Here is a 56,052-nt window from a genome sequence, read left to right as displayed (position 1 = left end):
ACGCCGCCCCCGCAATCGACGCCACCGACGCCACCGACGGACCCATGAACCGGTGGCCCATCGGTGTCCCATGAAACGGAAACCATGAACATCGCCTACTGGATCATCGCGGGGCTCCTCGCCCTCTTCTACTTCTACGCGGGCACGCTGAAGGTGATCCGCGGCCGCGATCAGCTCCGGCCGATGATGGCCTGGGTCGACCGCATGCCCCTGCCCGCCCTCCGGGCGCTGGGAACGGTCGAAATACTCGGCGCGACCGGCCTGATCGTGCCGCCGCTGACAGACATCGCGCCCTTCCTCGCTCCGGCCGCGGCCCTCGGCTTCGTACTCCTGCAGACCGGTGCGATCGCCGTCCATCTGACGGGCGAGGACCGCCGGATCGCACTCAATGTCGGGCTCATCGCCACCGCGGCCGTGACCGGCTGGCTGGCCACCGGGCTGTGATGCGCGAGCGGCGGCACGGCCGTTCCGTCGGCTCGGCATATCCCGTCGCGGTGGCGGGTAGTTGCCTGTTCCCCGCCGGTGTTCGCACGGCGGCACGCGGGTGCGGTGGCCGGCCCCGCCTTCCGATGGAGTGTCCATGCTGCGGATCCACCTCACCCCCGAGGACCTGACGCGGGTCAGGGTGGCCCCGGGGCCGGACTTCCTGTGGGAGATCACCAACAGTGTGCAGACCCTGCAACGGACGGACGGGCAGCGGGTTTTCGGGGCCTGGCGCCGCTGGGTGCGGCCCCGGCTCCCGGAGAGCCGCCGCCTGCTCTCCCCGCTGCTGCCGCCCCGCGGCTACTCCCCCGACTTCCTCACCCCCACCTCCGGCGACCGCACCACGCTCCGGGCCGCCGTCGACACCCTGCTCGGAACACCGCGGCCGAGGCTGCGTGCGGAACTGACCCGGCTGGCCGGGTCGACGCGGCTGCCCGGCTGGGCCGCCTCCCTGGCCGAGGGCGACACGGGCGCGCTCGCACGGCTGGGCGAGGCGCTCCACGCCTACCAGGCGGAAGCGCTCGCACCGCACTGGCGGCACGTCCGCGCCGAACTGGAGGCGGACCGGGCGCTGCGGACACGGCACCTGATGGACGGGGGCACCGAGGCGCTGCTGACCGGGCTCGGGCCCGACGTCCGCTGGCGTCCGCCCGTACTGGAGGTCACCTATCCGGTCGACCAGCACCTGCGACTGGGCGGACGGGGGCTGGTGCTCCAGCCGTCGTTCTTCTGCTGGCCCACCCCGACCACCCTGGCGGACGGCGATCTGCCGCCCGTCCTGGTCCATCCCATCCACCACACGGCCGACTGGGCCGGGCCCACGGGGGCGGCCGGACCGGCGACGGGCCCGGGTCCCCTCGGCCGCCTTCTCGGGCAGACCCGTGCGGACCTGTTGCGGGCCACCCGCGCCGGCTGCTCCACCGTGGAGGCGGCCCGGATGCTCCAGGTGACCCACCCGGCCGTCAGCCAGCACATGAACGTCCTGCGCGCGGCGGGCCTGACCACCACCGTCCGCACGGCCGGCCGCGCCTTTCACGTCGCGACCGCCGAGGGGCGTGCGCTGCTGGCCGCGGAGGACCGCCGCGCCAGGCTCGGGCCGGGCGGCGAACCGCACCCGTAAGCCTGGGCTTACACCGCTTGTGCCCGGCCCGGCCGGGACTCCACGCTGTCTCCTGCCACCGCACCGCACCCGGCCGGACGGCCCCACGCCGTCCCCGCGCCGATGTTCCCGTACGGCCCCGTCCCCCCACAGGAGCCCCCATGCGCGCGAGACTTGTCCTCAGCACGGTCGCAGCCCTCACTCTCGGAGCACTTCTCCTCCCCGGCACCGCTCAGGCGTCGCCCGCCCCCGCCGTCCCGGTCGTCGACGTGCGGGCCCACGACTCGACGGCCGGAACGGCCCTCGCCTCCGGGTACGACGAGCCGGGGACCAGGCTGCGGGTCGACTCCGGGCGCATGGGCGACGCTCGCTGGCTGGAGATCGACTACCAGGTCCAGGAGACCGGCTACTGGTGCGGTCCCGCCGCGACGCGCATCGCGCTCTCCGCCCGGACCGCCGCGCCGAGCCAGGGTGAGCTGGCCGCGCAGCTCGGCACGACCGAGGCGGGCACCGATCACATCGGCCAGGTCACCGGCGTGCTCAACGCCCGGCTCGGCGGCGGCTGGTACGAGACCAAGGAGATGCCGAACGACCCGCCCACCCAGGGGCAGCGGGACCTCCTGTGGCACGACATCGTGTACGACATCGACCGCAACTATCCGCTGGTCGCCAACATCGTCGCCCCGCCGGGCAACCAGCCGCCCGGCTACCCGCCGGACCAGACGATCTACCACTACTTCACCGTCTTCGGCTACGACGCGGTCGACCGGACCGTCCTCATCGCGGACCCCGCGTCCTTCGACGGCAACCAGATCTACTGGATCTCCTTCGACCAACTGGCCACCCTGATCCCGCCGAAGGGCTACTCCGCCTGACTCCGCGCGCCTCAGCCCGCCTCCGCGCGATGTCGCGGGGCGGGCACGGCCGCCCCGCGACCCGATTCCGTTCCCCCCGACCAGGAGGTCACCTTGAGCAGGCAACGGCCCACCCGCAGAGGCGTCATGAGAGCCGCCGCCGGACTGACCGCGACGACGGCACTCGGCGCGGTCGGCGTGCCGGCATCGGCATCCGCCGCCCACGCCGTGGGCGACGGCTTCGGTCTGCGCGTCGTGGACCGCGACGAACGCGATCCCCGCATGCGCTACTTCCGTTTCGCGACCGACGCGATCGGCTGGGACCCAGCCGTCAACGTCCTGCTGCCGGACGGCTACCACACCGGCGAGCGCAGGTACCCGGTCCTCTACCTGTTCCACGGGGGCGGCACCGGACAGGACTTCATCGCCTTCGACCGGATGGGCATCCGTGCCTGGACCGCCGGGAAGCCGCTCATCGTCGTGATGCCCGACGGCGGCGCGGCGGGCTGGTACTCCGACCCGGTCGGCTCCAACCTCGGCCCCCGCAACTGGGAGACCTTCCACATCGCGCAGCTGCTCCCCTGGATCGACGCCAACTTCCGTACGTACGCCGAATACGACGGCCGGGCGGTCTCCGGGTTCTCGATGGGGGGCTTCGGCGCGCTGAAGTACGCGGCCAAGTACTACGGGCACTTCGCCTCGGTCAGCTCCCACTCGGGGCCGGCCAGCCTGCGCCGGGACGCCGGACTCGTCACCCACTGGGCCAACCTCTCCTCGGCGGCGGTGGAGTTGGGCGGCGCCACGGTCTACGGTGCGCCGCTGTGGGACGAGTCCCGGGTCAGCGCCGACAACCCGGTGCAGCGCGTCGAGAGCTACCGGAACAAGCGCGTGTTCCTGGCCGCCGGCACCAGCCCCGACCCGGTCAACTGGTTCGACACGGTCAACGAGACGCAAGTCCTGGCCGGACAGCGGGAGTTCCGCGAGCGCCTCGGCTCGGCGGGCATCGGACACGAGTGGCACGAGGTGCCCGGGGGCCACTTCGTCCGCCCCGATCTGTTCCAGCGGGACCTGGACGGGATCGTCGCCCGCCTCCGTAAGGCCTGACGGGCCGCGCCGCCGACGTACGGCTGAGCCGCCGGGGTCCCGGGGATTCCCGGGCCCGCGGCGGCTCGCCGTGTTCCGTGTGTGCGGCTGTCAGCCGGCGAAGCAGAGCGGCTGGCCGCCGCCGAAGGCGAAGCAGGAGACCTGGCGGGAGGTCGTACCGCTGCGGCCGCCCTTGTCCGTGACGGTCAGCTGCACGGTGTAGGTGTTCTGGGCGGACGGGTAGCGGTGGGTGGTGGTGACGCCGGTGCCGGTGGTGCTGTCGCCGAACTTCCAGGCGTACGAGGCGATGTCGCCGTCCGGGTCACTGGAGGCGGAGGCGTCGAAGGTGCAGTCCCCGTACCAGCAGGAGAGCGTGAAGGAGGCGGTCGGCGCCTGGCCGGCCGGAGGTTCGGTGGTTCCGGCGGTGACCTGCTTGGTCAGGGTGCCCCTCTCGCCGCTGTCGTCGGTGACGGTGAGCTCGACGGCGTACGTGCCGGCCTTGGTGTAGGTGTGGGACGGCTTCGCGCCCTCGCTCTTGGTTCCGTCGCCGAAGTCCCAGGCGTACGAGGCGATGTCACCGTCCGGGTCACTGGAGGCGGAGGCGTCGAAGGTGCAGGACGGGGTGGTCGTGGAGCACTGGGCGGTGAACGCGGCCACCGGCTTGCCGGGTTCGGCCGGTCCGCCGCCGAGGTCGGTGACGTCCAGCAGCTTGTTCGGGGAGGAGGTCCCGGGGTTGGTGACGACGCCGGAGAGGGCGTTGTTCACCAGGGCGTCCCGTACCTGCTGCGGGGTGGCGTTCGGGTGGGCGGAGAGGTGGATGGCCGCCGCGCCCGCCGCGTGCGGGGTCGCCATGGACGTACCGCTCATGGTCTGGGTGCCGCCGCCCATGCGGGTGGAGACGATGGAGCCGCCGGGGGCGAACAGGTCGAGGCAGCGCCCGTAGTTGGAGAAGCTGGAGCGGGCGTCGTTGCTGTCGGTGGAGCCGAGGGTGATGGCGGCGGGCAGCCGGGCGGGGCTGGTGTTGCAGGCGTCCCGGTTGTCGTTGCCCGCGGCGACCGCGACCGGGATCCCGGCGTTGATCGCGCCCTGGACCGCGTCGTCCATGGCCTGGTCGCTGCCGCCGCCGAGCGACATGTTGGCGACGGCCGGCTTCTGGGCGTTCCTGGCCACCCAGTCCATGCCCGCGACGATCTGCGAAGTGGATCCGGATCCCTGGCAGTTGAGGACCCGGACGCCGACGAGTTTCGCCTTCTTGGCGACGCCGTGGCTCTTGCCGCCGACGGTGCCCGCGACATGGGTGCCGTGTCCGTGGCAGTCGGCGGAGTCGGCGTCGTTGTCGATGAAGTCGTAACCGGAGGAGGCGCGGTTCTCGAAGTCGGTGTGCTGGCGGTAGAGGCCCGTGTCCACGATGTACGCGGTCACGCCCTCGCCCTCGTTGGGGTAGGTGTAGGAGGAGTCCTTGACGCCGTCGACCCGGTCCAGGCCCCAGGAGGGCGGGTTGGGCTGGGTTCCGGTGGCCCGGACCTCGGCGTCGGCCTGGACGTAGCGGACGCCGGGCTCGGCCGCGAGCTTCCGTGCCTGGGCGGCGGTCGCCTGGAGCGCGAAGCCCTTGAAGGCGGTGGAGTACACGGTGCGCACGGTGCCGCCGTGCTCCGCGACCAGGCCGGCGGCGGCCGTGCCGGCGGCGATCGAGGGCGCGTCGTCGAGGGCGACGATGTACCGGCCGGGTATGGCCTCGGCCCGGTCCGCGCCGAGGATGCGGCCCTCGGCGGTCGGGGCGGGGGCGGTCGCCCCGTGGGCGGGGGCGGTGCCGGCGAGTCCGAGCGTCATGGCCGCGGCGGCCGCGGCGGCCGCGGTACACAGTGCGCCGACGAGGCGCGGTCTGCTGGTTGTGCGCATGGTCTGGTTGCTCCCTTGGCTCCATGTGATGGGGAACCGCGTCCGGGCCGCCGCGAGTCGGGGGCGGCGGACCGGCGCGGGTGGCACAGGAGCCGCCGCGCCGGGCTGAGGTGTGGGGCGGGGTGTGTGCCCGGTGCGACGACGGGGGCAACTCTCCGGTCCCGCCCCGGCCGGAACAATCCGTACGGCGCTGCGTAGCGCCACCTATTCAATGGCCCCCGTACGCCCGGAATCATGCGGGGCTCCCCCCGGGCGGCTCTCCCGCACCTCGCTGCGGGCGGACACGTTCAGCTTCCGGAGCACCTTCGCGACGTGCTGTTCCACGGTGCGGGGCGACAGGAACAGCAGCTCGGCGATCTCCTTGTTGGTGTGCCCGGTCGCGACCAGGCGGGCGACGTCCCGCTCGCGCGGGGAGAGCTCGTTGCCGTACCCCCTGCGCCCCCGCCGGGGTCCTTGCGGGGCTCCCGCGCCCCGCTCGCGCAGGGCGCTGCGGCAGCGCGCCGCGTCCCGTACGGCCCCCAGCTCCTCGAAGCGGGCGGCGACCGCGCGCAGCCGCTCCACATCGCCCTCGGCGGCCCGTTCCGCGCACAGCGCCGCCGGGTACGGGGCGGGGAGCGCCGCGTACCGTTCGGCGGCGCGGTCGTGGCCGCCCCGGCAGGCGGCGAGCGCGGCCCGCGCGGCGGGCGCGTCCTGCTCCCCGAGTCCGGCCGTGAACTCTGCGACGAGGGCGTCCGCTTCGTGGGTGCGGCCCGCTGCGCGGTGCGCCGTCAGCGCGGCCGGAACCAGCTCCGCGGCCCAGCCCCAGACACCCTTGCGGCGGACCCGGTCCAGCGCCCGCGCGGCCTCCGCGCACGCCCGGTCGCTCTCGCCCCGCTCCAGTCCGATCCGTACGGCGGCGGCCGAGGCGGCGGCGAGGGCGGGGGCCGGGGCGTTGACGGGGTCGCCGAGCGCCGCCGCGTCCAGGTGCTCCAGCGCCGCGTCCCACTCCCCGCGTGTCTCGGCGAGCAGCCCGAGGACGAGGTGGGCGTCGGACGCGATGCCCGAGACGCCGGGCGCGTCGGCCAGGACCGTGCGGGCCCGGTCGGCGAGCCCCCGCCAGGCGCCGCGCGTCCAGGCCATGCGCAGGGCGGTGCCCTCGATGATGCCGCTGAGGAACGGCGCCCCGGCCGCCTCCGCCAGCCGCACCCCTTCCGCCCGGAAGCGTTCGGCGTCGGCGGACCGGCCCATCCAGGCGCAGGCGTCGGCCGCGTTGGCGCACATCCGGGCCAGTTCGACGCGTTCGGCCGCGCTCCGCCCGTCGGCGAGCAGCTTCTCGGCGTCCTCGCGCACCGCGTCGCCGTCGCCGAGGCAGACCCGCAGCGCCAGGTGGTTGCCGCGCACCGCGAGCCGCAGCGCCCGGTCGCCGTGCCGGGCGGCGAGTTCCTCGGCCCGTTCGGCCCAGTGCACGTGGACGGCGACGGGGTGCTCGCCCCACACGGGCATGGCGAGGCCCGCCATCGCACGGGCGGCCAGCTCGGGGCGTTCGTGCAGTTCGTCCACGGCCAGCTCGGTGTCCAGGCGGCCCTGTTCGTGCCGGCCCGCCTGGTTGTTGAGCAGCAGCCCCAGGTTGAGCCGGATCTCGCCCCGTACGGCGTCCGGCAGTTCGGCGGACGCGGCGGAGGAGACGACGCGGCGCAGCAGCCGGCTGGAGCGCCGGTGGGCCAGCCCGAAGAGGGCCGCCCGGCTGAGGCGCACCGCGAGCCGCGCCCGGTCCGCCTCCGGGAGGCAGGGGTCGTCCAGGACCCCCTCGTAGAGCTCGACGGCGAGCGCCGCGTCACCGAGCTGCCGGGCGGATTCGGCGGCCTGTTCGGCGTAGGTGCGCCAGGCGGGCAGGTCGCCCGCCCGACGGGTGTGGTGGGCGAGCTGAACGAGCGGCGGGGGCTCCTGGGCGGCGAGCACGGCGGTGGCGCGCCGGTGGAGCCGTCGCCGGTCCGGCCTCAGGAGCCCTTCGTAGACGGCCTGTTGGGCCAGCCCGTGCCGGAAGCCGTAGCGGTCGTCCCCGCAGTCGTGCAGCACACCGGCGCGCAGTGCCTCCCGCAGGGCGTCCGCCGCCTCGTCGCCGCCCTGGCCCGCCACGGCGCCGATCAGCTCCTCGGCGGCGGGCACCTTCAGTACGGCGGCGGCGTGCACGGCGGCCGCCGCCGGCTCCGAGAGGCCCGCCACCCGCTCGGCCATGGCGTCGCGCAGGAGGAGGGGAACAGCCCCCTGGGAACCGTCGAGTTCGCCGGGTTCCTCCAGGACGAACTCGAGGACGAAGGGAATGCCCGCCGTCCGTTCGTGCAGCCGCTGCGCCACGGCGGCGGGGACGTCACGGCCGGTCAGCGCCGCCGTGAGGGTCCTGACCCCGGCGACGTCGAGCGGGCTCAGCGGGAGGACCACCGAGGTGACGCCCGGCGGGTGCCGGTAGGAGCGGCCCAGCGGCAGCGCCCCGCTCCTGAGGTCCTCACGGCGGTAGCTGAGGACGGTGGACAGGCCCGGCGGCGGGTCGTCGGCCAGGAAGCGCAGCAGGTCCCGGGTGCCGTCGTCGGCCCAGTGCAGATCCTCCACGACGAGGACCACCGGGGACACCGCCGCGAGGAGCGCCCGCACGGCCCGGAAGAGCCGGTGGGCCGCCGCCTGCGGGTCGAGCAACGGGTCCGGATCGGGAGGAAGTTGACCGGCGAGCTCGGGAAGGTAGGGCCGCAGGGCACCACAGACCGGGTTGAGCCGCTCGGGCACCGCGCCCTCCAGGGTGCGCAGGACGTCGAAGACGGGACCGTACGGGAAGGGCTCGCGCAGCGGTGGGCAGGCGCCGGCCAGGATCCGCACGCCGGGCGGGCGGCCGGGGCCCGGCACGGGGTGTCCGACGGCCTCCCGGATCAGCCGGGTCTTGCCGACGCCCGCCTCTCCCTCGATCAGGGCGACCGATGGCGGGTGGGCCATCGCGTCGAGCAGTGCGTGCAGTTCTCCGGTCCGTCCGACCAGCACCAATGTGGACTCCCCTGATGGCGGCGGCAGATGTCGGCGAAACTACCCCCGGCCGCCGGGGCCGTCCAGCAGCGCTCCGGCATCGCGTGCCTCATCCGGCGCTCCCGGCGCTCCCGGCGCTCCCGGCGTGAACATCGCGGCCCAGGGGCACGTACCTCTGACCGAAGGCATCAGCACCGGGACACCGACGAAGGGAATTGCCGCGATGAGCGCAACGCAGGAGCACCGGAGCCTCCTCGGACGCCGCACGGTCGTCGTAGCGGTGGGAGCGGCCGGAGCGGCTGCCGCCCTCACCGCATGCGGCGGATCGGACGATTCGGGAGGCTCGGAGGCGGTCGAGCAGCCCGGGAGCAGCGGCGAGGGCAAGGGCACGGGCACGGGCGGCGAGGTGCTCGCCGCGGCCTCCGACATTCCGGAGGGCGGCGGAGTGGTCTTCGCCGCGCAGAAGGTCGTGGTGACCCAGCCGCGGCCCGGCGAGTTCAAGGCGTTCTCGTCCACGTGCACCCATCAGGGCTGCGCGGTCAAAGACGTCTCGGCCGGCACGATCACCTGCCCCTGTCACAACTCCACCTTCGACGCCGCCACGGGCAGCCCGACCGGCGGACCCGCCACCCAGCCGCTGCCCGCCCGTGAGATCACCGTCGAGGGCGACTCGATCAAGCTGGTGTAGCGGCCCCTTGCCGACGCGGTCGCTTCCAACTGCCGAGGACGGCGTCCGTGGCGGTGACGGTGGCGACCAGGGCAAGGGTGTTGCGGACCATGGCGGGGGTGTACTCCACGGGCACCCCCGCGATGGCGTCGGCCGGGACGACGGCCGTGTAGCCGAGGTTGACCGCGTCGAAGACCGCGTTGGGGATGGCGATGTTGGCCGATACGCCGGTGACGACGAGCGTGCGGCAGCCGAGGTTGCGCAGCAGCGGGTCGACATCGGTGCCGGCCAGGGGCGAGAGGCCGTGCAGCCGGCGGACGACGAGGTCCTCGTCGGCCACCTCGATGGGGGGCGCGACCCGGACGGCGGTGCTGCCGGTGTGCTGCTGGACGGGCAGCCGGGCGGCGGCGCGGAAGAGCCGGGCGTTGCGGTTGCCGCCGCGCCCGTCGGGGCGGCTCTCGGCGACCGCGTGCATCACCTGGACGCCGTTCTCGTGGGCGGCGGCGACGAGCCGGGCGATGTTGGCCATGGCGCCCGACGAGCGGGCGGCGGCGGCGAGTTCCGGCAGGGCGCTGTCCGGCCCCACGACGCCCTGCTGGCACTCGACGGTCAGCAGGACGGTGGTGGCGGGGTCGAGCAGCGCGGTGAGCCGCTCCTGTGATTCCCTCGACGGCACGGGCACCCCTCTCTTCGGACGGGTTTCGCGGACGGACCGGGCGCGCGAGAGTAGCGGCCATTGCGTCACGAAGGAAGAGCGTCCATGATTTCTGACACCTAGTCAGATTTCAGGCGGAATTCCGGATGCGATTCCAGGAGAGGGCGACCATGACCGATACCCAACGACGAGGCCGCCGGATCATGATGACGCCGGAGGAGCGGGACGCCTACCTCGGTGAACAGCGCACCTGCCGGGTGGCCACGCTCGGCTCCGACGGCGCTCCGCACATCGGTGCGCTGTGGTTCGTCTGGGACGGCGGCTCCCTCTGGCTGTACTCCATCACGCGCAGCCTGCGCTGGTCCCAGCTGCGCGAGGACACCAGGATCGCCGTGGTCGTGGACGACGGCGAGGGGTACGAGGAGCTGCGCGGCGTGGAGCTCACCGGCCGGGCGGAGTTCGTCGGCGAGGCGCCCCGCACGGGCGAGCCCTGCCCCGAACTCGACGAGCCGGAACGGCTGTTCCCGGTGAAGTACTTCGGCATCACGGAGATGCCCCACGACGGACGGCACGCCTGGCTGCGGCTCACCCCGGAGACGATCACCTCCTGGGACTTCCGCAAGCTCGCCGGTCTCAGCTGATCCCGACGGGCGGGACCCCGGCGGGCGGGACAACGGTGGGCGGCACGAAGCTCATCCCCCGGCGGCCGCCACGCCCGCACCCGCCGCCCGCAGCGCCTCCACCGCGGCGCGGACCGACGGGCGGCGGTCCGCGTCGGTGCGCCAGACCACATGGACGTGCCGTCGCATGGTCTGCCGCACCGGCACCAGGCGCACCCCGTCGGGAACCGGGCCGCGCCCCAGCCGGGGAGCCACACAGACGCCGAACCCGGCGGCGATCAGGGCGAGTTGCGTATGGTGCTCACCGGCCAGATGGGCGATGCGCGGCTCGATGCCCCGGGAGCGCAGCGTGAACATCAGCCACTCGTAACAGAATTCACCCTCGGGCCAGGACACCCACGGGTCGTCCGCGAAGTCCTCCAGCTCCACCTCCTCGCGGTCCGCCAGCGGATGCCCGGCCGGCATGGCGATGTCCGGGGCGTCGTCGAGGAGTTCGGCCTTGGTCAGTCCGCCGGGCACGGGCAGCCGCTTGTTGCTCCAGTCGAGCACGACGGCCAGGTCGACGTCTCCGCGCAGCACCGCGCGCAGCCCCTGCTCGGGCTCCAACTCCCGCGTACGGACGGTGAGGTCGGGGTGGTCGGCGCGCAGGGTGGTGAGCGTCGCGGGGAACAGCCCGCGCGCCGCGGTCGGGAAGGCGCAGATCCGCACCTCGCCCACGACCTCGCCCCGCTGCGCCTCGATGTCGGACTGGGCGAGCTCCACCTGCGACAGGATCCGCGCGGCGTGGTCCGCGAGCAGCCGGCCCGCGTCGGTGAGGCGGACGCCCCGGCCGTTCTTGGCGAGCAGCCGTTGCCCCACCTCGCGCTCCAGCTTGGCCATCTGCTGCGAGACCGCCGATGTCGTGACGTGCAGGCCGTCGGCCGCCCCGCTCACCGAGCCGTGCCGGGCGAGGGCGTCCAGGGTGCGCAGCCGCTCCAGATTCAACATGTAAGCGATGCTACGCGATCGCATACAGAAACATTCGCTTGTCCTACGAGATCTTCTTCGTCAGGCTGGACCTCATGAGCGCTCCCTGCGAGCCGAGGGCCACGACCCCGGCCCCGGCATCAGCACCACCCCCGCCCGTTCCGCCGGCATCGTCCACGCCGACCACGCCGTCCGCACCGGCCGCCCGGCGCCCTGCCCTCGACTGGCGGATCCGGTTCGCGGCGCTCTCGCTCATCTGGGGATTCAGCTTTCTGCTGATCAAGGTCGGGACCGAGGGCTACGCCCCGTTCCAGGTCACCTTCGGCCGGCTGCTGGCCGGTACGGCGGTGCTGGTCGCCGCCATGGTGATGCGCCGGGAACGGCTGCCGCACTCCGCCCGGACCTGGGGGCACCTCATGGTCGCGGCGTTCCTCCTCAACGCGCTGCCGTTCTCGCTCTTCTCCTACGCCGAGCTGACGATCCCCTCGACGCTGGCCGGTATCTGCAACGCGACCTCGCCGCTGTGGGGCATGGCGCTCTCGGTGGTCGCCCTGTCCGAGGACCGTCCGACCCGCCGCCGGGTGGCCGGTCTCGGGGTCGGCTTCCTCGGCGTCCTCACGGTGCTGGGCGCCTGGCAGGGCTTCTCCGGCCTGGACCTGCCGGGTACGGGCATGGCGCTGCTCGCCTCGTTCTGCTATCCGGTCGGCTGGATCTACGTCCGCCGCACCCTGGCCGGGACCGGTTCGTCGACGCTGGCGCTGACGGGCAGCCAGCTCTTCCTCGGTACGGCGCAACTGGCCGTGGTGACACCACTGTTCACCTCGGCACCCACCTCCTTCCCGCTTCTGCCGACGCTCAGCATCCTCGCCCTGGGCGCGCTGGGCACGGGCCTCGCGGTGCTGCTCCAGTACGGCCTGGTCCAGGAGGTCGGTCCGACGACGGCCCAGATGGTCACGTACTTCATCCCGGTGATCGCGACGGCGGCGGGCGTCGCGCTGCTGGGCGAACGGCTGAGCTGGAACACCCCGGTCGGGGCTCTGATCATCCTCGTCGGCGCGGCCCTCACCCAGAGCCGGGCCCGCCCGGCCGCCACCGCCGCACCGGAGAAGCCGGCCACCCCGCCGGACGCGAACACCGCCCGCCTCACCCGTAACTGACCGGCCCCAGGCGTGACCGACCGACCGCCCCACCCGTAACCGACCGGCCCCGGCCGTGACCGACCGACCCACCCCACCCGTAACTGACCCGTCCCACCCGTAACCGACCTGCCCCAGCCGTGACCGACCGACCCGGCTCAGCCGTAACTGACCGGCCGCGCCGGCCCCGCGGCGACGGCCACCGCGTCCGCCAGGGGCCCGATGTCCGCCGCGGTCAGCCGGGAGACGGTGAGCCGCACCCCCTGCGGCGTGTCCAGCCGGAAGCGGGCGCCCGGGGCAGCCGCCCAGCCCGCGTGGAGCAGCCGGGCGACGGCCCCGGTCTCGTCGCTCACCGGCACCCACACGTTCATCCCGCTGCGGCCCCGGGCGCTCACGCCGCGCTCCGCCAGTGCGCGGATGAGCGCGTCCCGGCGATCACCGTAGGACCGCGCGACCGTACGGGTGTCGACGGCGCCCGAGGTCCACAGCTGGAGCACGGCGCGCTGGAGCAGTCGGCTGACCCAGCCGGGTCCGAGCCGCTGCCGCCCCGTCACCCGGTCGACCGTCACGGCGTCCCCGGTGAGGGTGGCGACCCGCAGATCCGGGCCGTACGCCTTGGCCGCCGAGCGGATGAACGCCCAGTGCGTCGTCGCTCCGGCCAGCGGATGCAGCGGCAGGTCGACGATGGCGTGTCCGTGGTCGTCCTCGATCAGCAGCACGTCCGGGTGCCGGGCGAGGACCGCACGCAGCTCCCGGGCGCGCGGCGCGTCCAGCGACGCACCGGTCGGGTTCTGCGCCCGGCAGGTGACGACGAGGGCCCGCACCCCGGCCCGCAGCGCCCGCTCCACATCGGCGGGCAGCGGACCGGAGTCGTCCACGCCGACCGGTACGACGCGCAGCCCGAGCGCCGGTACGAGGTCGAGCACGCTGCCCCAGCCGGGGTCCTCCACCGCCACCGCGTCGCCCGGTCTGAGGTGCGCCGCAAGGACCCGCTCGATGGCGTCCAGAGCACCGGAGGTCACGGCGACCGGCCCGGCGGGGACCCCGTCGGCGTCCAGCGCGGCCCGGGCGTACGCGGCGAACTCCGCGACCACCGGGGGCTGCCCGTACAGGCCGTGGCTCTCCGCATCGGCGGCGGCGGCCGCGGCGAGCGCCGGCCCGAGGTCGGGCAGCAGCTCCGGATCGGGATTGCCCTCGCCGAGGTCCCGGACGCCCGGGGGCGCCTCGATCCGCAGCGATCCGCGCGATGTGCTGGCCGGGGCGGGACGCACCCGGCTCCCCCGGCGGCCCGCCGTCTCGATTACCCCGCGCTCGCGAAGCGTTCGGTAGGCGGCCGCCACCGTATTGGGATTGACCTCCAGGCGCGCCGCCAACTCCCGCATCGGGGGCAGCACATGACCCGGCGGGAGGTCTCCGGAGCCGACCCCGCGCTCGACACTGGCGGCAATCTCCGATGCGCGCCGCCCACTGATCCGATACTCTCCTAGCACAAACAACAGTATGCACTAGTGCAATGGAGTACGCAATGCAGCACACCGCAACGCCCGACGGCACGGGCTCCGGCGTCGCCGCCCCCTACCTTCCCACCGATCGCACGGTCCCCACCCGGTCCAAGGAGCGCGCCTCCTACGACCGCGAGCTGGTCCACTCGATCCTCGACGAGGCCTTCCTCTGCCACCTGGGCTTCGTGCGCGACGACGCCCCGGTCGTCCTGCCGACCCTCTTCGGCCGGATAGGAGAGCGGCTGTACGTCCACGGTTCGACGGGCTCGCGACCGCTGCGGTCGGCGAAGAGCGCGGATCCGGGGCTGCCGGTCTGCCTGACGGTCACCCATGTCGACGCCCTCGTGCTGGCCAGGTCCGCCTTCCACCACTCGATGAACTACCGCTCGGTGGTGGTGCACGGCACGGCCGTGCCGGTGACCGACCCCGAGGAGCGCAGGCTCGCCCTGGACGCGATCGTGGACCAGGTCGTGCCCGGCCGCTCCCGCGACTCCCGGCCGGCCGACGCCAAGGAACTCGCCTCGACGGCGGTGATCCGGCTGGACCTGAACGAGGTGTCCGCGAAGGTCCGCACCGGCGGGCCCAACGACGAGCCCGAGGACGGCGCGCTGCCCCACTGGACCGGCATCGTGCCGCTCACCCGTGGCTACGCGACGCCGGTCCCCGCGGACGACCTGGACCCGGCCATCGGCGTACCGGACTATCTGTCCGCACTCTGACGGGGTCGCGGCAGCCACGACTGCCGCGACCGGCACGGCCACCGCCGGGGCGGCCACCGCCGGGGCGGCCCGTCGCACCGCCCCCGACGGGCGGCGGCCGTCACACCGCCACGGCCACCGCCCGTCGGGCAGGGCCCCGTCACACCGCCAGGACTTCCTTCCGGCGGGCGACCGCCGCGCCGCGCGCCTCCGCGAGGGCCAGTCCGGCCACGGCGGTCAGCAGGAGCAGCGTGCCGAGAACCGTGGCCGCCGTCAGCCGCTCCCGCAGGACGGTCACCGCGATGACGGCCGCGCTCACCGGCTCCAGGAGCATGATCACGGAGACGGTGGCCGCCCTGACGGCGGCCGCTCCGGCGAAGTACAGCGCGTAGGCGAGCGCGGTGGGGATCGCCGCCACATAGAACAGCAGCCACAGCACCTGCCCGGTCTCGGCGGTGTGCGGCACCAGCCCCTCGGCCAGGGCCATGGGCAGCAGACCCACCGCTCCGATGCCGAACGCCCAGGCGCTGGTGGTCAGCGCGTCACCGCCGTCGCCGTCCCGCCCGAGCCACCGGGTGAGCAGCGTGATCGCCGCGTACCCGGAGGCGGACAGCAGCGCCAGCAGCACCCCGGCCGGCACGACGTCGCCGCCCTCGCCGCCCAGGACCAGCACGGCGAGCCCGGTCAGCGCGCCGGTCACGGCGGCCAGGCCGCCCCTGCCGAGGCGTTCGCCCAGCAGCAGGCGCGCCCCGAGGGCGATCAGGACGGGCCCGGCGCCGAGCGTGACGACGGTGCCGACGGCGAGGCCGGTGGCCTCGACGGCCGCGAAGTACGCGCTCTGGAACACGGTGAGACCGATGCCGGTGCCGAGGATCCGGAGCAGCCGGCGACGCCGCGGCTCGGGCTCCCGGGGCGCCCGGCGGGGCCGCAGGGCGAGCGCCCCGGCGAGCAGGACGAGGCCGCCGGCGCAGCGCCAGAAGGACAGGGCGAGGGGGCCGAGATCGCTGACCCGGAAGATCAGGGACGCGGCCGCGCCGGCGGTGCCCCAGGCGACACCGGCGACGACGAGATACAGCATGCTCCGCCCGACGGGCAGCGCGGAAGCAACAGAGGTGGACATGTGACTTCTCCAGAGGAGGACAGGGTGACGGCAGGTCGCTCGGCTCCGCACGCGGGCAGCGACGAACCGCTCGGGGACTGCCCGAGCCCGGTCTTCGTCAGGAGTGGCCGCCCGCTCTAGCCGACAGGCGGCGGCAGCACAGTCAGATGCATGGTCGGCACACTAATGCGGGGCACGGCCGCCGGACAACTCGCCCTCGACGGCCTCGGCCACCACGGCGGTGCCGCCCCCGGCGGCCACGGGACCCGACGGGGGCTTCGGCGCGGCGGACTGGGCGATGAACGCACCGGTCAGGACCACGAACCCGCCGATGAGCTGCGGCGCGGAGAGGTGCTCGCCGAGGAGTACCCAGGCGAGTCCGGTCGCGATGACCGCTTCGAGGCAGGCGACGACCCCGGCCACCTGGGGCGAGAGCAGCCGGACCGAGACGACGCCGGTGGCGTACGCGAGGACCGTGGCGAGCAGCACGATCCAGCCGAGCAGCAGCCAGGCGGGGACCTCGTTGCCGTTCATGGCCGCGCTGCCGCCGAGCAGTGACCAGTCCATGCCCCAGGGGCGGGCGACGACGGTGAGGACGGCCGCGCCGACGATCAGTCCGTACGCGATGACGCCGACGGGATGCGGAGGCTCGGCGTGCCTGCCCTCGCCGCCCCGGCCCCCCTTGCCGTCCCGGCTGTCCCGGCCGTCCTGGCCGTCCTGGCCGTCCTGGCCTCCATGGTCGGAGAGAACGAAGTAGCCCACCTGGCAGCAGGCGGCGCCGAGGGCCAGCAGCAGCCCGAGGAGATCGAAACTGAGCCCGGCCCACACCTCGACGACGCAGGCGAGGCCGCCGACCGCCAGCACCACACCGAGCGCGGCGGCCCGGGTGACGGGCCTGCGCTGTACGAAGCGGACCCAGCCGAGAACCAGCGCGGGCGCCAGATACTCCACCAGGAGCGCCACTCCCACCGGAATACGGGAGATCGAGGCGAAGTAGAACGCCTGGACCCCGGCCACGGCGAACAGGCCGAATCCGGCGAGCAGGGCGGGACGTTCCCGTACGAGGTTCCGATGGCGCCAGGCGACCGGGAGCATGATGACGGCGGCGCCCGCGACACGCAGCCAGACCACGTGCAGCGGGTCGAGCCCCGCCTCGATCAGCGGCTTGGCCGCCACTCCCGAACCGCCGAACGCAAAGGCCGAGACCAGGGCGAGGCCCAGCCCGGCGCTTCTGCCCTGAAACCCCGAAGACGCGTGCATCGGCACATCATGGCAGCAGTCGACAGCACCGTCACCCTCGTGACACCTGTCGAGACGGCGCCCCCGCCGATTCACCCATGCCGTGCCGCCTCGGCCGTGAGCACGGCCACCCGGTCCGCCAGCCACCGCGCGTCCACGCCCCCGCGGGAGAGCACCTCCACCGCACGCGACTCGGCGTCGGCCGCCAGCGCGGCGAGCAGATCGAGACCGGCGGCGCGCGCCTCGCCGCGCGCCGCGGCACGGTGCAGCGCGCCCTCCATCGCGGCGAGAGCGGAGGGCGACCAGCCGTCGACGGCCGGGTCACGCACCACCGGAACGGCGCCGGAGTCCTCGACGGAGCCCTGCCAGCGGAGCCCGTAGCCGATGCTGCGCTGCACGAGATAGCCGAGCACCCTGGCCAGTTGCGGCCCGCCGTCGAAGGCCTCGCGGACTTCGGGGTCCGTCTCGATCAGCGAGTGCAGGAGGTGGGCGGTGTCGATGTGCCGGTCCCCGTCGCGCAGCGCACGCCTGCGCGCACCCGTCAGCACCGATGCCAGTTCCACGGTGAAGCGGGCATCGAGTTCGGCGTGGTTGGGTGCGAGCTGTTCAGGCATGCGCGGCGTCCGGTTTTGCACACCTCTACCCCATCAGTCCGGTGGCCGGAAGACATCCCCGGAGCGACCCATTGGGCATCCCACCGAAGTTGGGGACGCCAGAGCGGTCCGTCATCCTTGCGGATGAGATCGTGCCGAAAGGCACAACCATGTCGCCCCGGGGCGCGCGCCGCCTTGCATCGCACGCCCCCGCGGCAACCGCCGGCCCCCGCGCGTACGTCCCTCACGCCACAGCGCACACGGCGGAGACGGGAGGGGAGGAACGGGTGTTCTGGATGGTCGCTCTGCTCGCCCAGGACGGGCTGCAGTACGTCTACCGCGTGTACGCACCCGACGACGCCCTGCCCGCCGATCTCTTCTGGACGGCCTTCCACTGCCACGACGAGGGCCCCCACCCCCGCGCGTCGGACCGCTTCGACGCCGCGGTGATCTGGCGGAACCGGCAGCCCCAACAGATCTGACGGTTCATCAGTATTGAATGTTGGCGCGGCTGCCGCTACGTTCCGCGACACCGAAACCGGACGAACCAGGGGTGGTCGCATGGCTGAAGTCAGCGCCGAGGCACGCATCGAGGCACCCGCCGAGAAGGTCTGGGACCGCCTGACGGACTTCTCGTCGTACGGGGAGTGGAACGCCACCCACACCAGCTTCCCCCGGGGCGGCCCGGCCGAACTGGAGCTCGCGGCCACCTACGAGGAGAACATGAAGCTCATGGGCTTCCCGGCCGAGGTGGTCTGGACAGTCGACGAGCTGGAGAAGGGCCGCCTGCTGGCGACCCGGGGAAAGGGCCCGATGGGGGTCAATCTGGCCATGCGGTACTCGCTGACCCCGGAGGGCGACGCCACGACGATGCGCATCGACGGGGAGTTCACCGGCGCGGCGGTCTCCCTGATGGGCGGCAAGCTCAAGGACTCCGCGACGGCGGCGCTCCAGGAGTCGCTGCGCAAACTCGGCGGGCTCGTCACCCCCTGATCGCACCCGGCCGCACGGCACACGAAAGGCCCCGCGGAATCATCATCCCGCGGGGCCTTCCCCATACCCTGCTTCACGCACGGCTCAGTGCTCGTCGGCGAGGATCAGGTAGAGCTTCTTGCGCGCGTCGTTGATGACCGTCAGCGCCTTCTGCCGCTGATCGGCCGAGCCGGTCTTCCAGACCTGCCCGAACGCCTCCATCAGACCGAATCCGGCCTGCCGGATCTCGTTGACGCCCTCCCAGTCCACACCGCGCCCGACCTCCTCCCACGGAGCCTCGGGGCCGGTCTCGGCCTCGCTCCGTCCGGAGTCGGTGAGCGTGAACAGCTTCTTGCCGCCCTCGCTGGCGCTGACGATCAGACCCTCGTCCTCCAGCAGCTGGAGCGTCGGATAGACGGAGCCGGGGCTGGGCCGCCAGGCCCCGCCGCTGCGCTCGCCGATCTCCTGGATCATCTCGTAACCATGCATCGGGCGGTCCTTCAGCAGAGCCAGGATCGACGCCCGCACGTCACCGCGCCGCGCCCTCCCCCGACCGCCGCCGCCCCGACCGCGTCCGCCACCGAAGGGCCCACCACCGAACGGCGGCCCGAACGGCCCGAACGCGGCCCGACGACCGTCACCCTCGCCCCGACCGTGATGCCCGGGCCCGTAGTGCCCCGGCCCGTGCTCGTATCCATGTCCGTGTGAACGCATCTCTACGCTCCTTCCATCGTTGATCTGTCGCGATGCGTCAACGATATATCGGAAACTATCGGATGGCAATGAACGGGCCGCCATCGCCGACTGATTTGTCTCAGCGAAGGTGGGTTGCGTCTCGGCGAAGTTAGGCGGACGCGGGTCTGTCTCAGCGAAGGCGCGCCTCTTGGCTGTCCGTCTCATCGAAGGTGGGTGGGTCGCCGGTGGCTGCGGGACGCACAGAGGTGCTCCAGCCGTAGATCCAGAGGCAGATCTCGGGCGAGGATGTGCTGGTGACGGGAAGCCGAGCAGATTTGCTGATGTTGCTGCGAGAACTTGATGATCCGAATTGGCTGGAGCGGCCGCGAGAGTACGACCGCAGCGGGACCGCCGTTCTGTTCGATGGCCTGGTCAAACGACTGGAGGGCGACCTCTCGACTCAGTGCGCCACTGAGCAGGACACTCAGGACTCCAGCGAGTACGGGCGCGTCGTTGTGCCCGCAGAAGCGACAACCTGTGGGACTCGGATAGTGGTCTGCATCAGCAAGTTCGGATCACTTGCCCTCATCTGCGCAGACAACCCTGGAGCTTTCCTGGGCACGGATGAGGCTCAAGCCGAGGGGCATCTGCATTCTGATGATCTCCGCAAGGTCAGTCGGGCCTTGGACGACCTTGCCTATGCGGTTCTTCCCGAAGAACTTGTGGAGAGCGATTACGACGGACCGAGCCAACTGCCCTGGCATGTCCAGCGTCCCAGTTGGTGGCACCGCTTCTTCGGCACTTTCTGACGGTCGCGAGACACCTGGTTGCCTATGAACAAGCAGGTGTCTGCGGGCGGCCATCGGTCCCTGCCCATGGTGGCGCGTGACGTGTCCGGGCCTGATACCAGCATCGGCGTGAGCACCAGCGGCGGGCCCTGCCGGACGGTCCTCGCTCGATGGGGTTCTGGCAGTTTTCGCAGGTCAGCGGCTCGAAGTAGGTGGTCGGGCCGAGCCTCCGGTATCCCCGTTGCCGACATCGGTTTGAGCACCAGCGGCGAAGTGGCGAGGCGGAGGGTCCAGGGCGGATCGTGGTCCCGCAGAACGCGCATGCCATGGAGGGAGGTTGTTCCGGCTCAGTGGGCTGGTTCCAGCGGACAACCTGCTGCCGGCAGCGGGATGAGCAAGTGCGGCGGGAGGTGTGCGATCCGACCGGCAAGGGGCGATCGCATGCGAGGCAGACGCGCTCTGTCGGCCCTTCGCCGTCGTCGGCGGGCGGACCGCTCTGACGCATGAGGTAGGCCGTTCGGCGGCAGAGCGAGGAACACAGTCGGTGACGCTGGCCGAACTGGATCTTCATCGGCTTCTGGCAGATCCCGCATGGGGCCTTGGTGTAGCGCTTACGGGAGATGCGCATGCGGCAGCGGGCCGAGCAGCGGAAGGCCCGCCGGCCGAACGCGCTGGAGGGCGGAAGGTCGGTGCCGCATTCTCTGCACTGTCTCGTCTCCAGCGTCACTCGCAGGAAGTCGGGGTCGCGGCCGGTGACGGCGGCGAGGCGGCCCCATGAGGGTGTGCCGCGGTGCAGCGGCGGCTTGGCGAGGAACTTCCGCAGGTAGGCGGGTGGCAGCTGGTTCGCGTGGGCCAGGCGGGTAATGAAAGACGGGCCCCCTTCACCGGCGATGGGGCGGATCTGGAAGGGGAGCCGGGCGACCGCCAGATCGTCCTCAGTGGTCATTCCCCGGGTTCCGGTGTCGAGGGACCCTTTGGGCGCCTGCGTCGTGAGGCGATGTCGAGGTCGACCGCCATCAGACCGGCTTTGGTGATCTTCTGCGTGCCGGTGAGGATGGCGTCGACGGCCGCTCCGCGGATCTGGTGGGAGAGGGTGCCGATCATGCCGCCGGTCCGGGTGTGGATGAAGCGGTCCAGGCGGGTCAGCGTGCCTGGCTTGTGCTGGTCCAGCAGCAGGTTGGCTTCCATCTGCGCGACCAAGGCCTTCCATTCCGCGTTGTAGGGGAACGGGTGGGTGGCCACCGAGGTGAAGCGTCCGGCGATCTGGTCACCGCGGGTGCCCGAGAGCAGGTCGCCTTCCTCGATGTCGATGCCCGCGTAGGCGAAGGTCGCCGGGATCCGCTCGGAGAAGTACTTCAGGGTGTCCGAAGCCTCGGCGCCGTGGCGGGTTTGCAGGGAGATGTTGTGGATCTCGTCGACCAGCACCAGGCCGGTGCGGGCCTTGGTGCAGACTCCGACCACGGCCTCGATCAGGTCGGTGATATTCGAACTGCGCAGGACCGGCAGGCCGAGGAATCGGGCGAACTCAGCGGCGATCATGCGGGGTGTCGCGGCCGGCGGGACTGTGATGTAGATGACCGGTATGCGTTCGTCCTGTCCCGGGTGGCGGCGCCGGTCCACGAGTTCGTGGGCCAGGCCGAGCTGGGTGAGCGCGATGGTCTTGCCGGTGTTGGCCGGGCCGGAGACGATCAGGCCGCGGCGGGCACTGATCGAACCCCGGTTCAAGATGATGAGGCGGCGGCCGCAGGTGACGGTGTGCCGGACGGTGGAGGTGGCGACCACTTGAAGGCGGGCGTGGTGGTCGAGCCGGTCCTCGTCGTAGGCGTACTTGTCCTCTTTGGTGAGCGCGTCGTACTCAGCCTGGGAGAGCCGGACCATCGGCTCGCGGGTCAACGATGCGACGAACTCGCGCCAGCCGGTCCGGAGGGTCAGGTAGCGGCCGAAGTCCTCGTGCGGATTGTCCGGAAGTGTTGTCACGATCGTCTCCAGGGGTCCTCGAGCGGGTCGAATAGTCCCAGCGGGATCACTTCGGCCAGCGTCTCCTCGTCCTCCACCGGTCCCTCGGAGGCGAGTTCTTCCAGTGGTTCGGGCTGCGGCGGTGGCGCCGTCGGCGCAGTGGCTCTGGTCCTGGCGGCGATCCGGCGGTCGTTCTTGGACGGCTTGTCTTTCTTGCTGCCCTTGGTCGCCGGGACGGGACCGGCGTGGGCGCGGGTCAGCAGGGCGGCGACCGCCTCTGCGAGTTCTTCCTCGGTGGCCTTGGGCAGTTGGTGGCTGATGTGGTCCCAGGCCAGGTCGCCGAAGGGGACCGGGGACCGGTTCAGGTACTTCCAGGTCGCCTGGACCCAGACACCGTCGCCTCCGTGATCACGGACCCAGACGCGGGAGGCGTCGTAGGGGTCGCGGTGGACCTCCCAGAGTCCGCGTTTGGCGGCGACGCCGGAACCTTGTCGGCGCATCGGACCCAGCTCGGGGCTGTCGTAGGTGCGGTTGTTGATCCGGATGCCGTAGGCGTTGACGGCCCGCCAGGCTGCTGGCAGGAGCTCGATGTAGTCCTGGCCGCTGAGGGCGACCGGGACGTAGCCGCAGGACTCGACCAGAGCGGCGTACTTCTGGTTCGGCGTGAACAGCCGGCCTGGGTGGTCAGGGTCGCGCAGGCCCTCGTGGGGCCGGTTCTGCCAGTGGGCAACGATCCACTCGTCAAGCAGGTCCTGGAGCTCGGGCAGCGGCCACAGGTTCTCCTGCTCGGGGCGTCGGCCGCGATGGTCGGTGTTGCGGCCGGTGTACCCCGGTAGGAACTGAGTGAACAGGGTGGCGATCGAGCCCAGCATCTTCTCGATGTGACCCTTCTCGAAGGGCGCCCCTTTGTGTGTGGGCTGGAAGTCGATCTCCAGGAACCGGCAGGAGGCCCGGAAGTTCTGGGAGATGAACACCTTGCCGTGGTCGCAGACGATCGCCTCGGGAACGATCACTGGTTTGGCTGCGGCGTGTTCCAGGCGTTCGTCCAAGGGCAGCAGGCGGCGGTGCGGCAGCACGGACCAGGACATCTTGAGTGCATCGACCCAGCCTGGCCGCATCAGCTCCGGGGTGACGGTGCGGGCCAGTAGCACGCTGGCATCCACCGATTTGGTGGAGGGACGCAGCACGGCCGCCGACAGAGTCCTGGTCGCAACGTCGATCATGGCGGTCAGCTCGACCTTGCCGATCACGCCGTTGTCCAGCCGGACCATGACGTCCAGAGGGGTGGAGTCGATCTGGACGACCTCGCCCGGCGCGGACACCGTCAGTTCCCCGAACGGTGCGGTCGCTCCGTGGGCCTTCGAGCGGCGGGTGGCCGCCGATCCGGTGGTGTGAGTGCCGGTCGCGAGTTTCGCCAGCAGACGGTAGAGGTGGGTCTGGACGGCCACGCAGGCTCTGGGCCGTCGTCTTCCCGGTGTGACTGCCGCAGGATCTCGCTCGTTCGCCAGATGAGGTAGGCGCCGTTCCTGGTCGAGGTGTCGACGGCCTCCTTGATCGCCTGACGCATCGCGTCGACGACGGCTGGATCCACTGTCCCGTACTCCGGCCGTTTGCGGACCGGACGATGGTCCGCCAGCCCGACGAGGCCGTCCGTCGCATAGCGGCGCCGCCAGTTGCCGATCGTCTTGGCAGCCACCGTGTAGCCGGCTTCGGTCAGTTCGGCTGCCTTCTGCCTCTGTAGCGAGGTCACTGACGTCCCCGGGCCGTAGCCAGGGCGTGGAGCAGTTCCCGGCTCCGCGTCCGGCGGTAGCCCGTGGATGACCTCCAGAATGTGGCCCTCCACCCACAATGCCTGTTTCACGGTCTCCGACGGGAAGGTCTCCAGAAGCCCGGACGCGGGCAGCGGCATCCGCTCCGGGCGGAACAGCACCTCGAATCCGTCCGCCTCGAACAGATCGATCAGGGCCACTACCCGGTGGGACTCCTCGGCGTCCTCCAGGACCACGGCCTGGGCCGTGATCTGCAGGACACCTCTCACCTGCCCGTCGAACCGAACCCTCTCCCCGACCGCCAGAGCCGGTGGGCGCCTCAGCCTGCCCACTGCCTGGCTCCCTTCGCCCAGACCAGGCTGTCGGTCTCCATCAGCCCTCCCACCAGGTCTGTCTCCAGGACTCCGGACCACAGCAGGTGGAACAGCACCGGCAGGACCTGCAACCGGTCGCCCGCCAGCTCGGCCCCTTGCCACATCACCTTCGGCTCGCCGAACACGTCCAGGAGCCGGTCCGCGATCGCGGCCGGGCTCCCGGACCGAGCCCGGCGATACCGGGCCAGCCAGCGGACGTTCGCCATGAACACCGAATCGGGCCTGCCCGCCCACTCGAACTCCCACCCCGCCTTCGAACAGGCGCGTTCGGTGGCAGCGAATGCCTCATGCGTCCTGTCATCCATGTCGTCCTCGGCTCGGACGTCCACGATTCGGACCCGCCCGTCAGCCAGCCGAACGAAGTAGTCAGGGGCGTGACGACGCTTCCCCTCCGCAGTGTTCCAGTGCAGCCAGAACGGCTGAGAGATGATCGCCGCGACCTGCGGATCACGGTCGGACAAGATCAGCCGATCGCGCTCCAACCACGACTCGAACCCACGTGATCATGAACAGTCACCGAGTAGTACCACCCCGCGAACCCCAGACCGCCCTTGCGCCAGCTGAACTCCCGAACCGGCTCAACATCCTCGAAGCGTGTGTCCCAGCTCGCTCCCAGCGCATGCCGGACGCTCGTACCGTTCAGAGAAAATTCCAGCTCAAAGCCCTCAAGCTCAGCAGCAGCCAACGCACCAACCGGTGCCCCCACGACGCCCCCACCAGATCAGACACCGATCGGCCCAACTTCGGTGAAACTAACGGGCACCCGGCCTTCTTCGCTGAGAAACAGCCCACCTTCACTGAGACGGGTCAACCGAGTCGTCCCTGACGCGGTAGCCCTGACCTGCGACGAGGAATCTTGAGTGGCGAAGTGACCGTGACTCACGGGTACGACCATTCGGAGATGCGGAGAGTTCTCGCCAGTGGATCTTGCTGAATCGTGAGAATGTTTGGCGAGTGCTGTCGGCGTACACGGCGAAGTCCCAGGCAGGTACACGCGAACATGCTCACCGCGCCGCACACTATGACAATCCAAGGCCCCGCTTTGGCCGGCGAAGCCAGGCCCGTCGTCCTACGCCTCCGGCGGTATGGCTGGCGCGGGAAGGTCGACAACGCGGGCGAGGGCGGCTGTGACGGGAGCGCAGTTGCCGGGCAGGTTCCTGGAGGCCCAATCGGCGGCCAACGCTAGGAAGTCGGCCAGGTCGCGCTCGGCACCGGCGAGCAGGTTGTGGAGCTCAGAGACGGACACCTCGATCACCGGACTGTCGCTCTGCTCGGCGTTGACAGTGAGCCGGACGGTGTTGCCGAAGCGCTCCGCAACTGGTGACACGGGGTCGTGGCCGAAACCGAGCAGACTGCCGTCGTCGATGAACTGGTGCCAGTCGCGCCAGTCCTCCAGTCCATCACAGCAGCCAGGTAGGAAGGTGACGCCTGTGGAGTTGTCGGTGACCCGCAGGCCGCCGGCGGCGAAGAGGTTGTCGAACGTCAGGAGTCCGTGAAGGAATGAGTCAAGTGCGTCGGCCGGACGAGGCGGGCGGTCGCCGTCGGGGTCGACGTCATTGCAACTGGCGATGCGCATCACCGCCGATCCGACCTCAGCGGGTGACAGCTCACCACTGAGGGGCAGAAAGCCAAACGACTCGACCTCGGCGACAGGCCAGAGGTCGAAGCCGTCGGGTGCGTACATCTCCAGGACGGGCTGCATCTCGATCACCCGGCGAAGTGTTCCGCATCCCGCGCCTGCATCGCCTCCCGATTACGCCGAGCACCCCTCATCTCGGCCAAGGGAGCTGTGCTCTTTCGTACCGTACTGAGCAGGTACGGGTGTTCACCAACAAGTGCTGCTGCGGCGAGTTCGATGGCGTCGGGGTAGATCGCGGCGTGTGTGTAGGTATCGAGGTCGGTCGGGATACCGCGATGGTGATGGTGGGTCTGTAGTGCGAGGAGCCGGAATCTCCAGTGGGGCGGGACTGCGGCTGGGGAGGCCGCCCAGGGTGGGACGGCTTCGATCGCGGTTTGGTGGGCGAGGGTGAGTTGCTGGGTGTGAAGCGGCGTAGGAGGCGGTTCATCCGGCGCTGGGCGGTGGTGATCTCGGGGCATATGGAGAGGTCGAGGTGGGGTTCTCCGAGATCGCTGAGCCAGATTCCGTGCCGTGTGCAGACCTTGTGGTGAATCGCAAGGTGGACGGGAACGGGCTCGCGGATGCCGAGAGACGGGCCGTGCACCGGTGGCAGGCGGTCGTGGCCCTGACGGGGCTCTCGTCGGTGCCGAAGGCGGGGAGCGCGCGAGCCAGGCCGGCGGGTGTGGTGCTGGTGAGGTGAGCGAGTTCGTGCAGGGCCTGGGCGGCTGCTGGGGCGAGCCTGTGGTGCTGGGCTCGGTCGTCGAGGTCGTTGGTCTTCGTGGAGAACCAGGTGGGCAGTACTGCCAGTACCTCGGTGACGGTGAGGTGGTTGGTGTCCTGTCGCACTGAAGATTGAGCGTTCTCACTGAACCTTGGTGACCGGCAGGTTTGTCTCATTCAAGTTTGAGCGGCGAACGCTTCTGGGCGCGGGGGTTGTAGTGACGTCCTCCATCAGCCTGGTGAACGCGGACCGTGGGCCGGCCTGGTCTCACGACTCCTCACTCGCGGACCTAGCGGTTCCGCCTGCTGCCGAAGGTGACCGGGAAGCCTGCTCCTGTTGCAGGACTGGCCACCGCGTCCCACCGCAACGGAACCGGACCCCGGCCTGGGCCTGGCGTGTGCAGCAGCGGGCGTGCCAAGATCCCTCGGTGATCGAGACCGCTGCCCACTTCGTCCAGCTGACCGCCCCGGAGCAGGTATCCGCTTCTCTCGTCGAGGAGCTGGCGTCCTGCTGGGTCGAGGTGACCAATGCCGGGGGCGCCGCAGGCTTCCCGTTCCCTCCCGTGGACCTTGCGCAGACGGCGTCGGCCGTCGAGGCGATCGTGGAGGCCCTGGCGCCGGAGACGAACCGGCTGCTCCTCGTTCACGTCGAGGGGGAGCTGGCGGGCTGGCTGAATGTGCGCCGCGATCCATTCGAACTCGTACAGCACTGGGGGACCGTGCACCACGTGCAGACGCGCCCTGCGGTACGTGGCCGCGGACTCGGAATGCAGTTGATGCGGGAGGTTCGCACCCTTGCTCGCAAGGAGATGGGCTTGGAGCAGCTCCATCTCGCCGCCCGCGCAGGGGTGGGGCTGGAGGAGTTCTACGGACGGCTCGGTTGGAAGGAGATCGGACGCTGGCCCGGGGCTCTGCGGCTCGGTCCGGACGATGACCGTGACGAGGTGCTCATGCTGCTGTCCCCGTTGTGAATCGCCGCCGCGGTGCTCCTGTGCGCGGCGCACGTACGTGCCCTCACGCGGCATGGAGATGGTCTGCCCGGGGGGCGTGGTGGTGGCGAAAGCCGCCGGGGGCGAGCACGGCGTCCGCCAGGTGGGGGTGTGTCGCGGGCAGATTGGCGTGGACGTGCGCGTCCTCGCTGCGTGCAACCGCCGCCGGGGCTTCTGCGGAGTCGGCGGGCCAGGAGCGGACGGCGAGGACCGCAGCGGCGAGCGCGACGGCGGTCAGGGCCAGCACGGCCGCTTGGAGGCCGACGGCGGCGCCGAGCCATCCGGCGAGTGGGTAGGTGGCGAGCCAGCAGGCGTGTGAGAGGGAGAAGTGCGCCGCGAAGGCGGCCGTGCGGTGCTCGGGGGACGTGTACTGCCTGATGATCTTCCCGACCGGGGTCAGGACCAGAGAGCCGGCAGCGCCGAACGCGGCCCAGATCGTGAGCAGGGCGGGCCAGCGCCAGTCTCCGGTGCCTGCTGCGGTGATCAGGGCGGCTCCTGCGAAGACGCCCGGAAGGGCGAGAACCCCGGTGAGCATTACCCTTCGGTCAGGAACGTGCTTCAGGAGGCGGGGGAGGAACAGGGCCACAATCATGGAGCCGCCGCCGTAAGCGCCAAGCGCGAGGGCCACGTCGCCCGCCGCCAGAGTCAGGTGACCGCGCACGTAGATGACGGTGTTGACCAGGACGAGCGCGCCGCCCGCCGCGACCGCGAGATCCATCCAGAGCAGGGAACTCAGCGCGGGCGCCCCGAGGAGAAGTCGGATCCCCGCCGTCACCCTGCCCTGGACTCCTTCCTGGTGCCGCGTGCCGGCCGCCGCAGCGCGCTTGGGCAAAACGGCGGAGAGGACCAGGATCGCGGAGGCCGCGAATCCCATCGCGGTCCCCAGGAACAGCCAGTTGTACGTCGTGACTGTCAGCAGTGCCGCAGCGAGGGCCGGGCTGAAGAGGCTTTCGGTGTCGTAGGCCAACCGCGACAGCGAAAGAGCGTGGGTGTAGTCGCGCTCGTCAGGCAGAACGTCGGGGACGACAGCCAGGAACGCCGGCATGAACGCGGCCGAGGCCGCCTGCAGGACGAAAACAAGCACGTAGACCTGCCAGACCTGATCCACAAACGGCAGAGCGAGCGCCACACCCCCGCGCACGACGTCCGACCAGACCATGACGGCCCGGCGCGGCACCCGCTCGGCCAGCGCGGCGATCACCGGCGCCAGGCCCACGTAAGCCACCATCTTGATGGCCAGCGCCGTACCGAGCACCGATCCCGCGCGCGGTCCGGCGATGTCGTAAGCGAGCAGTCCGAGAGCGACCGTGGCCAGCCCGGTGCCGGCCAGGGCAACGACGTGTGCGGTGAACAAGTGCCGGTAGACGCGGTTGCGCAACACTGTGAGCATGCGGATCCCCCTCGCTGCGAGGAACGCCCCCGCCTCCCGAACATACCAATCATGTGCGCAGGTATGCACATATTGACGGGATGGGTGGCCGCGCAAGACCGAGCGCGGCCTAGGTGTAGTGATCACGAGCGTTGTTAACGCTGGTGGGGCTTGATCATGGCGAAGGCCCCCGTGTGTGGTGGAGGTGTCGAATCTTCACCGCACGGAGGCCCTCGTGTCCCACCGTAATGCCCGCCTGACGGTTCACGGCAGGCGGATTCCGGTCGAACGCGTCCAGTCCGGCCGCCCTCTCGCGCACGTCGCGGCCGAGATGGGCATATCCCGGCCCACCGCCCACAAGTGGGTTCGTCGCTGGAGGACCGAGGGCGAAGCCGGTCTGGCCGACCGCCCGAGCAGGCCGCACACGACCCCGCACCGCACGCCTGCCACGATCGAGGCCGTGGTCTGCCGTCTTCGGGCCGACCGGAAGCTCGGGCCGGCCCGGATCGGCCCGATCCTGGGCCTGCCGGCCTCGACAGTCCACCGGATCCTGGTCCGCCACGGACTGAACCGCCTGGCCTGGCTGGACCGACCCACCGGCCAGCCGGTCCGCCGCTACGAGCGGGACAGGCCCGGCGAGCTGATCCACGTCGACATCAAGAAGCTCGGCAACATCCCCGACGGCGGCGGCCACAGGATCATGGACCGCCGCCGGGCCATGGACAACAAGATCGCCACCACCGTCGCACGCAAGAGTTCCCATCCGGTGATCGGCTACAGCTACATCCACTCCGCCGTCGACGACCATTCCCGCCTGGCCTACAGCGAAGCCCTCACCGACGAACGCCAGCACACCGCCATCGCCTTCTGGCAGCGGGCCCAGACGTTCTTCACCGCCCACGGCATCACCGTCGAACGAGTCCTGACCGACAACGGCTCCTGCTACAAGTCCAAACTCTTCACCCAAGCCCTGACCACGGCCGGCATCGCCCACAAGAAGATCCGGCCCTACCGGCCACAGACGAACGGCAAGGTCGAACGCTTCAACCGCACGCTCCTGGAGGAATGGGCCTACCTCCGGCCCTACACCTCCAACACCGAACGCACAGCAGCCCTGGCAGACTTCCTCCACACCTACAACCACCACCGCAGCCACACCGCACTCAACGGCCAACCACCCATCACCCGCGTCAACAACCCTCCGGGCCAATACACCTAGGGTGTGGGAATGTCCATCAGCAAGCAACCTTCACCTGCGTCATCTGCGCACCAGCAAGCAGTTGACGAGAGGCGGCTGTCCGAGGCCGCCGGGGTGTTCGCGCTACTCGCGGACTCCACCCGCCTGCACCTGCTGTGGCTGCTCGCCCAGGAAGAGGCCGACGTCGGCACCCTCAGCGAGCGCTGCGCCGCATCACGGACCGGGGTGAGCCAGCACCTGGCGAAACTGCGACTGGCCGGGTTGGTCGACACGCGCCGCGAGGGACGACACGTCGTCTACCGACTGACGGACGGGCACCTGCGCCGACTCGTCATCGAGGCCCTCAGTCACGCCGATCACCGCGTCACCGGCGCCGCCGCCCACGACTGACTCCCGCCGCCGCTCAAACTTCAGTGAGATCGCTCAACGTTCAATGCGACAGGACACCGACGGCGGGGCGGCGGAAGGGTTGGTGTGCGGGACCGGCGGAACCGGGTAACGTCTTTGTCATTCCAGACGCCGATCTACGCGTGCGAGCGTGATGGGCCGCCGCTGACGTCCTTCGACGTCGCCGCCCGTCCCCCACCGATGAATCCGTAGATCACTTCACTTCATTACCGGGAGAACCCGTGACCGTGAGCAAGAACATCAACAACCCCGTGGGCCAGGGCGGCGGCCAGCGCAAGCGGCTGTCCCGCGCCGAACGGCAGAACAACGGCCCGCACCGCAACCGCGACCGCCAGGGTGCGGCCGACCAGAAGGCGGAGCTCGTGCGCAAGATGCGCGAGAAGGCAGCCGCAGACGCGGGCGCGGCCGAGAGCGCCGGGCAGCCGGGGGACGACACCGCACAGAGCTGACGCACCGCCGCCGCGGGGCGGCACCGCACGGCAGCAGGGCCCGGACCGCGACGCGCGGTCCGGGCCCTGCTGCCGTGATCCTGTCCGGCCGGGCAGCTCACTCAGGGCGCGTCTCCGTAGCGGGCCGCGAGCGTCGCGGCGCGGTCGCGCAGGGCGCTGCGCAGGGACTGCGGGGCCAGGGCCTCCACATCCGTGCCGAGCCGCCACAGCGCCCATTCGGCGTGCCGTGAATCCTGGAAGGTGACCTCCAGCCGCGGTCGGCCGTCCGCGTCGACGCCTTCCGCGCGGACGGTCAGCACGGTGTCCAGCAGCTCCTCCCGCCGCGCCGGGTCCACCCGTACCAGCACGGTGATGTGGTCCTCGGAGAGGAACCGCGCGGAACGTTCCCGCCAGATCCGGTCCAGATCGACCCGGTCCGGCCGCTGTGCCGTTTCGGGGAGCTCCTCGGCGGCCAGCACGCGCGACAGACGGTAGGTGCGGTCCGCGCCGGCTCTCGTCGCCAGCAGATACCCCCGGTCCCGTACGGTGACCAGGCCGATCGGGTCCACCGTGCGCCACTGCGGCGGCTGGCCCGTGGCCGCGTAGTGGATGCGCAGCTTGTGTCCGGCGAGCACGGCGCGACGGACCTCGATCATGGCGGCGCCGGGCACCTCGTCGGCGACGGCCCGGCGTGGGAGCAGGTCGGTCTCCGGGTCGACGAGAAACCGTCGGGCCCCGTCGCTCGCGGTGGCCTGATGGCTTTCGGGCAGCGCGTCGACCACCTTCCGCATGGCCGAGGCGAGCGCGGACCCGAGGCCGAACACCTGCTCCCCGCGCCCTGATCCGGCGGCCAGCAGGGCGAGGGCCTCGTCGTGATTCAGCCCGGTGAGCTCGGTCCGGAAGCCGGGCAGCAGAGCGAAGCCGCCGTGCCGGCCGCGTTCGGCGAAGACCGGGACCCCGACGACGGACAGCGCCTCGATGTCGCGCAGCACGGTACGGGTGGAGACCTCCAGCTCACGGGCCAGCGTGGCCGCGGACAGCCGGCCGCGCTGACGCAACAGCAGGACCAGCGAGACCAATCGGTCGGCGCGCATGCGGGAACGGTAGCGAAATACATGACCAAGGGTGTCGTCATTTGTTGGCAGGCTCCCCAGCACGACATCGAAGCCGGCGACGGCCGAGCCGATGGACGTACGTACTCCCCTTGTACCGAATGAATCGAATGGAGCTGAAGTGGCCATGGAACGAACAGCCGTCAACCCGGTGACGTGGTCGGTGGACCTGGGGTTCAACCAGGGTGAAGTGGTCTCCGGGCAGGAACGGACCCTGTACATCTCGGGGCAGACCGCGATGAGCGCCGAAGGCAAGCCCCAGCACGACGGCGACATGGCGGCGCAGTTGACGCTGAGCGTCGACAACCTGGAGGCCGTGCTCGGCGAGGCCGGCATGTCCCTCGCGAACCTGGTCCGCCTCAACGTCTACACGACCGACGTCGATCTGCTTTTCCAGCACTACGGGGCGTTGGCGGGGCGGCTGGGCGCGGCCGGGGTGGCGCCGGCCAGCACCATGCTCGGGGTGACGCGACTGGCGGTCCCCGGCCAGCTGGTCGAACTCGAGGGCACCGCCGTCGCGTGATGCGGCCTCCCCGTAATCGCCTTTCGCCCCCGCCCGCCGAGCGCTAGCGTTCCGTGCGACGCATACCGAACCACCAGGAGCGGAGAGACATGCCCGGTCGTCCGAGCGCGCGCTGACGTCGTAGGCCGAGACCGGCCCGTCATCGCGTGCTGCCCCTGAGGTCGCGGCACAGCGAGCCCTACCCGCCCGATGCCCGGGTGCGCTTTCACGCGCGCCGGGCGGCGGTTCTCGTTCCCGGCGACCCCAGGGGTTTCTGTGCAGTCCCCTCCCCCTTCCCCTTCCCCTTCGGATTCGGATTCGGATTCCCCCTTGCCCTCCTCTTCCCTGTGGCGGGACGCCGACTTCCGCAGGCTCTGGGTGGGCCAGACCGCCTCCCAGCTCGGCGAACACACGATGCTCGTGGTTCTGCCGCTCTTCGCCGTCCTGGCGCTCGACGCGGGCGCGGGCCGGTTGGGCGTCCTCCGCGCCGTGGGGCAGGCGCCGGTCCTGCTGCTCTCGCTCCTCGCCGGTGCGTGGGTGGACCGGTGGCGGGCCCGCACAGTGATGGTGCTCACCGACGCCGCCCGCGCCGTGGCACTGGGCGCGGCGGCCGTGGCCGGTCTCCTCGGACTGCTCGGCCTGCCCGCGCTGTTCGTGGTCGCGTTCACCGTGGGGGCTCTGTCCGTGCTCTTCGACGTGGCGTATCAGGCCTCTCTCGTACGGATGGTGCGGCGCGATCAGCTCGTACGGGGCAACAGCGCGCTGGAAGGCAGCCGGTCCGCGGCGCAGATCGGCGGCCCCGCGCTCGGTGGTGCGTTGGTGTCACTGCTGTCGGCACCGGTCGCCATCGCCTCCGGCGCGCTGTTCTTCGCGGTGTCGTTCGGGTCGCTGCGGCGGATCCGCCGACCCGAACCCGTACCCGTACCGGAGCGCATGGCGCCGGTTGCGGAGCACCACGAGCGGCCCGAACGCACCTCTCGGGTCCGGCACCGGATCCACGACGGCCTGCGCTTCGTCGCCGGGAACGCCTGGCTGCGGGCCGTGTGCCTCGCCTCGGCCGCCTTCCAGTTCTCCTTCGCGGCCACGATGACCGTCTACCTGCTCTTCCTCCCGCGCGAACTGCATCTGGCGGGCGCCACCGTCGGCCTCGCTCTCGCGGCGACCGGGCCGGGCGCGCTCCTGGGCTCGGTCCTGGCCGCACGGCTGCCGGGGCGGTACGGCCACGGCGTGGTGCTCGTGTCGGCGGCGGTGCTCGGCAACGGGGCGCTGCTCTGCGTACCGGCACTGCACGGTTCCTCGGCCGCGACGGTCCTCGCGCTCCTTGCCGCCAACTTCGTGTTCGGGACCTTCAGCCAGCTGGTGAACGTCACGGTCATGTCGGTGCGGCAGGCCGTCACACCGGACGGAATGCAGGGGCGTGCGGCCGCGACGATCACGTTCGTCGGCATGGGGTTCACCCCGCTCGGCTCGCTGCTCGGCGGCTTCCTCGCGCAGGAGTGGGGCCTGCGGGCCGGGCTCCTGGCGACGACCGCGGGCATGATGCTGTCCCCGCTCCTGATGGCCGTGTCCCCGCTCGCCCGCCTGGGACGGAGGCTCCCGATATGACGTGCGCCACAGGGCCGCGCCCGCGGGCCGGGCCGCCATGAGCGCCCCGTACGGGCAACCGCCCGCCCCGGCCCACCGATCCGATGACACGCCCCCGGGACGGTGGGGCCGCGGCCCCACCGGGCGACTTAGGTCACCCTTCCCTGCCGCTGCGGAACCCTGGTACAGATGGTGAGGTTTCACCCCCCGCACCGGAAGAGCAGCCATGAACGCACCCCTGAATCAGGACGGGACAGCCGAGCTCACTCCCTTCACCATCGATCTGACCTTCGAGGAAGCGCGGCGACGGGCCGAGGTCGTCGCCGCGCTGGGGCCCGACTGGGATCCGGTGGCCGCTCTCCGCAGCGAGAACGCGGCCTACGCCCTGCTCTACTCGGGCCTGGACGCCGATCAGCAGCGCACCTACGACCGGCTGGTGGCCGCCGGTGTCCTGCCGGACGAGGATCCGGGCCGTGCGGCTGCCCATTGATCCGCAGGCGGACATCGCCCGCCGCGCCTGGGTGGCCTGCCCCGCCTGCGACGACGCCCGCCACTGCGCGACCTGCGCGGACCGCCGCACCTGCGGCGAGCACTGGCGCTATCTGATCTCCAACAACGGTCCGGTCCTGCACCTCCAGTGCCCCGGCTGCACACACACCTGGTCGCTCGACACCCGGCCCGGCCGTACGCCGGCCGAGCTCAGGCCGGGGCGTACCGCTGGAGGGTGACCCCGCTGCGGAACGCCCTCGATTCCAGGAGCCGCAGCCGGGGAACCTCTTAGCCGTCGGGGAAGAGCCGCCTGCCGCGGCCCTGGACGACCGGGACCGAGGAGCAGCGCGTCGGCACGGGCGTCCTGCCGGTGGCTCTCCTCCAGGACGTCGCTCATGTCCATCGGTCACAGGGCCGCAGGAGCGAGCAGGGGCCAGGCACCCGGAATTGGCCTTGGCCGACCTCCGCGCAGGCGGCCTACGGTCGCCCCATGAGGATTCGCATCGTCGACGCGTTCACCGACCGCCCCTTCTCCGGAAACCCCGCCGGCGTACTCCTGCTGGAGCGCGACGCGTTCCCGGCCGCCGAACGCCTTCAGGAGATCGCCACCGAGGTCAACCTCTCCGAGACGGCGTTCGCCCACCCGCTGCCGCCGGGCGGCCCGGCGGACTGGGCGCTGCGCTGGTTCACCCCGGCCACCGAGGTCGGCATGTGCGGGCACGCGACGCTCGCCACCGCCCACATCCTGCACACCACGGGCCTGGCCACGGGCCCGGTGCGGTTCACCGCCCGCTGCGGGATCCTGACCGCGACCGCCCACCCGGACGGCTCCCTCACCCTCGACTTCCCGACCTCCCCGCTGACCGAGGAGCCGGTGCCCTACGGCCTCGCCGACGCCCTCGGGGCCGATCCCGTATCGGTGCACGACACCGGCGAGCACATCGGCGACCTGCTCGTCGAGCTGCGCGACGAGGCGACCGTACGGGCGCTCGCCCCGGACTTCGCCGCGCTGGCGGCCCACTCCCGGCGCGGCGTCATCGCCACCGCCGCGGCCGAGGACCCCGCCCGGGGCTACGACTACGTCTCGCGCGGCTTCTTCCCGGGCGTCGGCATCGACGAGGACCCGGTCACCGGCAGCGCCCACACCGCGCTGGCACCCTTCTGGTCGGCCCGCCTCGGCCGCGACGACCTCACCGGCCTCCAGGCCTCCGCCCGCTCGGGGCTGGTCCGCACCGCCCTGCGCGGCGAGCGCACCCTGCTGACCGGCACGGCGGTCACGGTGATCGACGGCGAACTGCTCACCACGCTCTGACCGCGGGCCCGCCCGGGGGGGGCGACCACCCCCGGGGCCCCGCCCTCAAAGCGTCGGCAGCCAGTCGACCCGGCCCGCGAGCAGCGCGTATCCGACGAACGCCCCGATGTCCAGGAGCGCGTGCGCGACGACCAGCGGGCCCACCCGGCCCCAACGCCGGTAGAGCAGCACGAAGACGACGCCCATGACCACGTTGCCGATGAAGCCGCCGATCCCCTGATACAGGTGGTACGACCCGCGCAGTACGGAGCTGGCCACCAGGGCGGCCATCGGCGTCCAGCCCAACTGCCCGAGTCTGCGCAGCAGATACCCGACGACGATGACCTCCTCCACCACGGAGTTCTGGATCGCCGAGAGGATCAGTACGGGGTACTTCCACCAGACATCGGGCAGCGACTCGGGAACGACCGTCAGGCTGAATCCGGTGGCGTGGGCCACGAGGTAGAAGGCCAGGCCCGCGCTACCGATACCGGCCGCGACCAAGGTCCCCCGGCCGAGGTCGAACCAGGGCCTGGCCCGGTCGAAGCCGATGGCCCGCAGCCCCGTTCCCTCCCGGATCAGCAGATGCGCGACCAGCACGACCGGCACCAGAGCCGTTGCGATGCCGAACATTTGCCATGACAGATCAAGCCATGGACGGTCCGGAGCGTACGAACCGTTGAGCTTCGCCGCCTGATCCTTCAAACCTCCCGGTTTCGTCAGTGATCCGACAAAACTGATGAGGGAGGACACCGCGCTGGCACCCAGCGACAGCGCCAGGACCAGCACCACCTCGGACCGCAGAATCCTTCGTGACACGGCCTCTTGAGGAAAAGAATCAGCCATGCGCCCGGTCTCCACCTGTACACCCGCCTTTAGTTCTGCAATCGCGTCTCATCCCACTCACCGTCCCGCTAGGGTCTCGAATGCAGGTACGAAGATCATGCGTGACAGGCCGGGGGACGACCGCCATCGCTGATGGTGTGGTCCCCCTTTTCCTTGTTTCACCTTCAAGGAGGGGCACCACCGACATGGGACGTCATAGCTTGCCCGACGGCTACGCGGCGGAGGGAGGCCGGGACCGCCCGAACCCCCGGAGCCGGCGTCGTACGGTCGTCATCGCCACCCTGCTCGTCCTCGCCGTGGCGACGGGAGCGGCGGTAGCGGCCAAGGGCGGTCTGTTGTCGTTCTCCGCATCCTGCGAGGACTCCGCCGTGCGTCTGTCCGTGGTGGCGTCCCCGGACATCGCCCCCGCCGTACGTTCGATAGCCGAGCGGGCCCGCGTGGACGAGGTCAGGGCCGACGGCCGCTGCCTCGCGGTGGAGGTGTTGGCCCGCGATTCGCACAAGGTCGCCGAAGCCCTCGCCGCCGGGGGCGCGGATCCCGACTTCCAGGTCTGGCTGCCCGACTCCGACCTGTGGCTGGAGCGGGCCAAGGGGCTGGGCGAGGGCATTCCCGTCTCCCCGTCCGACTCGGTGGCCTCCTCGCCGGTGGCCCTGGCCATGGTGCCGTCCGCCTCCCGGGCCCTGGGCTGGCCCGGGAAGACGTACACCTGGGCCGAGTTGGTCGCCGGAGCGCTCGGATCGGACCGCGTACGCCTCGGTGCGGCGGACCCGGCGCGCAGCGCCACCGGGCTGCTGGCGCTCGCCGGCATCGGCGCCTCGTCCGCGCGGCAGGGCGGGGACAGCGACACCCGGGTCGCCCAGACCGCGAAGGTGCTCGCCGAGCGGATGTCGGACAGCGACGCGCAGGTGCTGGAGACCCTGGCGCGGAGCACGTCCGGGGCCGAGGAGGGCAACCCGAAGCGCAACCAGGCGGTCCTGATCTCCGAACAGTCGGCGTTCACGCACAACGCGGAGGCGACCGGCGGGGGCAAGCTGGACCTCTTCTACCCGGAGGACGGCACTCCGCTGCTGGACTACCCGTACACGCTGGTGAACGAGGCACGCCTGAGCACCGCGGAGTCCCGCGCGGCCCTGCGCTTCATGAACGTGCTGGGCGACCGGGAGGCTCAGGACACCTTCGCCGAGCACGGGTTCCGGGCAGGCGACGGGAGTGCGAAGGACTCCCTCGTCGTGGCGGCCGGCGGCAGGAAACCCCAGCCGTACGCCGAGCAGGCGGCCGGGGCGCCCTCGGCGAAGGAGCTCCAGGAGACGCTCGGGATGTGGACCATCACCGTGCAGAGCGCCCGGCTGACCACGGTGGTGGACGCCTCCGGCTCCATGGCGACGCTCGTGCCGGGCCGGGGGCAGTCCCGGATGGACGTCACGAAGGAGTCGTTGATCCAGGCGCTGGGCCAGTTCACCCCGAACGACGAGATCGGGCTGTGGGAGTTCGCCACCACGCTGGACGGCGAGAAGGACTACCGGCGGCTCATGCCGACGAAACGGCTCGGCGACCCGGCCACGGGCGGCGGCACCCACCGGGAGAAGCTCACGGCCGCGTTCGCGGGCCTGCAGCCGGTGCCGGGCGGTGCGACCGGGCTGTACGACACCACGCTGGCCGCGTACAAGGAGGCCCGGTCGACGTATGTGAAGGGCAAGTTCAACGCGCTGGTGATCCTCACCGACGGCTCCAACCAGGACGAGAACGGCATCTCGCGGAGCGGGCTCATCACCGAGCTCGAAGAGCTCCGCGACCCGGAGCGCCCCGTCCCGGTCATCGCCATCGCCGTGGGCCCGGACGCGGACCGCGACGAGGTCGCCGAGATCGCCCGGGTCACCGGCGGCGACGGCTACGAGGTGAGCGACCCGGCGGAGATCCAGGCCGTGATCCTTCAGGCCATCATGGCGGCGGGCCAGAACGGACGCGCCGCACAGGAGTGACCGGTCCGCCTTCCGGACCGGTCACCGCCGTGCGTCATTGCCGTACGTCTTTGCCGTGCTTCACCGCCGTGCTTCACCGCCGTGCGTCATTGCCACCCGTCACGGGCGCCCGCCACCGGCGCGCCCCGTCACGGCGCCCGGCGCCGCAGCGGCCCTCAGGGCGCCGGGAAGCCCACCGGCCAGGTGTGCACCGGCTCCCCCGCGTGCATCAGCTCGGCGTAGCGGCGTGTGGTCGCCGCGAGGGCCGCGTCCCGCCCGAGCCCGGCGTCCAGGGCCCGGCGGTACGTGGCCACCTGCCAGGAGGCCCCGTTGACGCGCCGCTTGCAGCGCTCCTCGATCACCCCGAGATAGCGGTCCCGGTCCGCGGGCTCGATGTGCCAGGCGTCCAGGCCCGCGGCGGCCAGCGGCAGCAGCTCCTCCAGCACCAGCTGTACGGCGGGGACCCTGGCCAGCCCGCCGGAGCGGCCCGGGCGGGGCCAGAGCAGCTCGGCCTCGATGCCGTGCCGGCAGGCCTCGGTGAAATTCTCCTCGGCGGCCTCGAACGGCAGCCTGCTCCACACCGGCCGGGACTCCTCGGCGAGCGCACGTACGAGCCCGTAGTAGAACGCGGCGTTGGCGATCACATCGGTGACCGTCGGTCCGGCGGGCAGGACCCGGTTCTCCACCCGCAGATGGGGAACGCCGTCGGCGATCCCGTACACGGGGCGGTTCCAGCGGTAGACGGTGCCGTTGTGCAGCACCAGCTCGGCCAGCTCGGGCACCCCGCCCTCGTCCAGCACCTTCAGGGGGTCCTCGTCGTCGCAGATCGGCAGCAACGGCGGGAAGTAGCGCAGGTTCTCCTCGAACAGCTCGTGGGCGGAGCCGATCCAGCGCTCCCCGAACCAGGTCCTGGGGCGCACGCCCTGGTTCGCCAGCTCCGGCGGCCGTACGTCGGTGGCCTGCTGGAACAGCGGCGGACGGGACTCCCGCCACAGCTCCTTGCCGAAGAGGAAGGGGGCGTTGGCGCCCAGCGCGATCTGGACGCCGGTGATCGCCTGGGCGGCGTTCCACACATCGGCGAACCGGGCCGGCGTCACCTGGAGGTGCAGCTGGACCGAGGTGCAGGCCGATTCCGGGGCGATCGAGGGCGAGGTGCAGACCAATCGCTCGACGCCTTCGATATCGAGGGCGAAATCCTCCCCCCGGGCGGCCGCCATTTGATCGTTGAGCAGGGTGTAACGGTCCACGTCCGAAAGGTTCGCGGACACCACGTCGTGCTCCCCCAGGGTGGGCAGGATTCCGATCATCACGATCCCCGCGTCCACCTCCCCCGCCTTGCGGTGCGCATAGGCGAGACCGGTCCGCAACTCCTCCGAGAGCTGATCGAATACCCGGCCGCCGAGACGGTGCGGGACGATATTCACTTCGAGATTGAACATCCCCAGTTCGGTCTGGAAATCCCGGCTCGCGATGCGCTGGAGCACTTCCTGATTCATCATCCGGGGCATCCCGTCGGAACCCGCGAGATTCAGCTCTATCTCCAGCCCCATCAGGTTCCGCGGACGGTCGAACCTCCGCTCCGCCAGGAGTCTGCCCAGAGCCTCCAGGCACTGGTTGAGCTTGGTGCGGTACTCCTGCCGATCGGACAGGTCAACAGCTACCGCCACGACCTTCTCCCCCATCTAGGGGTCCCTCCTCCAGTGGGCGGCCCGCGGCCCAGGCCGCTCGCATCACGATCGATAATGCCCAGCGGGAGTGATCCGTAACGCCCCCACGGGCCTCCGATACCCGATAGTCTGGTTGAAGGAGACCGGGGGCACATTCCCGCGGCATGTGGCTTCCAGCATTTTCGCCTGGAGCATGCGCAGCGGAAACACCGACGAGTTTCGGCCGACCGCACCGCCGGAAGGATGCCAGGTCGAGGTCGGCAACGCGAGCTCAAATCACCAGGAATACCGCGATTCGAAGGCCGGATGGCGCCTTGTGCGACATATCCTCGGCTGCTAGCGGAAACACTGTGTGAACATGTGTCATATAAACTCCGCTCAACGAGGCAGAGAGTTGATACGACTCGCCCGTCACCGGCCGTCTCCGGCCCCGCATGCCCGCATGCCGACAGCGCCGTCTGCACCCGCCCAAGCTCCACCGTGTCTCCAAGTGAGAGGCGACCCACTATGCCGTTGCATGTCCCCTCGGCTCCCGCGCCCGCCCTGCGCAGCGTTCTCGCGGCCCTCGGTTCTCCCACCGCCGTCCGCGAGGCCAAAACGTCCGCTCTTCGGTCCGTCCAGGGACCGCTGAGCCCCGAACTACCGCTTCCCGTCCATGTGCTGGACCGGATCACTCCCGCCAGGACAGCACCGCTGACACGCCTCGCGGCCTGGCGTTTCCTGATCCGGAGCGAGGGCCGCGCGGTCGCCGCGGCGGACACGGTGCTCACGCCCGACGGCTGGACGTTCTCGCACTTCTTCGAGGGGCCCTACCTCGCCTCGACCGAGCTGGCCGTCCGGCAGGCGGAGGCCTCGGCCACCGCCTGCCAGGCGCGGCTGCTGTCCATCCCGGAGCTGTACATGCTCACCCTCTGGCTGCACGGCGACACCGAGGCCGATCCCGCCGGCGGGGTGCTCGCGCCGACGGACGTCCTGGTGCCCCTGGCGCCGGCCCCGCCGGGCATCGCCGCCCATCGCCCGCACCGGGTCGCCGATCTGCTGCCCGTCATCTCGCTGCGCGTGGCTCCCGGGCCGCTCCTCAGCTCGGCCTGACCGGCGCCGACCCGGCACACCGCCCCCGCAGCGACCCCGATCCGCCCGCACACCGGCGGAAGGGGTCACTGCGGGGGCGGTGTGCTCCTCACTCGGACTAGCCCCATCCGGCCACCCCGAACCACCCAAAGGGACAGTGCAGTTGCGATGAACCGTCCGCGCGGGTGATGCGTCATGGGAGGAGTACGGGTGCTGCAGCGAAATCCCTGCGGAATCTTCCCCGTAGGGCAACACTGGGACCGGACCGACTGATACGGGGGTGGCCATGAACACCTCATCCAGCCGCAGGACATTCGACTCGACGCAGCGAAAGAACCCATCCATGTGCCAGCACCAGCCACCCTGCCCCACCGCCGACTCACCCGACCGGGAGGCCGCCCGCCTGACGGCCCACCATCCCGAACAGGGCTGGAGCCTGCTGTGCAACGGCGTCCTGCTCTTCGAGGACACCGGCGAACTGCTGCCCGACGGGCAGATCATCGCCCCGCACCGGCCGCTGGCAGCCGGCCGCGTGGTGAAGGCCGCCTGAGGACGGTCGCACGAACAGGGGCCGGCCCGGAGAGATCTCCGCACCGGCCCCGACGCATGTCCGGCGTACACCGCTCACGGCATACGCCCCACGACAGGCGTCCTCAGTCGTCGTACGCGTCCAGCGGGGGGCAGGAGCAGACCAGGTTCCGGTCGCCGAAAGCCCCGTCGATACGGCGCACCGGCGGCCAGTACTTGTCCGCGGCGGACACCCCGGCCGGGAAGACGGCCTCCTCGCGGCTGTAGCCGTGCTCCCAGTCGCCGCCGAGCGCGGCCGCGGTGTGCGGGGCGTTGGTCAGCGGGTTGTCGTCCTCGCTCCACTCCCCCGTGGCGACCTTCTCGATCTCGGCCCGGATCGCGATCATGGTGTCGCAGAACCGGTCGAGCTCCGCGAGGTCCTCGCTCTCCGTCGGCTCGATCATCAGCGTGCCGGCCACCGGGAACGACATGGTCGGCGAGTGGAAGCCGTAGTCGATCAGACGCTTGGCCACGTCGTCGATGGAGACGCCGGTCGCCTTGGAGATCGGCCGCAGGTCCACGATGCACTCGTGCGCGACCAGTCCGGCCGGGCCGTTGTACAGGATCGGGAAGTGCGGCTCGAGGCGCTTGGCGATGTAGTTCGCGGCCAGCACGGCGACCTGCGTGGCCCGCTTGAGGCCCTCGCCGCCCATCAGCCGGACGTACGCCCACGAGATCGGCAGGATACCGGCCGAGCCCCACGGGGCGGCCGAGATCGGGCCCACACCGGTCTCCGGGCCCGCGGCGGGCTGGAGGGGGTGGTTGGGGAGGTACGGGGCGAGGTGCGCGCGGACGCCGACCGGGCCGACGCCGGGGCCGCCGCCGCCGTGCGGGATGCAGAAGGTCTTGTGCAGGTTCAGGTGCGAGACGTCGCCGCCGAACTTGCCGGGCTTGGCGAGCCCGACCAGCGCGTTGAGGTTGGCGCCGTCGACGTAGACCTGGCCGCCCGCGTCGTGGACCTCGCCGCAGATGTCGGCGACGTGCTCCTCGAACACCCCGTGCGTGGACGGGTAGGTGATCATGAGCACGGCCAGCTCGTCGCGGTGCTGCTCGATCTTGGCGCGCAGGTCCGCGATGTCGACCTCGCCGTCGTCGGCGGTCTTCACCACGACGACCTTCATGCCGGCCATGACGGCGCTGGCGGCGTTGGTGCCGTGCGCGGAGGACGGGATGAGACAGACGGTGCGCTGGTCGTCGCCGTTGGCCCGGTGGTACGCCCGGACGGCCAGCAGACCCGCGAACTCACCCTGGGAGCCGGCGTTGGGCTGGATGGACACCGCGTCGTAGCCGGTGACCTCGGCGAGGCGCTCCTCCAGCTCACGGATGAGGGTGAGGAAGCCCTGCGCCTGCTCGGCCGGGGCGAAGGGGTGCAGCGCGCCGAACTCGGGCCAGGTGATCGACTCCATCTCGGCGGTCGCGTTCAGCTTCATGGTGCAGGAGCCGAGCGGGATCATGCCGCGGTCCAGCGCGTAGTCGCGGTCGGCGAGCTTGCGCAGGTAGCGCAGCATCGCGGTCTCGGAGCGGTGCTGGTGGAAGACCGGGTGGGTCAGGATGTCGTCGGAGCGCAGCAGCGCCTCGGGCAGCGTGTCGGCGACCGTGGCGTCCAGCGCCTCGATGTCGCCCTCGGCGCCGAAGGCGGCCCAGACGGTGGAGATCTGCGCCCGGGTGGTGGTCTCGTCGCAGGCGATGGAGACGTGGTCGGCGTCGACGAGGCGGAGGTTGACCCCGCGCTCCCGGGCGTCCGCGACGATGCCGGCGGCCTTGCCGGGGACGCGCACGGTCAGGGTGTCGAAGAACGCGCCGTGCACGACGTCGACGCCGGCGCTCCGCAGACCGTCGGCCAGGATCGCGGCGAAGCGGTGGGTGCGCCGGGCGATCGTCCGCAGCCCCTCGGGGCCGTGGTAGACCGCGTACATCCCGGCCATGACGGCGAGGAGGACCTGCGCGGTGCAGATGTTGCTGGTGGCCTTCTCGCGGCGGATGTGCTGCTCGCGGGTCTGCAGGGCCAGGCGGTAGGCCTTGTTGCCGTCGGCGTCGACGGAGACGCCGACGAGGCGGCCGGGCAGGGAGCGGGCGAACTTCTCGCGGACCGCCATGAAGCCGGCGTGCGGGCCGCCGAAGCCCATCGGGACGCCGAAGCGCTGGGTGGTGCCGACCGCGATGTCCGCGCCGAGCGCGCCGGGCGAGGTGAGCAGCGTGAGGGCCAGCAGGTCGGCGGCGACGGTGACGATCGCGCCGAGCTCGTGGGCCTGCTCGATGACGGGCTCGATGGCGCGCACGGCACCGGAGGCGCCCGGGTACTGGAGCAGGACGCCGAAGACGCCGCGCTCGGCGATCTCGGCGGGGATGCCGTCGCTCAGGTCGGCGACGACGACCTCGACGCCGGTGGGCTCGGCGCGGGTCTCGATGACCGCGACGGTCTGGGGCAGGGTGTCGGCGTCGACCAGGAAGACGCCCTTCTTGACCTTGCCGACGCGCCGGGCGAGCGCCATCGCCTCGGCGGCCGCGGTGCCCTCGTCGAGCAGGGAGGCGCCCGAGGTGGGCAGCCCGGTCAGCTCGGCGACCATCGTCTGGAAGTTCAGGAGGGCCTCGAGGCGGCCCTGGGAGATCTCCGGCTGGTACGGCGTGTAGGCCGTGTACCACGCGGGGTTCTCCATGACGTTGCGCAGGATCACCGGCGGCGTGAAGGTGCCGTAGTAGCCGAGGCCGATCATCGGGGCCAGCACCTTGTTGCGGTCGGCCAGCGACCGCAGCTCGGCCAGGACCTCCGCCTCGGTGCGCGCCGAGGGAAGGTTCAGGGCCTCCGCGCTCTTGATCACGTCGGGCACCGCGGCGGCGGTGAGCTCGTCGAGGGAGCCGTAACCGACCTGGGCGAGCATCTTCGCCTGGGCTCCGGCGTCGGGCCCTATGTGGCGCTGCTCGAACGGAATGCCCTGCTCCAGCTGGGAGAGCGAAGTGCGACGGGGGGTCATGGTGGAGGCCTCCTGGTCTGTCACGACCTGCGAGGGGCACCACGGCGCGGGTGCCCGAACGGCCTCCCCCTCTGTCATCTCAACCTGAGAGCTTCACCGGCCCGCCCGGGGGCGTGCCGACTTTCACCGTCGGTGAGGGTCGAGCCCGTCCGAGCCTGCGCCCGCACGGATCCGCCCTGCTTTCCAGAGTGACCTCAACCGTGCGGTACGGGGGCCTGAGAGATTCCGGGGAGGAGTTGCTCCTTCGGCGCCTCCGGATTCTCCACCGGAGGACTCTCCCGCACGGGGTCAGCAGCCACTGCCAGCCTACCAGCGGCCCATACGCCGGAGCTCTCGAGTGGCCGACACCACCAATCTGCACTTGTGTGGTGCTGGTGGAGCAACAGGGACCACCCTGAGCAGTTGCGACCAGTGGGAGGCACCGTGCAGACCGATATCGATCCGCGCCGCCTGATCGGCCGCAAGGCATTCGATCGCAAGGGCGCCAAGATCGGAACGGTGGATGAGGTCTATCTCGACGATGCGACGGGCGTGCCCGAGTGGGCGGCCGTCCGCACCGGCCTGTTCAGCAGGGACGCCTTCGTCCCCCTGGAACCCAGCGAATTCGTCGAGGACGCGCTCCGCGTCCCCTTCGACCGCGCGTTGATCAAGGACGCGCCGGACTTCGGCGTCGGCCGGCACCTCTCGCCCGAGCAGGAACTGCAGCTCTACCGCCATTACGGGCTGGACTCCCCGCCCCCGGAGGATCCGGCGTCCGACCGGGACTTCGGCAAGCTGGCGGGCCAGGAGGAGTAGCCGGCCGGCTCGCGGACGAGCGGCAGCGGATCGGCGGGCCGCAGCAGCGGATCGTCGATGCGGAAGGTCTGGACCCGGCCGGGTGCGCTCCACGGTTCCTCGAACCGGACGGTGACCCGGCCGACACCGCTCCCCTGCACCCAGCCGTGCCCGTGCTCCTCGTGGTGCACATCGTGTCCGGCGGGCCAGCGCCGGGCGGCGAGCAGCTCCGCGCCGTCCGGCTCGGGCTCCGCAACGGCCTCCTCGCCGCCCTCCACGGCCGGTGCCGGGTGCTCCTGGGCCCGCTGGGCGAGTTCCCGGGCGTCGGCGGCCTGGGCGAACAGGTCCTCCTGGGTGTAGTCGGCGAGCCCCGTGACGCCGACCCCGAGCAGCCGTACGCCTCCCGTGGTGTCGACGGACTCCAGCAGCCGCGCCGCCGCCTCACGGACCACCGTGGGGTCGTCCGTGGGGCCCCTGAGGGTCTCGGAGCGGGTCAGCGTGGAGAAGTCGTAGCGGCGCACCTTCAGCACCACCGTGCGGCCCGACCGGTCGGCGGCGCGCAGCCGTTCCACGCACCGGACGGCCAGCCGCTCCACCTCGGCGCGCACCCGCACCCGGTCGTGCAGGTCCACGTCGAAGGTGTCCTCCACCGATACGGACTTGGCGTCCCGCTCGGCGACCACCGGCCGGTCGTCGAGCCCCAGCGCCATCCGGTACAGCCCGTGGCCGTGGGCCTTGCCGACCAGCCGTACGAGCTCCGCCTCGCCCGCCTCGGCCAGGTCGTGGACGGTGGTCATGCCCGCCCGTCTGAGATGGTCCCCGGTGGCCGGGCCGACCCCCGGCAGGATGCGGACGGACATGGGGGCGAGCAGCTCACGTTCGGTGCCCGGCTCGATGACGAGCAGCCCGTCGGGCTTGGCCTCCTCGGAGGCGATCTTGGCGAGCATCTTGGAACCGGCCAGGCCGACGGATCCGCTGAGGCCGGTCACCGCCCGGATGGCCTCCCGCAGCCCTTCCCCCGTCGCCCGGGCCGATGCCGTGTCGTCGGCCGTGCCACCGGCCTCCAGGTCCACGAAGGCCTCGTCCAGGCTGAGCGGCTCCACCAGGGGCGACAGCCGCCCCAGCAGCTCCATCACCTGGTCGCTCACCGTCCGGTACAGCGAGAAGCGGGGCACCAGGTAGGCCGCGTTCGGTGCGAGCCGCCGGGCCTGCGCGGTGGGCATCGCCGAGTGCACGCCCAGCCGCCGGGCCTCGTACGAGGCGGTGGCGACCACTCCGCGCGGACCGAGGCCGCCCACCACGACCGCCTTGCCGCGCAGGCTCGGCTTGGCCGCCTGCTCCGCCGACGCGTAGAAGGCGTCCATGTCCAGGTGAAGGATGGTGGGCGCGGGTCTCACACCGTCGATGCTGCCCTACGGCACTGACAACGGGACGGTCCGGCGCTCGAAGGAGCGCCGGACCGTCCCGTTGTCAGTGCTGTTCGTCGTGCGCTGCTCAGCCGGCGCGGTTACGCCGCCGCGCCAGCTCGTCCGCGGGGTTGTGGCCGACGAGCGTCTCGCCGGTGTCGACCCGCTCGCCGTGCAGCTGCGAGAGCGCCGCGTCCACATCCCGCCAGACGACGCCGACGGCGATCCCGAAGACCCCCTGCCCGCCCTGGAGCAGGCTGACGACCTCGTCGGGCGAGGAGCACTCGTAGACCGTGGCCCCGTCGCTCATCAGCGTCATCCGCTCGAGATCCTGGAAACCACGGGCCCGCAGATGCTGGACCGTGGTGCGGATGTTCTGCAGAGCGACCCCGGTGTCCAGGAACCGCTTGACGATCTTGAGGAGGACCACGTCCCGGAAACTGTAGAGACGCTGGGTCCCCGACCCGTAGGCCGGGCGCACGCTGGGCTCGACCAGCCCCGTACGCGCCCAGTAGTCCAGCTGGCGGTAGGTGATCCCCGCCGCCGCGCACGCCGTAGGTCCGCGATAGCCGATGTCGCCGGCATCGCTCGCCGCTGCCACGCCGCCCGCTGCCACCGCTGCCGGTTGAACCGGCTGCCTGATGGCGTGGTCGGCTCCACTGCCGTGCTGCGGATACGGCCCACCCGCCGCCGTACCGTCGCCGCTGCTTCTCACGCCGACCTCCGTCCTTGACCTGCCCACTCGAAGGTAGGCAGTCACTCGGGGTGCGTCAACGATCGCCACACTCGGCACGCCGAGTGATAATCACCCTGAGGGTGGTTTCCCGTGTCTCGTTTCCGGGAAAGGCTTGCCGGATGCGCTGACGGCACCCCTGCGGGACGGTCACTGGCTGTTCGTACCGAAGTCCTCCGGAGAGATCTGGTCGAGGAATTCGCGGAACTTCTCCACCTCGTCCTCCTGCTCGTCGGGGATCGCGATGCCCGCATCGTCCAGCACGCCGTCACTGCCGTAGATCGGCGTGCCGGTCCGCAGGGCGAGCGCTATGGCGTCGGAGGGCCGGGCGCTCACCTCGACTCCGCTGGCGAAGACGAGCTCCGCGTAGAAGACCCCTTCGCGGAGGTCCGTGATGCGGACCTCGGTGAGCTCCTGGCCCACGGCCTCGAGCACATCCTTGAACAGGTCATGGGTCAGCGGCCTGGCGGGCGCCATGCCCTGCTGGGCGAAGGCAATCGCGGTCGCCTCCCCCGGACCGATCCAAATGGGGAGGTACCGGTCGCCTCCCACTTCACGCAGGAGAACGATCGGTTGGTTGGAGGGCATTTCCACCCGGACACCGACAACGTCGAGCTCGTTCACACAGCAACCCTAGGACGTGCTCGCCATGTTTGGGTAGTCGGGCTCCGCCGAGCTCAGTGCAGACGGCTGCGCAGAGCGCTCTGCACGAGTGCCGCGTGGAGCCGTACGGACAGCTCGGCGAGCTCGTTCGCGGTGGCCTCGGCATGGGCTCTGGTCTGCGGATTACGGTGCCGGCGCAGGGGTGCGACCAGCTGCTCCACCAGCCCCGCCTCCCGGTCGGCGGAGGCCCGCATGGCGCGAAGATGACGCGGTTCCAGACCGAAACGCCCCAGATCCGCCACCAGCTTGGCGACCGTCACCATCTCGGCGTCGTAGCCGCCCCCGGGGGCCGGAACGATGAGCCCGTAGGACTCCCATTCGGCCAGCCGGTCCTCGTCGACCTCGGCCGCCGCGAGCAGCTCGGCCCGCCCGATCCGGGCGGCGGTCGCCGTGCCGGGACCGGCCTCCCACACCCCGTCGGCGAGGTCCCGTCGCTCGCCCGGCGAGGGCAGGACGGGCTGCTCCCCCCGGGCCAGTGCGTCCAGGTGCTCCCGGATGACCTTCAGCGGCAGGTAGTGGTCCCGCTGCATGCGGAGCACCTGCGCCAGGCGCTCCACATCACGCGGGGCGAACTTCCGGTATCCGGAAGGAGTGCGCTGCGGCTCGATGAGCCCCTCGGCCTCCAGGAACCGGATCTTGGAGATGGTGACTTCGGGAAACTCGTCGCGCAGCTGGATGAGCACCGTTCCGATGCTCATCGGGCGCGCTTCCGCGGTGGCGGTGCCGTGGCCGGCACCGCCTGTCGGTGTTCGCAGCATGGGCCTTCCTGGGGGTCCCCCCGGACGGAGTCCGGGGGCTGGTCACACGCCCCGCGGGCTCGCATAGAAGACCAGGCGGTACTTTCCGATCTGGACTTCGTCGCCGTTGGACAGCTGGACCGAATCGATGCGCTCACGGTTGACGTAGGTGCCGTTGAGGCTGCCGACATCACCCACGGTGAAGCTACCGTCCGGGCTCCTGCGGAACTCCACATGACGCCGCGACACGGTCACATCGTCGAGAAAGATGTCGCTCTGCGGGTGACGGCCGGCCGTGGTGAGGTCGCTGTCGAGGAGGAAGCGGCTCCCGGAATTCGGGCCGCGCCGCACGACGAGCAGCGCCGAACCGCCGGGCAGCGCGTCGACCGCGGCCTGGGCCTCCGGGGAGAGCGAGGGCAGAGCGGTCTGGCCCGTCGCCTCCGCCTCGTACGCCTCGAGACCGGAGATGGAGATCGTGGACGTCGTCTCCGAGGGGCGCTCGGGAACGCCGCCCCGCAGCGGCGCGCCGCAGTTGGAACAGAACCTGCTGGCCTCCGCGTTGCGGTGACCGCACCTCGTACAGACCGGCATCGACGAGCCCTCCGGGGTGAACCCTCCACCCGTACTCGAGGCTGATGGTTCGCCGAAACCTATGCGTCCGGCACCGGCAGGGTCAACAGACGACACGCCGTCACCACTCGGGGCGCCGGACACCTCGTCGCGGAAGAGCGGACGCTCCGCATCCTGCTCCTCGCCCTGACCGTGGCGCGGCGCGCGGTGGCGGGCAGCACTGTTGCTGTCCTCGCGTGCACTCTTCCTGAACAACTTCGCAAACAACTTCACGGGCGATTCCCCTTGACCGACATAGACCCGCCCGTGGGGCAGGACGAACCCTGATTGAACACACCTGCCGACCCGGACATCTTCACAACGTCCGTATCCACCCGACAGTTTCCACCACGCACCACCAATCCGGTGCGCCGACCCCCCGCAACCGTCAGACCCGGTCCACCGGCCATCGCGCTCGCCCGGCTCACGGGGATGACGACCGAGCGTAGTCAGGCCGCTGCGCCGGTCGCAAGGCGTCCACGACGATGTCGTCGGACCGCTCCACGAGCACCGTGGCCTGCTCCTTCTCCAGCGTCTGCACCACACCGCCGGGGATGTTGAGGGCGGGCTCCAGATCCTGCGGCTTCCCGATCACCGTGAACTCGTACGGTGCTTCGATCTTCTTACCGTCCACCCGGACGTCCCCGGCGCCCCCGGAGAAGTAGGTGTTGGCCACCACCCGCACACCGTTGACCTCGATCGCCTCGGCCCCCGCCGCCCGCAGTTCCTGAAGGGCGTCGAGCAGCATGTCGGGGGCGACCGCCCCCGAGGGGTCGGTGATCGTCAGCGTGATGCCGGGCCCCTCGGCCGCCACGGTGCCCGCGAGGATACCGAGCTGGCGTTCCTTCTCCAGCGTCTGCTTCCGGGCCTCCTCGGCCTGGTCGGAGCTGTTCTCCAGCTCGGCGCGCTGATCGTCCAGGCGCTGCTTCTCGTCCTCCAGGCGCTGGGTCCGGTCGTCGACCTCGTCGAGGATACGGACCAGGTCCTCCTGCCGGGCGCCACGCAGCGCGCTGTCGTCGCTGGTGGACCGCACCTGGATGGCGAGCCCCAGGCCGAGCCCGAACAGCAGCACGGCGACGATGAGTTGGGCCCGGCTCAGCCTGGGCGGCCACAGCCCTGCCTTGAGCCGCTGCCGGCCCGACACCTCCTCGGCCGCGGGCGACGGCGCGGGAGGGTCGGGGACGGCGGACGCGCCGCCCTCCGGCTGTTCGCTACGGGGATTCTCGTCGTTGTTCATCGGCCTCAAGCCCGGAAGACGTGCCGGCGGATCGCGGCGGCGTTGGAGAAGATCCGGATGCCGAGCACGACCACCACACCCGTGGAGAGCTGAGCACCGACACCGAGTTTGTCGCCGAGGAAGACGATCAGAGCGGCCACCACGACGTTGGAGAGGAAGGAGACCACGAAGACCTTGTCGACGAAGATGCCGTCGAGCATGGCCCGCAGACCGCCGAAGACGGCGTCGAGCGCGGCGACCACCGCGATCGGCAGGTAGGGCTCGACCACCGCCGGTACCTCGGGCCGGACCAACAGTCCGACCACGACTCCCACGACGAGGCCCAGTACGGCGATCACGATGTGCCCTTCCCTGTGTCTGCCGCACCACTGCCGGCGGCCTTCGGCTCTGCTGTACGGACGATCAGGCTCGGCGCGGCCGGAAGCCGCACCTTCGCCTGATCGGAGATGCTGGTGCGGATGTCGAAGCTCTCCTTGAGCGCCTGAAGGTACTGGCCGTCGGCGCTGCCCTTGAATTCGGTCGCGAGCTTCTTCCCGTCCCCCACCGCGAGCACCGTGTACGGCGGTACGAGCGGCCTGTTGTCGACCAGTATGGCGTCGCCGGCGGCCCGGATGGCCGACAGTGCCGTCAGCCTTTGCCCATTGATGGCGATGGCCTCGGCCCCGGATTCCCACAGGCCGTTGACGACACGCTGCATGTCCCGGTCACGTACCCGTCCGGTGTCGGCGAAGCCCGACGACTCGCGTGGCCCGCCGCCGCCCTGGTCGGTGTTCTTCGCGTCGTCGACGATCAGCTTCACGCCGGAACCCTCGACGGGAGTCGCTCCGGCCAGCAGTGCCACCAGCTCCCCCTGGTCCCCGCCGTGCCGCTCGAGGGCCTTGCGCTGACGCTCACTCACATCGTTGCGGAGCGCGTCGACATCCGACTCCAGGGTGTCCGCGGCCCGCGTCTCCGCGTTGATCCGGTCGATCAGCTCTTCGCGCTCCTTGGCGACGACCGGCGCCGAGATCCGCGCCTCGGCCGCGCCCAGGGTGACCACCAGGGCCGCCACCACCAGTCCGGCGGCGAGGCCCAGCTTCGACTTGAGCGTACGGGGCAGCCCCGCGCTCCCGTCGGCCTTGCGCCGCGCCGAGGCCTCCGCGTACCCGTCGTCGAGGCTGTGATCCATCACGTTGTTCAGCAGCGACATGGAGGCGTCGGGGCGTGCGGGCGGCGAGGCGGTGCTCCGATCGGGGGACTGCTGCGACATGCCGCACATCGTCGCACGTCATCACGGCTGCCGCCGAATGGCCCCACCGGTGCGCCGCGACCCCCTGCCCGGGGTGTCGCGGCGCACCGTCATCGCCTCACTCGCCCGCGCTGTCCACCACCGCGGCCCACTCGTCGAGCAGCGCCTGGGCCGAGGCGTCGTCCGGACCTTCCGCCCACAGATGGGTGACGGCCTCCGCCCGGTCGGGCAGCACCATGATCCACCGCCCGTCCGCCTCGACCACGCGGACCCCGTCCGTGGTGTCCACGCTGCGGTCGCCCGCCGCTTCCACGACCCGCCGCATGACGAGCCCCTTGACGGCCCAGGGCGTCGCCAGGTCGCGGCGCAGGACGTGCGCCCGGGGAATGCGGGCGTCGATCTGGCTCAGGGTGAGCTGGGTGCGCGCGACGAGCCCGATGAGCCGGACGAAGGCGGCGCTTCCGTCGAAGACGCTGCTGAATTCGGGAACGATGAACCCGCCGCGCCCGTCTCCTCCGAAGATGGTGTCCTCTTCACGGCCCACCCGGGTCAGATCGTCGGGCGAGGTGGTCGTCCACTCCACCTGGGTGCCGTGGTAGGCCGCCACCTGCTCGGCGACGCGCGTGGTCGTCACGGGCAGGGCGACCCGACCGCTGCGCCGCTCGGCGGCGACGAGATCGAGGAGGACCAGCAGGGCCCGGTCGTCCTCGATGATCCGGCCCAGTTCGTCGACGAGGGAGAGCCGCTCGCCCACCGGGTCGAACCGCACCCCGAAGGCCGCCCGCGCGGAGGACACGATCTCCCCGAGCCGCACCAGACCGGCCCGCCGGGTGTCGGCGGACTCGGTGGGCCGCGATTCGTCGAGCCCGGGGTTGATCGTCAGCGCGTCCACGCCGAGCCGCCCGAGGAGGCTGGGCAGAACGAGCCCCGCGCTGCCGTTGGAGGCGTCGACGACGACCTTGAGCCCGGACTCCGCGATGCCCTCGACGTCGACGTTCCGCAGGAGGGAACCGGTGTACGAGTCGAACACGCTGGACGGGAAGTGCAGGTCCCCGATCTCGCCGGGGAAGGCCCTGCGGTACTCCTGGCGCGCGTAGACCCGGTCGAGCTTGCGCTGCTGGGCCTGCGAGAGGTCCGCGCCCCGCTCGTCGATGAACATGATGTCCACCGAGTCGGGCACCCCGGGCGACGTACGGATCATGATGCCGCCGGCGCTGCCCCGGGCGGTCTGCTGGCGCGCCACGGGCAGCGGTACGTTCTCGAGGTCCCGGACGTCGATGGCGCTGGCCTGGAGGGCCGAGATGACGGCCCGCTTGAGAGCACGGGCGCCTCGGGAGTGGTCACGTGCGGTCGTGACCGTCGAGCCCTTCTTGAGGGTCGTGGCGTAGGCGCCCGCCAGCCGTACGGCCAGTTCGGGGGTGATCTCGACGTTCAGGATCCCGGAGACCCCGCGCGCTCCGAAGAGATGTGCCTGTCCCCGGGATTCCCAGATGACCGAGGTGTTGACGAACGCGCCGGCCTCGATCGTCTTGAACGGGTACACCCGGACATTGCCCTGGATGATCGACTCCTCGCCGACCAGGCATTCGTCCCCGATGACGGCGCCGTCCTCGATCCGGGCCGCCCGCATGATGTCGGTGTTCTTGCCGACCACGCAGCCCCGGAGGTTGCTGTGCTGGCCGATGTACACGTTGTCGTGCACCACGGCCTTGTGAAGAAAGGCGCCGGTCTTCACGACGACGTTCGACCCGACGACCGTATGTTCACGGATCTCGACGTCCGCCTCGACCTTGGCGTAGTCGCCGATGTACAGCGGCCCGCGCAGAACGGCGTCGGGGTGGACCTCCGCGCCTTCGGCGACCCACACGCCGGGGGAGATCTCGAAGCCGTCGAGCTCCACGTCGACCTTGCGCTCCAGGACGTCCGCCTGGGCCTTGACGTAACTCTCGTGCGTGCCGACGTCCTCCCAGTAGCCCTCGGCGATATAGCCGTAGATGGGCTTGCCCTCCTTCATCAGCTGAGGGAAGACGTCACCGGACCAGTCGACGGAGGTATCGGCCTGGACGTAGTCGAAGACCTCGGGCTCCATGACGTAGATGCCCGTGTTCACGGTGTCCGAGAAGACCTGCCCCCAGGTGGGCTTCTCCAGGAACCGTTCGACCTGACCGTTCTCGTCCACGATGGTGATCCCGAATTCCAGCGGATTGGGAACCCTGGTCAGACAGACGGTGACGAGGCCGCCCTTTTCCTTGTGGAACGCGATGAGATCGGTGAGATCGAAGTCGGTGAGCGCGTCACCGGAAATGACGAGGAACGTGTCGTCCTTCAACGCCTCCTCGGCGTTCTTCACGCTGCCCGCGGTGCCGAGTGGCTTCTCCTCGTTGGCATAGGTGAGCTCCATCCCGAGCTCTTCACCGTCCCCGAAATAATTCTTGACGAGAGAGGCGAGGAACTGGACGGTCACTACTGTTTCGCTGAGCCCATGCCGCTTGAGCAGCCGCAGGACGTGCTCCATGATCGGCCTGTTGGCAACGGGCAGGAGCGGCTTGGGCATGCTCGAGGTCATGGGACGAAGACGTGTGCCTTCGCCGCCAGCCATCACGACGGCCTTCATGTCGGAAACGTCCTCCTAGAAGAGACGACGGTTAGCCGAGTTCGCCCGTCGGGGCATCATTCAGAACTTCTGCCGCGGACCGGCGACACTGCGCGGCACCGCATCAACGAGCTCAATCGGCTACTGCGTCCGCCTTCACGAGCCGGCGGACCTGAACCACGTAGAGGATCCCTGCCCACCAGTAGAGCGTTGTACCCCAACCTGCGAACGCCCATCCGAAAACGGCGGCCAGTGTGGCCAGCCAACCACTCCCGTCGCTGAGCAGCAACAAGGGGAACGCGTACATCAGGTTGAACGTCGCGGCCTTCCCGAGGAAGTTGACCTGCGGGGGCGGATAGCCGTGGCGTCGCAGGATGGCCACCATCACGAGAAGCATCAGTTCCCGGGCGAGAAGGGCTGCGGTGACCCAGAGGGGCAGGATCTCGCGCCAGGTGAGGCCAACCAGGGTGGAAAGAATGTAGAGGCGGTCCGCCGCCGGGTCCAGCAGCCGGCCGAGGCTGCTGATCTGGTTCCACTTGCGGGCGAGCTTTCCGTCGAGGTAGTCGCTGATGCCACTGAGCATCAGCACCAGCAGCGCCCAGTTGTCGCTGTTGGGCCCTCCGAACACGGGGCGAAGAATCAGCCACAGGAAGAGCGGTACCCCGACAAGGCGAGCCATGCTGAGGATGTTGGGGATGGTGAGGACCCGGTCCGTCTGGACCCGGGTCTCCTGGACCTCCACCCGGGAGCCTCCTGTGAAGAACGTGCCAATGATGCCCCCTGACCCTACCCTCAGCTTCCCCCGTCCGGTGCACGGGGGTGGAGCGAAGAGGGTGCGGAGAGGTCCGGAACGCAGAAAAGCCCCGCACCAGAAGGTGCGGGGCTTTCCCGGAAAAATTGTTCGGCGGCGTCCTACTCTCCCACAGGGTCCCCCCTGCAGTACCATCGGCGCTGAAAGGCTTAGCTTCCGGGTTCGGAATGTAACCGGGCGTTTCCCTAACGCAATGACCACCGAAACACTATGAAATTAACCAACACCGGATGTTTACACGGCCGTTCGTTATTTCAGAACTAACACAGTGGACGCGAGCAACTGAGGACAAGCCCTCGGCCTATTAGTACCAGTCAGCTCCACCCGTTACCGGGCTTCCACATCTGGCCTATCAAC

General features: G+C 70.9%; 53 protein-coding genes, 2 rRNA genes and 1 riboswitch. Of the genes, 24 read left to right on the top strand and 31 right to left on the bottom strand.

What is annotated here, in order from left to right:
- Positions 1 to 84 precede the first annotated feature (84 nt).
- The 4 genes from ACIQPT_RS04420 (at position 85) to ACIQPT_RS04405 (ending at position 3,540) form a co-directional block, all read left to right on the top strand.
- On the top strand, positions 85 to 444 hold the full coding sequence (locus ACIQPT_RS04420) for a DoxX family protein (protein ID WP_401152640.1): 360 nt from the start codon (positions 85 to 87) through the stop codon (positions 442 to 444).
- A gap of 136 nt (positions 445 to 580) precedes the next feature.
- Positions 581 to 1,603 (top strand): winged helix-turn-helix domain-containing protein, encoded by a 1,023-nt coding sequence (locus tag ACIQPT_RS04415; protein WP_401152638.1) that lies wholly within the window; start codon positions 581 to 583, stop codon positions 1,601 to 1,603.
- 140 nt (positions 1,604 to 1,743) lie between these two features.
- Entirely contained in the window at positions 1,744 to 2,457 is a 714-nt protein-coding gene (locus ACIQPT_RS04410) for a C39 family peptidase (protein WP_401152637.1), read from the top strand.
- 93 nt (positions 2,458 to 2,550) lie between these two features.
- Positions 2,551 to 3,540, top strand: coding sequence for an alpha/beta hydrolase (locus ACIQPT_RS04405; protein ID WP_401152635.1), 990 nt, complete (start codon positions 2,551 to 2,553; stop codon positions 3,538 to 3,540).
- A 90-nt stretch (positions 3,541 to 3,630) separates the two neighbouring features.
- Here the strand turns inward: ACIQPT_RS04405 and ACIQPT_RS04400 are convergent, their stop codons facing one another.
- Positions 3,631 to 5,418, bottom strand: coding sequence for a S8 family serine peptidase (locus ACIQPT_RS04400; RefSeq protein ID WP_401152634.1), 1,788 nt, complete (start codon positions 5,416 to 5,418; stop codon positions 3,631 to 3,633).
- 204 nt (positions 5,419 to 5,622) lie between these two features.
- Positions 5,623 to 8,424: an ATP-binding protein gene (locus tag ACIQPT_RS04395; protein ID WP_401152633.1), complete on the bottom strand. Its 2,802-nt coding sequence runs from the start codon at positions 8,422 to 8,424 to the stop codon at positions 5,623 to 5,625.
- A gap of 205 nt (positions 8,425 to 8,629) precedes the next feature.
- Here ACIQPT_RS04395 and ACIQPT_RS04390 point away from each other — a divergent pair, with 205 nt between their 5' ends.
- Positions 8,630 to 9,094: a Rieske (2Fe-2S) protein gene (locus tag ACIQPT_RS04390; RefSeq protein WP_401152632.1), complete on the top strand. Its 465-nt coding sequence runs from the start codon at positions 8,630 to 8,632 to the stop codon at positions 9,092 to 9,094.
- Here the strand turns inward: ACIQPT_RS04390 and ACIQPT_RS04385 are convergent.
- The gene (locus ACIQPT_RS04385; RefSeq protein ID WP_401152631.1) at positions 9,081 to 9,749 is read right to left on the bottom strand and encodes a cysteine hydrolase; all 669 of its coding nucleotides are present in this window, start codon (positions 9,747 to 9,749) and stop codon (positions 9,081 to 9,083) included. The genes ACIQPT_RS04390 and ACIQPT_RS04385 overlap by 14 nt on opposite strands.
- Positions 9,750 to 9,898: 149 nt before the next feature.
- Between ACIQPT_RS04385 and ACIQPT_RS04380 the strand changes: the two genes are divergently transcribed.
- Entirely contained in the window at positions 9,899 to 10,369 is a 471-nt protein-coding gene (locus ACIQPT_RS04380; protein WP_401152629.1) for a pyridoxamine 5'-phosphate oxidase family protein, read from the top strand.
- Positions 10,370 to 10,420: 51 nt separating this feature from the next.
- On the opposite strand, the gene ACIQPT_RS04375 is transcribed toward ACIQPT_RS04380, so the two are convergent.
- Positions 10,421 to 11,335 (bottom strand): LysR family transcriptional regulator, encoded by a 915-nt coding sequence (locus ACIQPT_RS04375; RefSeq protein WP_401152628.1) that lies wholly within the window; start codon positions 11,333 to 11,335, stop codon positions 10,421 to 10,423.
- 74 nt (positions 11,336 to 11,409) lie between these two features.
- Here ACIQPT_RS04375 and ACIQPT_RS04370 point away from each other — a divergent pair, with 74 nt between their 5' ends.
- Positions 11,410 to 12,471: a DMT family transporter gene (locus ACIQPT_RS04370; RefSeq protein ID WP_401152626.1), complete on the top strand. Its 1,062-nt coding sequence runs from the start codon at positions 11,410 to 11,412 to the stop codon at positions 12,469 to 12,471.
- 137 nt (positions 12,472 to 12,608) lie between these two features.
- Here ACIQPT_RS04370 and ACIQPT_RS04365 read toward each other — a convergent pair whose 3' ends face one another.
- On the bottom strand, positions 12,609 to 13,940 hold the full coding sequence (locus tag ACIQPT_RS04365; protein ID WP_401152624.1) for an aminotransferase class I/II-fold pyridoxal phosphate-dependent enzyme: 1,332 nt from the start codon (positions 13,938 to 13,940) through the stop codon (positions 12,609 to 12,611).
- Positions 13,941 to 13,975: 35 nt separating this feature from the next.
- Here ACIQPT_RS04365 and ACIQPT_RS04360 point away from each other — a divergent pair, with 35 nt between their 5' ends.
- The gene (locus tag ACIQPT_RS04360) at positions 13,976 to 14,671 is read left to right on the top strand and encodes a pyridoxamine 5'-phosphate oxidase family protein (RefSeq protein WP_401152622.1); all 696 of its coding nucleotides are present in this window, start codon (positions 13,976 to 13,978) and stop codon (positions 14,669 to 14,671) included.
- A gap of 139 nt (positions 14,672 to 14,810) precedes the next feature.
- Here ACIQPT_RS04360 and ACIQPT_RS04355 read toward each other — a convergent pair whose 3' ends face one another.
- The 3 genes from ACIQPT_RS04355 to ACIQPT_RS04345 all read right to left on the bottom strand — a co-directional run bounded on the left by ACIQPT_RS04355 (position 14,811) and on the right by ACIQPT_RS04345 (position 17,623).
- The gene (locus tag ACIQPT_RS04355) at positions 14,811 to 15,770 is read right to left on the bottom strand and encodes a DMT family transporter (protein ID WP_401152620.1); all 960 of its coding nucleotides are present in this window, start codon (positions 15,768 to 15,770) and stop codon (positions 14,811 to 14,813) included.
- 162 nt (positions 15,771 to 15,932) lie between these two features.
- On the bottom strand, positions 15,933 to 17,009 hold the full coding sequence (locus tag ACIQPT_RS04350; protein ID WP_401152619.1) for an EamA family transporter: 1,077 nt from the start codon (positions 17,007 to 17,009) through the stop codon (positions 15,933 to 15,935).
- A gap of 71 nt (positions 17,010 to 17,080) precedes the next feature.
- Positions 17,081 to 17,623, bottom strand: coding sequence for a Clp protease N-terminal domain-containing protein (locus ACIQPT_RS04345; protein WP_401152618.1), 543 nt, complete (start codon positions 17,621 to 17,623; stop codon positions 17,081 to 17,083).
- A gap of 245 nt (positions 17,624 to 17,868) precedes the next feature.
- Here ACIQPT_RS04345 and ACIQPT_RS04340 point away from each other — a divergent pair, with 245 nt between their 5' ends.
- Positions 17,869 to 18,063: a hypothetical protein gene (locus ACIQPT_RS04340; protein ID WP_007455626.1), complete on the top strand. Its 195-nt coding sequence runs from the start codon at positions 17,869 to 17,871 to the stop codon at positions 18,061 to 18,063.
- Positions 18,064 to 18,142: 79 nt separating this feature from the next.
- The gene (locus ACIQPT_RS04335) at positions 18,143 to 18,574 is read left to right on the top strand and encodes an SRPBCC family protein (protein WP_401152616.1); all 432 of its coding nucleotides are present in this window, start codon (positions 18,143 to 18,145) and stop codon (positions 18,572 to 18,574) included.
- Between the two features lie 84 nt (positions 18,575 to 18,658).
- On the opposite strand, the gene ACIQPT_RS04330 is transcribed toward ACIQPT_RS04335, so the two are convergent.
- Entirely contained in the window at positions 18,659 to 19,267 is a 609-nt protein-coding gene (locus ACIQPT_RS04330) for a PadR family transcriptional regulator (protein WP_401152614.1), read from the bottom strand.
- 275 nt (positions 19,268 to 19,542) lie between these two features.
- Between ACIQPT_RS04330 and ACIQPT_RS04325 the strand changes: the two genes are divergently transcribed.
- Complete coding sequence (locus ACIQPT_RS04325; protein ID WP_401152613.1) at positions 19,543 to 20,037, top strand: hypothetical protein; 495 nt, start codon at positions 19,543 to 19,545, stop codon at positions 20,035 to 20,037.
- 921 nt (positions 20,038 to 20,958) lie between these two features.
- Here the strand turns inward: ACIQPT_RS04325 and ACIQPT_RS04320 are convergent.
- The 5 genes from ACIQPT_RS04320 to ACIQPT_RS04300 all read right to left on the bottom strand — a co-directional run bounded on the left by ACIQPT_RS04320 (position 20,959) and on the right by ACIQPT_RS04300 (position 25,817).
- A complete protein-coding gene (locus ACIQPT_RS04320) occupies positions 20,959 to 21,993 on the bottom strand; it encodes a TniB family NTP-binding protein (protein WP_401152612.1) in 1,035 nt (344 codons plus the stop codon).
- Positions 21,990 to 22,844 carry a Mu transposase C-terminal domain-containing protein gene (locus ACIQPT_RS04315; RefSeq protein ID WP_401153054.1) on the bottom strand — a complete coding sequence of 285 codons (855 nt, stop codon included), beginning with the start codon at positions 22,842 to 22,844 and terminating at the stop codon, positions 21,990 to 21,992. Before ACIQPT_RS04315 ends, ACIQPT_RS04320 begins: the two co-directional genes overlap by 4 nt.
- 452 nt (positions 22,845 to 23,296) lie before the next feature.
- Complete coding sequence (locus ACIQPT_RS04310) at positions 23,297 to 23,941, bottom strand: helix-turn-helix domain-containing protein (protein ID WP_401152610.1); 645 nt, start codon at positions 23,939 to 23,941, stop codon at positions 23,297 to 23,299.
- A 119-nt stretch (positions 23,942 to 24,060) separates the two neighbouring features.
- A complete protein-coding gene (locus ACIQPT_RS04305; protein WP_401153053.1) occupies positions 24,061 to 24,576 on the bottom strand; it encodes a TnsA-like heteromeric transposase endonuclease subunit in 516 nt (171 codons plus the stop codon).
- 608 nt (positions 24,577 to 25,184) lie between these two features.
- Entirely contained in the window at positions 25,185 to 25,817 is a 633-nt protein-coding gene (locus tag ACIQPT_RS04300) for a hypothetical protein (RefSeq protein ID WP_401153051.1), read from the bottom strand.
- A gap of 1,064 nt (positions 25,818 to 26,881) precedes the next feature.
- Here ACIQPT_RS04300 and ACIQPT_RS04295 point away from each other — a divergent pair.
- Positions 26,882 to 27,424, top strand: a complete 543-nt coding sequence (locus ACIQPT_RS04295; protein WP_401152608.1) for a GNAT family N-acetyltransferase — start codon at positions 26,882 to 26,884, stop codon at positions 27,422 to 27,424.
- A gap of 43 nt (positions 27,425 to 27,467) precedes the next feature.
- Here the strand turns inward: ACIQPT_RS04295 and ACIQPT_RS04290 are convergent, their stop codons facing one another.
- Complete coding sequence (locus tag ACIQPT_RS04290) at positions 27,468 to 28,832, bottom strand: MFS transporter (RefSeq protein ID WP_401152606.1); 1,365 nt, start codon at positions 28,830 to 28,832, stop codon at positions 27,468 to 27,470.
- A gap of 214 nt (positions 28,833 to 29,046) precedes the next feature.
- Between ACIQPT_RS04290 and ACIQPT_RS04285 the strand changes: the two genes are divergently transcribed.
- The 3 genes from ACIQPT_RS04285 (at position 29,047) to ACIQPT_RS04275 (ending at position 30,866) form a co-directional block, all read left to right on the top strand.
- Complete coding sequence (locus ACIQPT_RS04285; protein ID WP_401152605.1) at positions 29,047 to 30,030, top strand: IS481 family transposase; 984 nt, start codon at positions 29,047 to 29,049, stop codon at positions 30,028 to 30,030.
- Between the two features lie 9 nt (positions 30,031 to 30,039).
- A complete protein-coding gene (locus ACIQPT_RS04280) occupies positions 30,040 to 30,399 on the top strand; it encodes an ArsR/SmtB family transcription factor (RefSeq protein ID WP_401152603.1) in 360 nt (119 codons plus the stop codon).
- A gap of 239 nt (positions 30,400 to 30,638) precedes the next feature.
- Positions 30,639 to 30,866 carry a DUF6243 family protein gene (locus tag ACIQPT_RS04275; protein ID WP_401152602.1) on the top strand — a complete coding sequence of 76 codons (228 nt, stop codon included), beginning with the start codon at positions 30,639 to 30,641 and terminating at the stop codon, positions 30,864 to 30,866.
- A gap of 101 nt (positions 30,867 to 30,967) precedes the next feature.
- Here the strand turns inward: ACIQPT_RS04275 and ACIQPT_RS04270 are convergent, their stop codons facing one another.
- Positions 30,968 to 31,939 (bottom strand): helix-turn-helix transcriptional regulator, encoded by a 972-nt coding sequence (locus ACIQPT_RS04270; protein WP_401152601.1) that lies wholly within the window; start codon positions 31,937 to 31,939, stop codon positions 30,968 to 30,970.
- Between the two features lie 145 nt (positions 31,940 to 32,084).
- On the opposite strand from ACIQPT_RS04270, the gene ACIQPT_RS04265 reads away from it, so the two are divergent.
- The 5 genes from ACIQPT_RS04265 to ACIQPT_RS04245 all read left to right on the top strand — a co-directional run bounded on the left by ACIQPT_RS04265 (position 32,085) and on the right by ACIQPT_RS04245 (position 35,844).
- Positions 32,085 to 32,480 carry a RidA family protein gene (locus tag ACIQPT_RS04265; protein ID WP_401152599.1) on the top strand — a complete coding sequence of 132 codons (396 nt, stop codon included), beginning with the start codon at positions 32,085 to 32,087 and terminating at the stop codon, positions 32,478 to 32,480.
- Between the two features lie 309 nt (positions 32,481 to 32,789).
- The gene (locus tag ACIQPT_RS04260) at positions 32,790 to 34,064 is read left to right on the top strand and encodes an MFS transporter (protein ID WP_401152597.1); all 1,275 of its coding nucleotides are present in this window, start codon (positions 32,790 to 32,792) and stop codon (positions 34,062 to 34,064) included.
- Between the two features lie 205 nt (positions 34,065 to 34,269).
- Positions 34,270 to 34,533, top strand: coding sequence for a DUF6400 family protein (locus ACIQPT_RS04255; protein ID WP_401152596.1), 264 nt, complete (start codon positions 34,270 to 34,272; stop codon positions 34,531 to 34,533).
- Positions 34,517 to 34,771, top strand: a complete 255-nt coding sequence (locus tag ACIQPT_RS04250) for a hypothetical protein (RefSeq protein WP_401152594.1) — start codon at positions 34,517 to 34,519, stop codon at positions 34,769 to 34,771. Before ACIQPT_RS04255 ends, ACIQPT_RS04250 begins: the two co-directional genes overlap by 17 nt.
- A gap of 251 nt (positions 34,772 to 35,022) precedes the next feature.
- Positions 35,023 to 35,844, top strand: coding sequence for a PhzF family phenazine biosynthesis protein (locus tag ACIQPT_RS04245; protein WP_401152592.1), 822 nt, complete (start codon positions 35,023 to 35,025; stop codon positions 35,842 to 35,844).
- Positions 35,845 to 35,889: 45 nt separating this feature from the next.
- Here ACIQPT_RS04245 and ACIQPT_RS04240 read toward each other — a convergent pair whose 3' ends face one another.
- Positions 35,890 to 36,669, bottom strand: coding sequence for a CPBP family intramembrane glutamic endopeptidase (locus ACIQPT_RS04240; RefSeq protein WP_401152591.1), 780 nt, complete (start codon positions 36,667 to 36,669; stop codon positions 35,890 to 35,892).
- 185 nt (positions 36,670 to 36,854) lie between these two features.
- On the opposite strand from ACIQPT_RS04240, the gene ACIQPT_RS04235 reads away from it, so the two are divergent.
- Positions 36,855 to 38,648: a substrate-binding and VWA domain-containing protein gene (locus ACIQPT_RS04235; protein ID WP_401152588.1), complete on the top strand. Its 1,794-nt coding sequence runs from the start codon at positions 36,855 to 36,857 to the stop codon at positions 38,646 to 38,648.
- A gap of 155 nt (positions 38,649 to 38,803) precedes the next feature.
- On the opposite strand, the gene ACIQPT_RS04230 is transcribed toward ACIQPT_RS04235, so the two are convergent.
- Positions 38,804 to 40,309 (bottom strand): glutamate--cysteine ligase, encoded by a 1,506-nt coding sequence (locus ACIQPT_RS04230; RefSeq protein ID WP_401152585.1) that lies wholly within the window; start codon positions 40,307 to 40,309, stop codon positions 38,804 to 38,806.
- A 492-nt stretch (positions 40,310 to 40,801) separates the two neighbouring features.
- On the opposite strand from ACIQPT_RS04230, the gene ACIQPT_RS04225 reads away from it, so the two are divergent.
- Positions 40,802 to 41,386, top strand: a complete 585-nt coding sequence (locus tag ACIQPT_RS04225; RefSeq protein WP_164617545.1) for a hypothetical protein — start codon at positions 40,802 to 40,804, stop codon at positions 41,384 to 41,386.
- 322 nt (positions 41,387 to 41,708) lie between these two features.
- Positions 41,709 to 41,915 carry a DUF5999 family protein gene (locus tag ACIQPT_RS04220; RefSeq protein WP_007452228.1) on the top strand — a complete coding sequence of 69 codons (207 nt, stop codon included), beginning with the start codon at positions 41,709 to 41,711 and terminating at the stop codon, positions 41,913 to 41,915.
- 103 nt (positions 41,916 to 42,018) lie between these two features.
- Here the strand turns inward: ACIQPT_RS04220 and gcvP are convergent, their stop codons facing one another.
- Positions 42,019 to 44,904, bottom strand: a complete 2,886-nt coding sequence (gene gcvP, locus ACIQPT_RS04215) for an aminomethyl-transferring glycine dehydrogenase (protein WP_401152582.1) — start codon at positions 44,902 to 44,904, stop codon at positions 42,019 to 42,021.
- A 193-nt stretch (positions 44,905 to 45,097) separates the two neighbouring features.
- Positions 45,098 to 45,195, bottom strand: a riboswitch (glycine riboswitch).
- Positions 45,196 to 45,327: 132 nt separating this feature from the next.
- Here gcvP and ACIQPT_RS04210 point away from each other — a divergent pair.
- Positions 45,328 to 45,699, top strand: a complete 372-nt coding sequence (locus tag ACIQPT_RS04210; RefSeq protein WP_401152580.1) for a PRC-barrel domain-containing protein — start codon at positions 45,328 to 45,330, stop codon at positions 45,697 to 45,699.
- Here ACIQPT_RS04210 and ACIQPT_RS04205 read toward each other — a convergent pair.
- The 12 genes from ACIQPT_RS04205 to ACIQPT_RS04150 all read right to left on the bottom strand — a co-directional run.
- On the bottom strand, positions 45,621 to 47,075 hold the full coding sequence (locus ACIQPT_RS04205) for a DNA polymerase IV (protein WP_401152579.1): 1,455 nt from the start codon (positions 47,073 to 47,075) through the stop codon (positions 45,621 to 45,623). The genes ACIQPT_RS04210 and ACIQPT_RS04205 overlap by 79 nt on opposite strands.
- A gap of 97 nt (positions 47,076 to 47,172) precedes the next feature.
- Positions 47,173 to 47,799: a MerR family transcriptional regulator gene (locus tag ACIQPT_RS04200; RefSeq protein ID WP_384337196.1), complete on the bottom strand. Its 627-nt coding sequence runs from the start codon at positions 47,797 to 47,799 to the stop codon at positions 47,173 to 47,175.
- 168 nt (positions 47,800 to 47,967) lie between these two features.
- On the bottom strand, positions 47,968 to 48,441 hold the full coding sequence (locus ACIQPT_RS04195; RefSeq protein ID WP_006123076.1) for a bifunctional nuclease family protein: 474 nt from the start codon (positions 48,439 to 48,441) through the stop codon (positions 47,968 to 47,970).
- Between the two features lie 53 nt (positions 48,442 to 48,494).
- On the bottom strand, positions 48,495 to 49,238 hold the full coding sequence (locus ACIQPT_RS04190; RefSeq protein ID WP_401152576.1) for a MerR family transcriptional regulator: 744 nt from the start codon (positions 49,236 to 49,238) through the stop codon (positions 48,495 to 48,497).
- A gap of 42 nt (positions 49,239 to 49,280) precedes the next feature.
- A complete protein-coding gene (locus ACIQPT_RS04185) occupies positions 49,281 to 50,060 on the bottom strand; it encodes an FHA domain-containing protein (protein WP_401152573.1) in 780 nt (259 codons plus the stop codon).
- 190 nt (positions 50,061 to 50,250) lie between these two features.
- A complete protein-coding gene (locus ACIQPT_RS04180; RefSeq protein WP_401152570.1) occupies positions 50,251 to 51,063 on the bottom strand; it encodes a DUF881 domain-containing protein in 813 nt (270 codons plus the stop codon).
- Between the two features lie 5 nt (positions 51,064 to 51,068).
- Positions 51,069 to 51,401: a small basic family protein gene (locus ACIQPT_RS04175; protein WP_003970459.1), complete on the bottom strand. Its 333-nt coding sequence runs from the start codon at positions 51,399 to 51,401 to the stop codon at positions 51,069 to 51,071.
- On the bottom strand, positions 51,398 to 52,312 hold the full coding sequence (locus ACIQPT_RS04170) for a DUF881 domain-containing protein (protein ID WP_401152567.1): 915 nt from the start codon (positions 52,310 to 52,312) through the stop codon (positions 51,398 to 51,400). The genes ACIQPT_RS04175 and ACIQPT_RS04170 overlap by 4 nt, the downstream gene beginning before the upstream one ends.
- A 97-nt stretch (positions 52,313 to 52,409) precedes the next feature.
- Positions 52,410 to 54,905: a sugar phosphate nucleotidyltransferase gene (locus ACIQPT_RS04165; RefSeq protein WP_401152565.1), complete on the bottom strand. Its 2,496-nt coding sequence runs from the start codon at positions 54,903 to 54,905 to the stop codon at positions 52,410 to 52,412.
- 112 nt (positions 54,906 to 55,017) lie between these two features.
- Entirely contained in the window at positions 55,018 to 55,626 is a 609-nt protein-coding gene (locus tag ACIQPT_RS04160; protein ID WP_007452211.1) for a CDP-alcohol phosphatidyltransferase family protein, read from the bottom strand.
- Positions 55,627 to 55,783: 157 nt separating this feature from the next.
- A 5S ribosomal RNA gene (rrf, locus tag ACIQPT_RS04155) occupies positions 55,784 to 55,900 on the bottom strand.
- Between the two features lie 79 nt (positions 55,901 to 55,979).
- Positions 55,980 to 56,052 (bottom strand): 23S ribosomal RNA (locus tag ACIQPT_RS04150); the annotation flags it as partial.

It is taken from the genome of Streptomyces sp. NPDC091289, from assembly GCF_044757365.1.
GTDB lineage: Bacteria > Actinomycetota > Actinomycetes > Streptomycetales > Streptomycetaceae > Streptomyces.
The sequence above is the reverse complement of the archived record's forward strand: the minus strand, read 5'-3'. Positions and strand labels throughout refer to the sequence as shown.

Coding starts and splice junctions, on each gene's coding strand:
- ACIQPT_RS04165 (WP_401152565.1), bottom strand. CDS start 54,905: ATGAAGGCCGTCGTGATGGCTGGCGGCGAAGGCACACGTCTTCGTCCC.
- ACIQPT_RS04220 (WP_007452228.1), top strand. CDS start 41,709: ATGTGCCAGCACCAGCCACCCTGCCCCACCGCCGACTCACCCGACCGG.
- ACIQPT_RS04400 (WP_401152634.1), bottom strand. CDS start 5,418: ATGCGCACAACCAGCAGACCGCGCCTCGTCGGCGCACTGTGTACCGCG.
- ACIQPT_RS04235 (WP_401152588.1), top strand. CDS start 36,855: ATGGGACGTCATAGCTTGCCCGACGGCTACGCGGCGGAGGGAGGCCGG.
- ACIQPT_RS04240 (WP_401152591.1), bottom strand. CDS start 36,669: ATGGCTGATTCTTTTCCTCAAGAGGCCGTGTCACGAAGGATTCTGCGG.
- ACIQPT_RS04330 (WP_401152614.1), bottom strand. CDS start 19,267: ATGCGTTCACACGGACATGGATACGAGCACGGGCCGGGGCACTACGGG.
- ACIQPT_RS04270 (WP_401152601.1), bottom strand. CDS start 31,939: ATGCGCGCCGACCGATTGGTCTCGCTGGTCCTGCTGTTGCGTCAGCGC.
- ACIQPT_RS04265 (WP_401152599.1), top strand. CDS start 32,085: ATGGAACGAACAGCCGTCAACCCGGTGACGTGGTCGGTGGACCTGGGG.
- ACIQPT_RS04380 (WP_401152629.1), top strand. CDS start 9,899: ATGACCGATACCCAACGACGAGGCCGCCGGATCATGATGACGCCGGAG.
- ACIQPT_RS04225 (WP_164617545.1), top strand. CDS start 40,802: ATGCCGTTGCATGTCCCCTCGGCTCCCGCGCCCGCCCTGCGCAGCGTT.
- ACIQPT_RS04190 (WP_401152576.1), bottom strand. CDS start 49,238: ATGCTGCGAACACCGACAGGCGGTGCCGGCCACGGCACCGCCACCGCG.
- ACIQPT_RS04255 (WP_401152596.1), top strand. CDS start 34,270: ATGAACGCACCCCTGAATCAGGACGGGACAGCCGAGCTCACTCCCTTC.
- ACIQPT_RS04350 (WP_401152619.1), bottom strand. CDS start 17,009: ATGCACGCGTCTTCGGGGTTTCAGGGCAGAAGCGCCGGGCTGGGCCTC.
- ACIQPT_RS04180 (WP_401152570.1), bottom strand. CDS start 51,063: ATGAACAACGACGAGAATCCCCGTAGCGAACAGCCGGAGGGCGGCGCG.
- ACIQPT_RS04415 (WP_401152638.1), top strand. CDS start 581: ATGCTGCGGATCCACCTCACCCCCGAGGACCTGACGCGGGTCAGGGTG.
- ACIQPT_RS04360 (WP_401152622.1), top strand. CDS start 13,976: ATGCAGCACACCGCAACGCCCGACGGCACGGGCTCCGGCGTCGCCGCC.
- ACIQPT_RS04280 (WP_401152603.1), top strand. CDS start 30,040: ATGTCCATCAGCAAGCAACCTTCACCTGCGTCATCTGCGCACCAGCAA.
- ACIQPT_RS04370 (WP_401152626.1), top strand. CDS start 11,410: ATGAGCGCTCCCTGCGAGCCGAGGGCCACGACCCCGGCCCCGGCATCA.
- ACIQPT_RS04170 (WP_401152567.1), bottom strand. CDS start 52,312: ATGTCGCAGCAGTCCCCCGATCGGAGCACCGCCTCGCCGCCCGCACGC.
- ACIQPT_RS04315 (WP_401153054.1), bottom strand. CDS start 22,844: ATGCTGGGCTCGATCGCCACCCTGTTCACTCAGTTCCTACCGGGGTAC.
- ACIQPT_RS04410 (WP_401152637.1), top strand. CDS start 1,744: ATGCGCGCGAGACTTGTCCTCAGCACGGTCGCAGCCCTCACTCTCGGA.
- ACIQPT_RS04300 (WP_401153051.1), bottom strand. CDS start 25,817: ATGCAGCCCGTCCTGGAGATGTACGCACCCGACGGCTTCGACCTCTGG.
- ACIQPT_RS04230 (WP_401152585.1), bottom strand. CDS start 40,309: ATGGGGGAGAAGGTCGTGGCGGTAGCTGTTGACCTGTCCGATCGGCAG.
- gcvP (WP_401152582.1), bottom strand. CDS start 44,904: ATGACCCCCCGTCGCACTTCGCTCTCCCAGCTGGAGCAGGGCATTCCG.
- ACIQPT_RS04420 (WP_401152640.1), top strand. CDS start 85: ATGAACATCGCCTACTGGATCATCGCGGGGCTCCTCGCCCTCTTCTAC.
- ACIQPT_RS04355 (WP_401152620.1), bottom strand. CDS start 15,770: ATGTCCACCTCTGTTGCTTCCGCGCTGCCCGTCGGGCGGAGCATGCTG.
- ACIQPT_RS04390 (WP_401152632.1), top strand. CDS start 8,630: ATGAGCGCAACGCAGGAGCACCGGAGCCTCCTCGGACGCCGCACGGTC.
- ACIQPT_RS04335 (WP_401152616.1), top strand. CDS start 18,143: ATGGCTGAAGTCAGCGCCGAGGCACGCATCGAGGCACCCGCCGAGAAG.
- ACIQPT_RS04375 (WP_401152628.1), bottom strand. CDS start 11,335: ATGTTGAATCTGGAGCGGCTGCGCACCCTGGACGCCCTCGCCCGGCAC.
- ACIQPT_RS04290 (WP_401152606.1), bottom strand. CDS start 28,832: ATGCTCACAGTGTTGCGCAACCGCGTCTACCGGCACTTGTTCACCGCA.
- ACIQPT_RS04245 (WP_401152592.1), top strand. CDS start 35,023: ATGAGGATTCGCATCGTCGACGCGTTCACCGACCGCCCCTTCTCCGGA.